Raw genomic sequence first — 57,671 nt, forward strand, 5'->3', positions numbered from 1 at the left:
TGAAGGCATGCTCCCCGAAGCCAACCTGGTGTTCCTGGACGAACTCCTGAATGCCAACAGCGCTATTCTCAACAGCCTGCTCATGGCCCTCAACGAAAAGATTTTCAGAAGAGGCAAGGAAACCAACGCCCTGCCTGCCCTGCTTTTTATCGGTGCCAGCAACCACCTGCCCGAAGACGAAGCGCTACAGGCACTTTTTGACCGCTTCCTGCTCAGGGTACATTGCGACAACGTAGATCCTGCCGACCTGGAAAAAGTATTGCAGGCCGGCTGGCAGCTGGAGCAGGCAGCTATAACTACGCCGGCCAAAGTCAGCGCAGAGGAAGTAAGAGAACTGCAACACATTACTACATCTATAGACCTGTCTGCCATCAGAGGGGCTTATATTACATTGATACAGCAACTGCGCAATGCAGGCATCCAGATATCCGACAGAAGAGCGGTAAAACTACAACGCCTCATTGCTGCCAGCGCTGTTCTTTGTAAAAGAGACGCTGCTATCCTTTCGGACATGTGGGTACTGCGCTATATATGGGATACGGAAGAACAACAGGAAATTATCTCCGCCATCGTGAATGCAGCACTGGTAGTCACAGATGAACAAACAGCTGCACATCCCAGGGCTACTATCAACAGTGCACCAGATGCAGACGCCATCTACAGGGAAGTACAGCAAATGACCGTACAATGGGAAGCTGCAGACACCTCCCCTGCCGAAAGAGCACTGATTAAAGACAGACTTCGCTACCTCAATGACCGTTGTGAATGGATCAATAACGATACACAAAAGAACTTTGTTTTAGCACCGATAGACCATTTGTGGGAAAAGATCATGCAGAATAACTGATGACTGAAAGTGTAATTACATTAGCACAAGCTGACATCAAGGCACTGGCCCAATTGCGTACCCGGGTAGACCTGGTAGCAGCATGGCACCAGCACCAGATATGGGTAAAAGGCGTGGCTGACAATGCTTTTCGCCAGTTACCCGCATTGCGCTCCTGGACCCTGGATGCCGCCAACCACCTCTTTGCCCCGGGAGCATTGACGCCGGATGCAACCCTGCCGGAATTGGAATGGCTCCCCCTTACGGATTTTATCCCCGTAAGTCTGCCAGCCTCCGGGTTGCCAGCTATTGCTACATACAGGCATCCTGTAAAGTTAGCACCGTGTGCTACCACCGAAGGGAGCTTTGCTATACTGACAGAGATGACCATACTGGAAACGTACGTGGCCACTGCCCCCCAGATCAGGCTACAACACCTGCGCTTTGCAGCTTCTGCACGCGGCCAGGTGCTGGTAGCCGGCGTGCCGCTGCCCCCGGTTCCAGGTACATCATATACACTGAAAGACCGGATCCTGATGCCTGCAGGTTACGATTTCGATCCGCCTGCCATCCGGCCATTGGTGGCTGAGAAACTGGAAGAATCAACAACGCATTTTTTGCTCTTTCATGTGAACGGACAATATGAAATGATCCCGGATACATCCTTTGTTCACGTCACCCGCAGCGCCGTAAGACTCACTGCCGAAACCCTGACCCATGTATTATAAACAAACCCTTGAAACCACCGCCTATTTCAAATCGGCAGACGATTACTTCTGGCATTGGGCAGATGAAGGAGAGGTGATTGAATGGCAGGATGGACGTACACTGATTTACAGATCATCGCTGACGGAGATACTGGCAGAACTGAAAGATGCTTTTCCGCCACTGGGGGCATTGTTGCTCATGCTAACGGCAGGGAAAGATAGTAAAACCCGCGTTGAGCAAATATTCCAGGTCATTTTTCAAAAAGTACACCTTGATGAACAGGCCTGGATAGATGATGCCTTTGCGCTCCTGGAAATACTGGGTAGCCTGCCTGACCGTAACTGGCTCGGTGGCAAAAGAATTCACCTTTTACAAACATTGTGTGCTGCTGTTGCTCCCGTTGTAACCAGCAAAATAGCAGAAAGTATCTTAGGTAATTTCAACAGTGGCCGCCTGGATAAAAATGTGCTGGTACCTGCGCCGCTCAGCAAATTTATTGTTGAAACAGACCTGCAATACCTGGCAGCTATCTATGGGGCGATTGGCAGCAGGGAAGAACTGGTGTTGAAGTTGCAAACCAGTGTGAGTGAACTGCCCAAACCACTGCCGGTATTGATTCCTGAACCTCCGCAAACAGATCTCCTGTCTGAATTGGCGAGTGATCCGGCTACCGCAGGTTTTACAAAACTCGCCATACAAATGATTGCAGCACTGCATATTCCCATGCATGTACAGGGTAGCAGTGACCAGCTGTTTGGCGGGGTGTCTGATATCAGTAACAGGGGGAATTTTGACCGGTTACTGCTGAGTGAATTAGCACATGATGAATTGTCGCTGATGGTGCGACTCGCGAATAATGAAGCCTTGTATTTACGCAGGGAACAACTGCCTGCCGACTATCAGCCGGAGCGTTTTTTACTGGTAGATACCAGTATCCGCATGTGGGGTACTCCCCGCTTATTAGCCATGGCAGCAGCATTGGCCTGTTCCCTTCAAAATAAAAAAGGAGAACTGCCTGCTTATGCACTGAGCGGGTATGATTATACCCCTTTGCAACTGGGTACCAAAGCAGGTGTAGGGCGTGCACTGGAATTGTTATCGCCTGAATTGCATAGTGCTGCAGGGTTAACGGCTTTTGCCAAAAATGTATTGCAAAAACAGCAGCAGGAGTTTTTCTTAATTACTGATGAACAGCTGTTTCACGCTGCACCTTTCCAGGAAGCCTTTGCTGCCATCCGTAAGTGTAATGGTTACCTGGTACTGGTAAACAGGCAGGGCAGGGTACAACTCTTTCATTATAACAAAGGGCACCGGCACCTGCTGAACAATGCCACGTATGACCTGGAATCTATTTTCACTGCAGCAGCCACGCTGACGGCTTCCCATAGTCTGCCGGCATTTTTACACCAGCAGGAAACTCCTTTGTATTTCCCATTCAGCTCCATGCAGCTGCATTATTATTACTACAATGCGATGCAGTTTGGTGGCGTTGTTGTGACAGAAGACCAGCGGTTACTCTACTGGCAATCTGTTGCATTGGGAGCGAAAGAAATATACAGGGATCTTCCCAGGGCCAACACTTATTCTTTTGGGCATAGTGAGCAGGGTACTATTTATGTATTGCTCTATCACAACGAAGCTATTTATCTATACTACCTGAATACGACGATCCAGGCCAGCTCTCATCATGTTATCAGGCATCGGCTTGCAGGCAGCATCGTGATTGCTTACGAAGATGAAGCCTTCTACATCACAGATGCAAATGATACGTATATACTGCCTGTAAACACGCTGACCATTACAACTGTAGAGAAGTGGAATGGCAATATGGTGCTCTCTGCCAGGGCTGACCATTTGCGGGCTTTGAAAAAGATGATCAACTGTGGGTACAATATGTACAGGCAGGTAAAAAACATCCGGGTGAGCCCTTCGGGCAGACTGGCCATCAACCATATGGAGCTGCGTCACAATGCCAATAAACTATCCCTGGAAAGCTGGACTACAGTGAATAATGTGACTCCCAATCTCACCGGCCAGGAGAGTACGATTCCAGGCACACAGATCAGGATTACCCGGTATGTGCTGAGCAATGGTGTGGAGGCATGGATGGATTCAAGGGGCCTATTACACTTCCGTAGCCAAGATCCGAATGTGCGTGAGATCACGCTGGTAGTAATACAAAACAAACCGACCGCCTGCTGGGCTGCCGATGGTGTGTACTGCGGATACCGGTATTTTACTGGCGATAAAAACGACAGACAGCTGCCCGCACATACTTTTTACGAATCATACATACAACCTTACATAGATCATCTGAAATGATTTTGCAGCTTACATATGATCCATCCGTTTGCCATCCTGTACTCGGGGCTTACATCAGGGGTAATACACCTGCAGCGTGGTTTGCCGAAATTCAACGATGGAATGTACCTCCGGGTTCACTGACCTGTATGCTACTGCCGGAAAGTAAATCCAGCATGGAACCTGCGGGCATGATGGTCGTATTCAACCCCAAACACGTTCCACACGTTAGCCATATTGCGCATCCTTATACGATTATTGGAAAGAAACTGCTGATACCTATTCATGCAAAGTTATTGCCGGCGCTCAGTATTAGTGAGATGGGAGCTTTGCTCATGTGGGAATGGCAGGTGATGCACCCCACCCTGGGGTTCTTTGGTTTTACCCCTGCAGACCTGGTATCGCTCAGTGACCTGCTGGAAATGCCCGATGCAATTGATCATTCATGGGATATGGCACACCCGGGCATGCCTGCGATGGCGCCTTTACGCATGATCAATGTAAGGAGAAAAGAAGCTGACGCCCCCCTGATAGATATGCTGAAAAGCAGTGTGGATAGTAAGCCGCTGAATAAGATACCGATGGCGGCGCCACCGCTGAAGGGGCTTAAAAAAATAAAAGCGTCGCTGCTTAAAGCATTCATGTGGCTCATAGGCCGGCGGGGAAATAAAGCGCAGAATGGTATGTACCAGTGGATGCAAAACCAGCTGGAACACCTGCAGGAAAAGAGAGACAAAGAACTGGAACGCCTGCTCAATATGTTCGACGAGAACCTGGGCGAGGCATTGCAATATGCAATACCGTTAGGTTCCCAACATGCCGGCAGAGGTGTAGCCCCACCATCGGCATCACTGTCTAAAAGAAATACGCATTTCAGCCTCGGCAACCTTGCCGGTGGCGGTGGCCCTGTAGATGCATGGAATGTAAACAGGTACTACGAACAGCTGCATAAAAAATACATGCGTGCTGCCATGCAGGCAATAGAAAATAAAGACTACAAGCAGGCAGCCTATATCTACGCACACCTCTTGCAGGATTACAATTTAGCGGCAAAGGCACTGGTACAGGGCGGATTTTTCAGGGAAGCGGCCGCCTTATACAAAGACTACCTGAACAGACCCTTGCCGGCAGCAGAGTGCCTGGTGCAGGGCGGGTTGCTGCTGGAAGCCATCGACATTTACAAAGAACTGGAGATGTTTGAAATGGTGGGAGACCTGTATACAAAACTGGAACAACCAGACCTGGCAAGAAATTATTACAGGAAGAGTGTGCAGGTGGCCCAACAGCAAAATGACCTGCTGAAAGCAGCCGTAATCCTGGAAGATAAACTGAAGGCCCCTGATGAGGCATTGCGCTTATTGTACAGGGGATGGAATGGATTGAACCGTGCCGCAGACTACCTGGATCAATACTTTGATGTGGTGAGCAGGCATACGCCGGAGCAATTGCCATTGCACATCAAAAAGGTATACCAGAAAAGTAACCCTGAGCAACTCACCCTGTTGCTGCAGGTTATGCTCATTGTGAACAATAAACATACCAGCGCTGCCGTAAAACAAACTGCGACCGATCTCAGTATACAAATTATCAGTAACCAGGTGAAACAGGGTAATACCCAGCACCTGTTTTTGCTGAAACAATTCTTATCGGAGGATAAGCAGTTGCCAGCCGACCTGTTCCGATATAAAAGTATGGTGGCTTCACTGCCTAAAAAGAAGGTGAATGGCAGGCGGGTCAGTTTGCCTCCCGGTATTACCTGGGCTGGCATGATACGGCATAACCAGCAATTTTTTATCATCGGTATCAATATACGTTCGTTTTACCTGCTCAGGATCAGTCCTGAGTTTGAAATAGAGCAATATGTATGGGCCTTGCCCCTGGTTCCCATGTATGAATACATTGTAAGTGGATTTCCGGAGACCAACAGGCTGATGATCTACCTGAACCCGGAAAACGATATGGAAGATCAGCCGAAAGTACTGCCGGCAAACCTCTTTTTCCAGTATGGTATGAGCGTGACCTTCCCCAACTTCCTGCAGCAACATGTAGTGGGGTTTGTGGTCAAAATAGCAGGGGGCGTGACCCAGTTTGCGCTGAATGAACGGGTATTGAGCATCTGGCACTTTGCAGGTGATGGGGAACTGGACAGGCAGTATACCTGTACAATGGATAATGCCAGTATTCTCTGCGACGACAGACCGCAGCCTACAACGGTGTTTTACCGGGATGATTGCTATTATTTTCTGCTGGATGGGGTATTGTATTGTTCTGATGACCTTGGCAACTGTACCCGGCTGCAATCGGCCCCACCGGTGTACCTGCTGGCTGCAATACCGCTCGACCCGGGAATATTGTTTGGACTGACTAAAATGGGGATTGTAACCATCCGGACCAATAAACAGCAGCTATCTATTGTAGGGGCACCAGTACCCGTATCCCACAGGGTAGTTTCTATGGCATTTATTCCGGGAAGAAGCCTGGTGGCAGTGGGCGATCAGCTGGCAAGTGTGTTCAAAGTGGATGATACCCTCTTGAAACTGGAGCACGAAGTACGGCTGGAAGAAGAGCCGGAAGCTGTGATTGAGGGCAGTATGAGAGAGGAATTTATCGTGTTGGGAAAAAATAAGGTGCTGACTGTCATGAATGTAAACAAACTCTGAGATATTAACAATTCATATTAGCTTTCTATCGTAAATTTGATATACCTGCTTTGGAGGCATTTTGGACAATTTAAACCCTGAATCATGGAAAACAAACTCATTCGCGAAGCCTATAAAAACTATTGGCTTGAAAACGGGAAAAAACCAGTTTCTGTATACATATTCTGCCAGCAATTAGGGCTTTCAGAAACCACCTTTTACGATAGCTATGCATCCTTCGATGCAGTTGAAAAAGACATCTGGTTATCCTTCTTTACTGACACACTCGAAAAACTGAAAGCTGACGAAACCTATCTGGGTTATTCTGCCCGCGAAAAGCTCCTCACCTTCTACTTTCTCTGGGTACAGAAGCTGAAAGAAGACAGAAGCTACATCTTACTGCAGAAAGAACAATTCCACATCCCCGGCTATCATGAGAACAGGCTGGAAAAGTTCAAAGATGCTTTTTACGAATATGCAAAGAACCTGATCCAGGAAGGTTACCAGTCAGGTGAAGTAAAAGAAAGAAAATTCATTTCAAGTCAATACGTTCATGGTTTCTGGGTGCAGGCACTCTTTGTGCTCAACTACTGGATCAAAGATGATTCTGAAAAGTTTGAGCTCACAGATGCTGCGATTGAAAAAGCCGTAAATCTCAGCTTCCAGCTCATTAGCTCGGGCACACTGGATAGTCTGCTGGACTTCGGCAAATTTATGTTCACCAAGAAGTAGAGGGGATAAAAGGTAATGAAAGAGCAAACTAATATTCCTACGGGAAAAGTGGAAAGAGCGAGTCGTTTTGTGACCACAGGATTGAAAGTTGGAACCAATTACCTGAAGCACTATACCAAAAAACTCATTGATCCCAATATCAGCAGGGAAGAGCTCCATGCTGACAATGCAGAAGACATTTATGATACCCTCAGCAACCTGAAAGGCAGTGCACTGAAAGTAGCGCAGATGTTGAGTATGGACAAGGGCATGCTGCCCAAAGCCTATACCGAAAAGTTTGCAATGTCGCAGTACAGTGCCCCACCCCTTTCCGGTCCGCTGGTGATCAATACTTTCGTCAAGACCCTGGGCAAAACACCGGCACAGCTGTACGACACCTTCGATATCAAGGCTGCCAATGCCGCCAGTATCGGGCAGGTACATAAAGCCACCAAATGGGGCAGGGAGCTGGCTATCAAAATCCAGTACCCTGGGGTGGCGAACAGTGTGAAGTCTGACCTCCGCATCGTGAAGCCCTTTGCCATGCGCATAGTAGGCATGAGCGAGGTGGATATGGACAAGTACTTTGAAGAGATTGAAACGAAACTGCTGGAAGAAACAGATTATGAACTGGAACTGCGCCGCTCAGTAGAAGTATCTACCTTGTGTGCACATATTCCGAACCTGGTATTTCCACAGTATTACCCTGAACTCTCCAGCGGAAAGATCATTACCATGGACTGGCTCAGGGGCTATCACCTGAAAGAGTTTTTGCTAAAAAACCCTTCGCAGGAAGCCAGGAATAAGATCGGACAGGCGCTGTGGGACTTTTATCAATTCCAGGTTCACCAGCTGAAAAAAGTGCATGCTGATCCGCATCCCGGCAACTTCCTCATGAGAGAAGACGGTACCGTCGGCATCTTTGACTTTGGTTGTATCAAGGAAATACCGGAAGATTTTTATATCAACTATTTCCTGCTCACTGATAAAGAGGTATTGAAAGACGATGAGCGACGTAAGCAGATCTATACCAGCCTGGAAATGATTCATCCATCGGATTCGGAAAAAGAGATTACATTTTTCTCCGCCCTGTTCCAAAAGATGATCGACATGCTCACACTGCCATTTACCGTACCGGAATTTGATTTTGGCGATGAGCGATATTTCCAGGAAATTTATGCTTACATGGATTATGTAGCTAATTTAAAAGAGGTGAAAGAGTCGAAAGTTGCGCGAGGGTCCAGGCATAGCCTGTATGTGAACAGAACTTACTTCGGCTTGTATTCTATTCTAAGCGATCTCAAAGCGAATATTAAAACGGGGCTTCCTGCACAATAAGCAGGGCCCCATTTTTTTTTGTATCTTTTAGGTATGAACATTCTTATCATCGAAGACGAGCAGGCGCTGCAGGAATCAATAACACAATACTTAGGAAAACAGGGCTACGTTTGTGAAGTAGCTGCGAACTTCAGAGAGGGCATTCAGAAGATCAACGATGCGGATTATGAATGTATTATTGCCGATATCGGCCTCCCCTATGGCAGCGGACTAGATATCGTAAAGGAACTGAAACAGATCCGCTCTGATGCGGGTATTATCATTATCTCTGCCAAAGACTCCCTGGAAGATAAACTCAATGGTCTGGGCCTTGGTGCCGACGACTACCTCACCAAACCTTTTCATTTGTCAGAACTAAGTGCACGGGTCAATGCCCTGCTACGCCGCAAGCATTTTGGCGGTAACACCAGTATTATTTTTCAGGATATACAGGTGATTCCTGCATCTAAAACGGTGCTGGTGCACCAGAAGCCGGTGGAATTAACAGCAAAGGAATACCAGTTGCTCGTTTACTTTATTGCTAACCAACACCGCGTCATTACCAAATCGGCCCTTGCTGCCCACCTGTGGGGCGATGAATATGACATGGCGGGTTCTTATGATTTCATATATTCACATATCAAAAACCTGCGCCGCAAACTAATGGATGCCGGTGCGCCGGATTATATCAAGACGGTGTATGGTACGGGTTACCGGTTCGAATAGTATGAAACTGCTCACAAAAAATACCATCTGGTTCTTACTGATCATGCTGCCACTACTGGCTGCCGGGGGCATTTATCTCTATCAGGAGTTTGATAAGGAACTGAAGAAAGAAATGGATGAAGAACTGGTGAATGATAAAATTCAATGGGAGATCTATTTTGAGTCGATTCCTGACAACAGCCCCATTTTTGGAATTACCACACCAGAGTTCAGTATTCGTGCCGCTAACGGGCCTGCAAATGCGCAACCTGTATTGCAAACGATTATGCAGTACCAGGAGGTCGAGCATAAGAAAGTGCCTTACAGGCAGCTGGAGCAGGTGATCAGCATCCGGGATAAATTTTACCTGCTCACCATTAGAAAATCACTGATTGAAAAAGACGACCTGATTAAAAATATTGCGCTGGTGATGGCACTGGCTTTTATTGGGTTGTTATTGTTTACCATATTGGTGAACAGGTTGATCAGCCGTAGCATCTGGCAGCCATTCTACCAGTCATTGGATAAGATGGAAAAGCTGCAGCTGGAACAGATGCATGATCTCTCCTTTCCGGATACTACTGTTACTGAATTCAACAGGTTGAACGAAGTGTTGCTGAATGCTACCTCACGCATCTACCATGATTTTGTGATCATGAAAGAACTGACAGAAGATGCGGCGCATGAAATGCAGACACCACTGGCCATTGCGCAAAACAGGCTGGAACTGTTACTACAGGATGAGGCTTTACAACCTGCACAACTGCAATCTATCGCGCAGACACACGAGGCATTGCAAAGATTGTCGCACCTGAACCACAGCCTGCTGTTCATGGCCAAGATCGGGAACAAACAGTTTGTACCCGCCGGGAAAATCAGTATCAGGGCAGTGTTGGAAAAACACCTGCGGCTATTTGAAGAGCTGATCAGGGATAAGGAATTGCTGGTGAGTACAGATATTTCCAATGACCTTTTACTATTATTACATCCTTTACTGGCAGATACGCTGATCAGTAATTTACTGGGCAATGCCATTAAATACAATTACCCTAAGGGCCAGATTACAATACAGCTGAATGAACAACTGTTCAGCATCTGCAATACCAGTGAGTACCCACCGATTCCCGCCACCCAGCTATTTCAAAGGTTTAAGAAGAATGCATCCAACCTGGCAAACAGTAACGGACTGGGATTGGCAATTGTGAAAAAAATCGCAGATACGAATAACCTGAAGATCTATTATCTGCATAAAGACCACGAACATCATTTTATTTTACGCCAGCACAGGCCCCATCATTAATCCAGATTTTCCCCAGCATTGGTCCTTTTCTTTGTTGCATGAAGTTCATAGGGTTACTTTTATTACTGGCCACCAGTCGGTTATTCGCACAGGACACCTCTAAAATTGTCCAGATTCACGAGGTAGTCGTCAACTCTACCCGCACCAATAGCCGCATCGAGGACCTGCCTATGAAAGTAGAGGTATTAGGTGCGGAAGACATGCAGGAAGAAAGTGGCATTAAGCCGGGAAACGTAACAGGTTTGCTGGGCGACCTGTCTGTGATTCATATACAAAACACATCAGCTATCAGCGGGAATAATGCCATCCGTATGCAAGGGCTGGATGGAAAATATACCCAGCTGTTGCGGGATGGCCTTCCCCTGTACGAAGGGTTAAGCGGCAATTTTGGCGTACTGGCCATCCCCCCGCTGGATCTAAAGCAGATTGAAATTATCAAGGGGTCTGTGTCTACTTTGTATGGCGGGGGCGCCATTGCGGGGATGATCAATTTTATTTCGAAGACCCCTTCACAAAAGCCTGAACTGGATATATTGCTGAATCGTAGCACGCTGAAAGAGAATAATGCCAATGTGTATTATTCACAGAAGTGGCGTAAAATGGGTTTGACATTCTTTGGTGGTGTTACACACCAGAATGCAACTGATGTGAACAAAGATGGATTCAGTGATGTGCCACAATTAAGGCAGTACCTGGTACATCCCAAATTCTTCTGGTATATTAATCCTGCTACGACATTCACAGCCGGGTACCAGGGTACATTTGAACAGCGTACCGGTGGGGGCGCATTCTATACAGAAAAGAATAATAGTAATCGCAATAGCTTAGACCTACAACTGACACACAAGGCATTTACGATAAAGAGTAATGCCAGCCTCTATCATCTGCTGCACACAGAGGGGAATTTCTTATTGCAGGGCAGACAAATAAATACCTATACGGAAGCGAGTTATAAATGGCATGGGATAGTACTGGGTATGAACAATACCAGTGAAGCTTATACCAGGAATAACCACGATAGTAGCCGTATTGGTAATTACACTTACAATACTGTCGGCTTCTTTGCACAGGATGGTATTCAACTCACAAAGCAGCTGATGATAGAAGGTGGATTGCGTGCAGATCATCACAATCTATATGGATGGTTTTTACTGCCAAGACTGGCAATGGTGTACAAACCTGTTCATGATCTCTCCGTTCGCCTGAGTGCAGGTACGGGGTATAAAACAGCCGCCATCTTTACTACACAAACACAATTGCTGGGTTACAAAACGCTGGCGGCTATTCCGGACGGATTAAAAGCAGAGCGAAGCAAAGGACTGAACTTTGATGCAAACTATCGTACTACGATTGGTAAACTGGACCTCACCCTGAACCAGGCATTTTACTATACGCATGTGAAACATCCGATACTGCCGGTATTAAGGAGTGACAATTTATATGAACTGCAAACCCAGGTTGAGCCTATGCGCAGCGCGGGGACGGATACTTATGTGAGGTTGGAAATGGATCATGTGGAATTGTACCTGGGATACAATCATACCATATCAAAGTACGGAGATCTGTATGTGCCTTTTGCCCCACAGGATAAATTTGCAACTACACTCGCCTATGATGTTGAAGACAAATGGCGCATGGGGATAGAGAATAGCTGGAATGGGCATCAGTATTTATATAACAATGAGAAAGCGCCGAACTACTGGTTCTGGGCAGCCATGGTATCCAGGCAGATAGGTGATCATGTTACGCTGGTGCTGAACGGAGAGAACCTGTTTGATGTAAGACAAGGTAAACATACACCATTATATACCGGGCCGGTCGATGATCCTTCATTTGTGCCGCTTTGGGGACCTGTGGATGGCAGGCAAATCAATTTGTCTGTTAAATGGAACCTATAAAATAAAAGGCCGTCTCTCATGAGAGACGGCCTTTTACAATAAAATACATTGCTCATTACTTCACTGGCACTTCCACATGGGTTTCATCCCATTCTACGATCAATTTACCAGCAGGCAAAGTGATGGTCAGTTTTTCAACCGGTGCAGCTGTTTTTGTAACCTTTGCTTTCGCTTCCAGTACGTTGTTTACTTTGATAGAATCATACTTGTAAGCGCCCCATTGTTTCAGCTCGCTGTTCAGTATGAATGTCCATTCTGATTGAGTGGGGATAGCGAACAGGGTGTAAGTACCAGCTTTTACGGGTTTACCACCGAAGCTACCATCTTTAGCAAAAGTGATTTCAGTTGCTTCGTTAGCACCCAGGCGCCATACTTTGTCGTAAGGAACCAGCTCTCCGAAGATCACTCTTCCTTTTTTGGAAGGCTGACCATAAGCAACTTTTACATTTTTTCCTTCAGCAGTTACACGAGGGCTTGCAACCGCCTTTTTTTCCTGTGCAGATACAAGGCTGCCAGTACCGGCAAGCAATGCAAAGAATAAGAGGAATTGTTTCATAAATAGTAGAAAATTTATGGAAATTTACTGCATAATGCGAGAGCGGTTGTTACCGCCTGTGTATTATTTCCCGCTTTCGCAAATTGTCTTCAACTTTGTCAGTCCTGCTTCCAGCTGCGGCCCTGTGAGCCTGTCTGCCAGGAAACCACGCAATTTCCACCATGGCCAGTAGCCCAGGTGTGTTTCCAGGCGCCACATGATAGCAGTACTTTTTCCATCAGCCGCAGGCTTGATTTCGAAAAACGCATTTACCGGGCGCATCTCATTGAATGTCATCAGGTATCTGATACCACTTCCGGGACGGCTTTCTTCGATACTTACTTTTCCGGTTATACGATTTTCACGTTGCATACCGCTAAAGGTAAAGTAAGCCCCCTTTCCTGTGGGTGGGTTTGAGAATTGCTTATCCTGTGCCGTTTCGTCGGCAGCCCATGGATTCCAGGCAGGCCACTTACTCAGGTCATTCAATTGCGCATACACAGTAGACATTGGTGCATCTATGACACCAGAACGTTCTACAATCGCTTTGGAAGGTAATAATAAGGATAGAAGGAAAAGCAGCACGCCGAACATGACTGCGCTAATCACGGCTAGTTTAATTAATCGCATATAAACAATTCCAGACGGTTAAGGTTGCAAATCTCGTTCTATTTTATCAGCTACGCAACACCGTTTCGAGATTGGCCAGTCCTCTTTCAAAATCTCTACCGATCCATTTGTCCATCAGTAGGCCCATGAACTTTTTGAAAGGATTGTGCCCCAGTTCCGCCGTCATGGTCCAGGTTACACTGGTACCACCTGGAACTGCTTCCAGTTTAAAAGTGCCTTTGGCCAGTCTTTGTTCCATAAAGTGCATATCTGTGGCAATGAACTCATCCAGCCGGGAATTGGTGATCATCATAGCTCCCTTACCGATTTGCCTGTTTTGACTTTCCCAGCTGTAAGCAGCCCCTATCCCACTCTCCGTATCGGTATACAGGAGTTTCATGTGGGGGTCCAGCTGGTGCCAGGGGGACCAGTTTTCCCAGTTACGGACAGTATTTATCTGTTGGAATACGGCAGCAGGAGTGGCGGGAATGACCCTGACACGCACAACCTTCACTGTAGCCGGTAAAAACAGGCTAACTATGAAACACCCGGGGATGATCACCGCCAGAGCGCCCAGGAGAATAAAAAAGGCTTGCATACCTAAAAGTTAGGAAAAAATCGCGACTATTCCCACCGGAAAACTCTCACCGCCACCGCATAGATAACTACCCCCCACAGTGCAATCACTCCCAGCTCAAGCCCCAGATTCCAGAGGTGCTGGCCTTCGAAGGCTACTTTGCGGAAAGCATCGTTCAGGTAAGTCAGCGGCATAATGCGGCAAATGACCTGTAACCAGGTAGGAAATACATCGACAGAAACGAAGGTACCCGCCAGCAGGAATTGTGGCAGGGTGATAATATTGGCAAAGAGCGGAATGGTGCTCTCGCTATTGGCAAGGCCGCTCACCACAAAGCCGAAGCCCATGAACACTACTACCCCCAATGCTGTCAGAATCAGCATTTCAAAAAAGGTGCTCCACCCGTGTACCAGTGTGAAGCCAAAGAAAAAATAGCCGATCGCAATGATCAGGATCGCACCGGAAATCTGGAATACCAGGCGGGCCAGCGATTCGCCCAATACAATATGTAAGCGCCTGATAGGCGTAGCGAAGAAGCGTTTTAACACCAGCGTCTGCCTTAAACCATAAAACAGGAAGGCGGTGCTGAATACGGCAGCACTGAGCAGGGAGAAACTCAGCAAACCAGGTAGAATAAAATCGATGGTGGTATAGCGACGGCCGGGCAGGGTAATGATCGGTTCTACTTTGGCCACAGAAGCGTGGCTGTAATATTTTGCATCTGCATTGCGGATCACACCATTCAGGATGGCATTGAATACGCCGATTTTTTCAACTGCAGCAGTGGAGGTGTATACCTGTACATCGTTGGACGGGGTATTGTTTACTGCCGGCAGTTCTTTTATTTTCAGAATAGCGGTAATATGCCCTTTTTTCAGTTCTTCCTGCAACTCAGCATTCGTCTTGTCCGTCACCAGCTTCAGGCTCTTCTCCTTTATCAGCTGCTGGTACAGGTAGCTATGGGTATCTGTCGCACTGTCAACCCCTACTTTTACAGATACATTACTATCCCCGATAAAGCCAAAACAAAGTAAAATCACTAAGGGAAAACCTAAGCTAAATACTACAGCCGAAGGGCTTCTCAATATTGCTTTCAAACTTGCTTTTGCCATGGCCAGCAGTGCTGTGCCCTGGCTGTAATTCACCGCCATACGCCTATTTAGTTGCTAAAAAATCGCATAAAACTACTATTGTTTTATCTAAGTTGCATAAAAAAACCTGCCACAGCGGGCAGGTTTTAAGTAAATTTTAAGTAACAATTCTATTTGATTTCAATATCAAAGGGAATTCTGGCCTGTATCTGGCCGCCCATTTCCTTGATTCTCTTCACCTGTTCGTAAAGGCTGTAGTTTTCACCCAGTTCCTTTTTCACCATCTGGGATTGCATATCGCCGCTCAGGCTCCGCACTACTTTTTCCAGGCCCCCCTGTGGCTCAGGATATTCTTTTACCTTGAAAGAACCTGCATGTACCATTTTGGCAGCACAGGCAATGGCATCCTGGATGCCACCGATGCGGTCTACCAGGCCTAATTCTTTTGCCTGCACACCGCTCCATACACGCCCCTGTGCAATGCTATCTACTACAGCTCCACTCAGTTTACGGCCATTGACCACCCTGGTCTTGAATACCATGTAAGTCGTATCCACACCATTCTGGATGAAGCGCTTTTCTGCATCTGTCATAGCACGGCTGGCAGTACCAAGGTCAGCATACTGTGCGGTTTTCACCCCGTCGAAGGTAACCCCCAGTTTATTTTTGAAGAAATTTCCCAGGTTTGGAATCACGGCAAACACACCTATAGAACCGGTAAGGGTATTGGGTTCTGCAAAGATTGAATCGGCCATGCAGGAGATGTAATAACCACCGGAAGCAGCATAGTCACCCATAGATACGATGACCGGTTTATCTTTCTTAGCCAGGGTCAGTTCGCGCCAGATGCTTTCTGAGGCGAGGGCACTACCACCGGGAGAGTTTACCCTGAACACGATGGCTTTGATATCATTGTCCTGGCGGGCTTCCCTGATCAGTTTGATATAACGGTCGCTGCTGATGAGCGTTTCTTTTTCACTGTCACCACCTACAATGCTACCTTGTGCATAGATCAGGGCGATCTTAGCATCGTTGTCTCTGAAACGGTGTTCATTGGCACTTTCGTAGTTGCTCAGGGTTACAAAGTTGACTTTGTCAGTTCCGCCCAGGTTCAGCCGGGCTTTAATTTCGTCCATTACCTGGTCGTCATAACGCAGCCCATCTACCAGTTTCAGGCGGGCAGCATCTTCAGCACTCTGGATAGCGCCGTCATTGGCATATTGATGCAAGGTAGCGGTATCGATTTTACGGCTCTGGCCTATATTATATAAGAAGTTGCTATACAGTTCGCCCAGGTAAGCATTGGTCTGGATGCGGTTTGCCGGGGTCATTTCCGTTTCGCGCAGTGGTTCTGTCGCACTTTTGAAACGACCATCGTAGAAGATCTGCGGCTGAATTTCCAGTTTTTCCAGCAACCCTTTCAGGAAGGTGACCTGGGAATAAAAACCGTTGAAGTCAAGACCGCCTTTGGGATGGAGGTAGACTTTGCTAGCCACGGAAGCAACAAAGTAGCTCTGCTGGCTCATAGTTTCACCATAGGCATAAACCCACTTACCACTGGCTTTGAAGCGCTCCAGCGCGTTTCTGAATTCCTGGTTGGTGGCAAAGCCGTTGGCATTGCCTTCCACTTTCAGGTAAATACCTTTGATATTATCGTCCTGGGCTGCATTGTCCACCAGCCTGATGACGTCGAACAATCCAGGGGTGCCACCATCTCCTTTTTTGGTGAGCATGCTGAGTGGGTTGGTGACCTTCTGCTCAGTGAATTCCCGGTTCGTTTCCAGTACCAGTACACCGTTAGGGGAAATAACAACTTTATCGGGCGATAAAGCACTTCCGATCAGTCCCAGCAGGAGGATGATTCCCAAAGCACCAACGACAACGAGTGCAAGTAAGGTGGCTAAAAAGATCTTAAAGAAACTACGCATATTTTGAGATTAAGGAAAACTGCTTTTCCCAAAAATAAAGATTATGTCTACTTTTGGGCCGTTGAAGATACATGAATAAAGCAATATTACTTATAGGTGGTAATCTGGGCAACCGTACAGAGAACCTGCAACAGGCTGTGATGCAAATAGATAAGCGGGCGGGAACCGTTGAAAAAAAGTCAGGATTGTATGAAACCGCTGCTTGGGGGCATGTACAACAGCCAGACTACCTGAATCAGGCATTGCAGATTTCTACTGCCCTGGGTGCTGAGGAGCTGTTGGAGACCGTACTGGATATAGAACGGCAACTGGGAAGGGTACGCCAACAGAAATGGGGAGCACGGGTTATAGACATAGATATCATCTTTTATAATGATGCGGTGATCGATTTACCGGCGCTGAAAGTGCCACATCCGCAAATGGCAAACAGGCAGTTTGTGCTGGTGCCACTGGCGGAGATTAGTCCCGATTGGATCCATCCGGTATTACATAAAACCGTCAGCGCCCTGCTGGCAGCATGCACGGATACATTACCTGCCCATAAATTTCAGTTACAGGAACAAGCCAGATGAATTATAAATACATTACAATTGAAGGAAATATAGGGGCTGGTAAAACGACGCTGGCGACCAGGCTGGCGAAGCACTTTGGTGCACAACTGATCCTGGAAGAATTTGCAGATAATCCGTTCCTGCCTAAGTTTTACGAAAAGCCGCAACAGTACGCTTTCCCGTTGGAATTGTTTTTTATGGCAGAACGGTACAAGCAACTGAAAGAGATGTTGCAAACGCAGGATATGTTCAACAACTTTTTCATATCGGATTACCTGTTTATAAAAAGTTTGCTGTTTGCAAAAGTGACATTGAAAGATGAGGAATATAACCTGTACCAGAAGCTGTTTGATATTATTAATCCACAGTTGTTACAACCAGAATTACTGATATTTCTGAATGCACCGATTACAAAACTGCAGCAGAATATTAAGAACAGGAACAGGGCTTATGAGCAGTCGATACCGGATAGTTACCTGGGAAATTTGCAGGATGTATATATGCAGTATATCAGGCAGCACCCGGTAAAGACGCTGATGGTAGATACAACGAAGGTAGATTTTTTGAGGAACCCGGATGATTTTGAAAGGTTGTTGGAGGCGTTGGAGAAAGATTATTCACCGGGTATAAATTATTTCTAAAACAAAAATGCTTTTGCCTTCGGCAAAAGCATTTTTGTTTAGGAGAGGGTTGCCTGAAAAACGTTTTTATTTAAGGTGATTGCTTATTTACAGTGATTGCCTGCAATAGTTTGCGCAGCAATATAGCCACTACTCCATGCATGCTGGAAGTTGAACCCACCTGTAATACCATCTACATCCATTACTTCGCCACCAAAGAACAATTGCGGGCGTAATTTACTTTCCATGGTATTCGGATCGATCTCTGACAACCTGATGCCGCCACAGGTCACAAATTCTTCTTTGAAAGTAGTTTTCCCTTTCACCGGGCATTCCATAGCCACCAGTTGTTTGATGAGTTTATGCTGTTCTTTTGAAGGCACATCTGCCCAGCGGGCATCTTCTGAAATACCTGACTGTTGCAGCATAAATTGCCATAAGCGTTGTGGCAGACCAAAAGGATTTTTGTTGTAGATTTTTTGTCCGCCCAGCTCAAAGCGCAGGCTTTGCAAATCTTCGCGCAGGCTATTTTCATTGTGATCCGGCAGCCAGTTAACGATAGCGGTAAAGTTGTATTGCAGGTCTGCCAGTTCTCTCGCACCCCAGGCAGAGGTTCTCAGAATAGCGGGACCGCTCAGCCCCCAGTGGGTAATGAGCACAGGGCCCTGTTCCTGTAGTTTGGTGCCGGCAATCTTCACAACGGCGACAGCGCTGACACCCATGAGTGCAATAATGGGATTGCCCGGCATATTGAAAGTAAAGAGTGATGGCAGAGGTGGTACGATTTCGTGACCGGTGGCCTGTAACCACCCAAACTTGTCTGCCTGTGGATAACCACCCGCACCTACAAATACAAACTTCGTTTCGATAGGCGCACCGTCCTGCAGGAGCACTTTCCAGCCATCGGCAGTTTGTTCGAGCCCACTCACGGTGGTATTGGTCTGAATCTTCACTTTGTATTTATCAGCTTCCTTCAGGAGGCAATCGATGATGGTCTGGGAGCTATCGGTGACTGGAAACATACGTCCATCGGGTTCTGCCTTGAGCGCTACGCCCCTTTCCTTAAACCACCGGATGGTGTCAGGCACGAAAAAATGCCCAAAAGCTTTCTTTACAAAATGCTGTCCTCTTGGATAACGCTTTGACATATATAATATATCGGGGGCATTATGGGTCACATTGCACCTGCCGCCGCCTGAGACTTTTACCTTGGAAAGTAGCTTGCTACTTTTCTCTAACAGGATGACTTCCAGTGAATTCGCCATCCTGGCGGCATTCACCGCACAGAAGAAACCAGCTGCTCCACCCCCGATTACTACTAATCTGTTGTCTTTCATTTATTTATACCTGATCGTTAAACTGATATTTTCTTACCCTTTTTCGGCCTGCAATATCCTAAGAAAGTTTATAACAATTTAGTTTATAAAACACTAGTCGTATTTTTTGTATATATTATTTTTTCATATTATTTTGCATATTATATTTTTGTATACTATATTGTCGCAAATAAGTTTCCACATGCAATCTGTGAAATCTAAAAAAAATCGCTTAAAGTGGTTGCTCCCATTGTGTCTGATGGGTATTACAGCAGCCCTTGCATTTTATCCCGCCGATGAATGGCAGGATAAAATTACGCAGGCCCTGGAACAGTACAGCAAACGCTTTCCCCAGGAAAAAGTTTATCTGCAGGTAGATAAAGATTATTACGGTGCGGGAGAAACCATCTGGTTCAAGGCCTACGTACTGCTGCAAGGCCAGCCTTCCCTGTCAGCAACGAATCTGTATGTAGAATTAATTGACAAGAGTGGGAAGATTGTTCAAAAGAAACTTATTTCTCTGGGTGGTGCTACTGGTTCCGGTGCATTTGTTGTTCCGGAAACAATGCCGGCTGGTCAATACCAGATCCGTGCTTATACTGCCTGGATGCTGAACTTTGATCCGGAGTTCCTGTACTACAAGGACATCGAGATCTTTGACTCTGCTCACCCTGGCCAGTTGCCATCTAAACCGGCTGGCAATGACTTCGCTGTTCAGTTTTTCCCTGAAGGGGGTAATGCGATCGTAGGTGTGGGCGGTCGTATTGCTTTCAAGGCGATTGACCAGCAGGGGTACCCAATCGAGGTGAATGGTATTGTGCAGAACCTGAAAGGGGAAACAGTTGCATTACTTAAAACAACACGCGATGGTATGGGCATGTTTGACCTGACCCCTGTGGCAGGTGAAACTTACAAAGCAATCGTTCAGACCAGTAAAGGACAACAAAAAACAGTGCTGCTGCCAGTAACAAAGACAGCGGGTGTGGGACTAAAAATATTCAATAAAGGTACGCGCATATTCTACCAGACTTTACCGGCTACGAAAGATAATCCTGTATATAACAATATGTTGATTGTGGCACAGATGCAGCAACATGTGATATACAAAGCCAAGCTGAATTCAGCCGAAGGCCAGTTGAGCGGTTTCATTCCTACTGCTGCCCTGCCTTCAGGTATCGTGCAGTTCACCATCTTCAATGCAGATGGTATGCCAATGGCAGAACGCCTGGCATTTGTACGCAAACCCGATCAGCTGCAACTGACTTTACAGAATTTAAAAATCAACAATCAGCCAAGACAGAAGAATGTACTGGAAGTAAAAGTGCCTGATACCATGCTGACCAGCCTGTCTGTATCTATCACCGATGCGGACAATGTGGTGATCAGCGATGATCAGAACAACATCCTGTCTAACCTGCTGATGACTTCTGACCTGAAAGGTTATATTGCCAATCCGGCACAGTACTTCAGGGATATGGATCCTGCTACCCTGCAGGGCCTGGACCTGATTATGATGACCAATGGCTGGAGAAGGTTTACCTGGGAGAAAATCCTGCACAACTACCTGCCTGAGATCAAGTATCCATACGAACAGGGGCTGCTGCTGAAAGGTATCGCTACTATCAACAAGGGTACTGCCCCACTGGCAAATGGTAAGGTAGACTTCATCCTGAAACAGCCGGTAGATACTTCTACCGCTTTCTCTTCTGTCACTACAAATGATAAAGGTGAGTTTGCAGTAGACCGTCTGCAGTTCGTAGATACGATCAACGTATTTTATCGTGCAAACGATCCGAATAAAGCCTGGAAAGACGTAAATGTGAAGTTTGAGCCTCACTTCTTCGAGACACAGACTTCTGCCAACATGCCTTATCCTTTCAGAGAGCCACAGCCAATTGAAAATACAGTGCTGACCAGCTTCCTGAATACAGTAAATGAAAACAACGCGGTGACCAGGTCTATCCAGCAGAAACCAATCTTCCTGACAGAGTATAACGTAAAGGATAAACGCCTGACCAGAACTGATGTAATTGAGAACCGTTATGCTACTGGTATGTTCAACGCAGGTGATGGTTATTCATTTGACCTGACCAGGTCTGAAAGCGGCGCTATCAGCATTTTCCAGTACCTGCAGTCCAAAGTGCCAGGTCTGACGATCAATACCACCGATCCTACCACACCTGCTATGCAATGGCGTGGTGGTGCCCCGGTACTGTTCCTGAACGAAATGCCAACAAGTGTAGCAATGCTGAATAATATCAATATCCAGGATGTGGCATTCATCAAGGTATTGCGTCCGACCTTCGTAGGTGGTTTTGGTGGCAGCAGTGGTGCGATTGCCGTATACCTGAGACGTGGTGGTGATAGCAAGTCAGATGTAGATACACATGGATTTGAGAAATACCGTAAGGCAGGTTATGATATCGTGAAAGAATTCTATGCACCTGATTATACAGTACGTAAAGAGATCCATATCCTGCAGGATAAGCGACTGACCCTGTACTGGAATCCAAACCTGGTGGCAGATACATTGACGCATACCGCCCGTATTTCCTTCTACAATAATGACTTTACAAGAAGGTTCAGGGTTGTAGTGGAAGGTATGGCTGAAGATGGAACACTGGGTCGTGTGGAACAACTTTATTAATCGTTATCTCAATAATAAAAAACGCTTCTGCCTGCGGCAGAAGCGTTTTTTATTTGCGGAAAAATCTGTAGAAGAATTTTGGTATATTTAAATTCAATCCATCAGAATGCAATATATGCCATCCATAGCCATAGATATGGACGAAACCATCGCTGATCCCATCACAAAAGCCCGTTCCTGGTACTACAGGGATTATGGCACCATCTTTACAGAAGACCAGCTCAGGGGCAAATCCCTCTCAGAAGCTGTACCTCCCGAACACAAGGGCATCATTCACCAATACCTCAATGCCCCCGGTTTTTTCCGCGACCTCCCCGTGTACCCCGATGCCCAACGGGTAATTGCTGAACTCAATAAAAAATACAAAGTATACATCGTCTCTGCTGCCATGGAATTTCCCAATTCCCTGATGGACAAAGTCAGCTGGCTGCAGGACAACTTTCCTTTTCTCACCTGGCGCCAGTACTGCCTGTGTGGCGACAAAAGCCTGGTGCAGACGGATTATATGATCGATGACCTTATCAGGAACTTTCAGTTCTTCAAAGGCAAACCCCTCCTCTTTACAGGACCGCACAATATCCATATTGAAGGATATGAACGTATATTAAACTGGGAAGACGCTGCCGCTAAATTACTCTGACCGGCCACATGCTTCCCGGATATCACATAAACTCCAAATTATTACTACCTGATGATCAGAAAGGGATTACTATTACTACTGCCCATCCTGGGCCTTTATTGGAACACCAGCTACGGACAGCACCTCAAACCGGGATTTGACCCCAAAGAATATGCAGACATGCTGGCGATCTGCTTTCTCACTGCAGACACCCCGTGGACCAAAAAGGTGACGCCTCCGGACGACGCCAGGCTCATTTACCGCTCCAAAGAAACCGGCTTATACAACCGATGGGACCTCTGGACATATCATGGCAACATAGCCGTGATCAGCATTCGGGGAACCGTGGGGAATAAAGACTCCTGGCTGGAAAACTTCCATGCCGGCATGATTCCTGCCATTGGTACCTTTCAGCTGAATGACAGCACAAACTTCAGATACCGGTTTGCCAAAGACAGTAATGCATATGTACATGCGGGTTGGACACTGGCCCTTGCCTCCATGGCAGACAGTGTTGTGGCAAAGATCAAGGACTGCTACCGGCAAGGGATACATGATTTTATCATCACCGGCCATAGCCAGGGTGGCGCAATCACCTTCCTGCTCCGTTCGTACCTGGAATATATAGATGATCCTGCTTTCCCAAAAGATATCACCATCAAAACCTATAGCAGTGCCGCCCCCAAACCCGGGAACCTGTACTACGCTTACGACTATGACTTTGTAACCCGTAATGGCTGGGGATTCCGAATTGTCAATACCCGTGACTGGGTACCGGAAACCCCTTTCTCCTTACAAACCACGAGGGATTTTAATACCCCCAATCCATTTATGTATGTAAAAAAGTCATTGCGAAAACAACCACTGCTGGCAAGAATTGTGCTGAGGTATATGTATGGCCGGCTGGACAACAGCAGTAAAAGAGCTGCCCGCCGTATGCAAAGAGTATTGGGCAAACGCCTGTATGCGATGGTTAAAAAAACACTGCCTGGATATAAGATGCCACCATTTGTGTACAGCCATCATTATTCCCCCGCCGGCGTACCCATTATACTCGCTCCCACAGCGGATTACGACACTAAATTCCCTTTTGATGGCAAGAACATTTTTGTGCATCATGCCTATGAGCCCTACCAGTATTTGCTGGAGAAAGATTTCATAAAATGAGTACTAACTGATTATATTAAACGATATAGGATCAAATCGATCCGTTTAACAAGGAGTTAACTAAGCACTTAACGTGGGATTAACCAGGTTCGATGTTTTTAAGCGCTATGTTTGTATAGATAAAAGCAAAAGCACGTTGTCCTTTACTTCCATGTTCCAGATACCATGCGCAGGGTATCTGGACTTGGGGGTTAGGGTCTAAGTTAAGATTGTCAAGTGAATTTTATTATTGCATTATATAGGGGGAACCATTCGGGATCTTGTTATCCAGACATCAAAAACCAACTAAAAAAATAAGGGGCTACCGAATGGTAGCCCCTTTTAGTATGTATGGTGTAAAGGTTAGTCCTTTAATTTATGGAGGAAGGTGCTGAGTTTAAACAGCAACTCATCCTGCAGCCCTGCTCTCAGTTTAGCCTCTTCGTCGGTGATACCGAGTTTGCGCATGCGCTGATAATAACCATATGAGCCTCCGATCAGATCCAGGCATTCCTGGATTTTTTGTTTTACATCTTCTTCCTTGCTCTTTTTTTCAAATTCCTTTTTAGAAAGAATTTTGTGCAGGTAGAATACGCTGTCTCTTGGCTCTACCCATTGCTGGCCACGCTTGTGCTGGGGTTTATATACTTCCAGGAAGCAATTGTCCAGGTTGAGTACATCGCCCAGTTCTGTGCGGAGATCAATCACAGGGGGATGTTGTTTTGATTTTTTCAGCAAATTACTGATCTGCGCACCTTTTTCACCGGCACTGACCAGCACCATGTGCAGGGCAGACATTTCCATGCTGATGGTAATCTTGGAGAGCCGGCTGCCTGCTTTGAGTTTGCCGATCAGGCTGGGATTGGCATGCTCATCGAACACGATGTCTTCTACCAGTATTTTACTGACCATGCGGTAATTAGGGGTATAGCCCTCTGTATCAGGCGTTTCCTTTTTAGAGGCCTTTACCTTTTCCTGGCGGCGTACGGATTGCAGGTAATCGTCCATCATGCGGAGGTCCTGCATGCGGAGGCGATTGTACAGCTCGTGATGGGTGTAGTTGACTACATTGTTCAGGGAGAGCAGGTCGTCCCATACATCGCCGTGTTGGGCTTTTTTCAGCTCTTCCAGCACTTCTTCGGCCGGCATATTACGACGGTATAATATTTCCGAGATCAGGAAGATCGAAAAGTCATTGACCGGGTATCCCAGTTCCGGCAGCAGATCATAAGGGCTACGTTTCTGGTCGGCAGCCTGTTGCAATTGCTCAATGTCCGACACGACCGGGGCCAGCAGGTACCTGCGGGCTGCCGCTCTCAGCTTCTTACTCACATAATCCAGCAGCTGATCGCTCAACTGACGATGACTTGCAAAGTCATGTAAGATCTGCACAAAACGCTTAGATGTAGGCAAGCCGAACTGTAGTAGAATATCATTTTCCATCTCCAGCACAACTGCACCACCGGCCTCTTCCCTGCCGGCCTTCGTCCGCAAATCCGGTTGCTGACAACGCTGATAGTACTCCTGTAATTTCAGTTTTAGCTTATCCATATGTTTTATCGATTAGGTAAAAATTTAATACACATACCTCTCCTTGACCAGTTCACATGACAAATGCCTATGACAATTGCACATGTGCCCGGCATTCGGATACAAATGGTTGTTTTACAATGAATTAAATAATGGGAGTAGTATTGTGAATTAAATGGGAGAATGCAAATCTAACCATTTTTGATATTGGAGCCAAATGAGTAGTCTACTCAAAATATTTTTCGTGCTAGTGTGCTTGTAAAACAAAAAGAATCAACTATTTTGAGCTTTTACGCGAACTAATATGAATAGCATATAAATTATTTTTTATATTTTGCCTCACAGATGTAATTCCAGGCCAACAAAATGAATCATGTGAGACCTATAGAGCGAATAATTTAAGGCAGGAATACCACAACTAACCAGCAACAATTTCAAACAATCCATAACAGCGCATGACTAACAAGCCTACTGATTTTACCTGGAGTACGGATCCAAATCCGCACCATGTGAGAGTTAGACAAATCCTTAAAGAACACCCGGAGATGAGGGAACTCGTAGGAAAAAACCCATACACCATTTTCCTGATTCTTGGCCTCGTTGGAGCACAGGTTGCCATTTCATACTGGGTAAATGACCATTCCTGGTGGATGGTATTTGGCGCAGCCTATGTGGTGGGTGCATTCATCAGCCATGCCCTGTGGGTAATGATTCATGAATCCAGCCATAACCTGATTTTTAAAGGGAAAGCACCAAATATGCTGGCTGGTATGATTGCCAACCTGCCACATATCTTTGCCAGCTCTGCTTCATTTCAGAAATATCACCTCAAGCACCACGCTTACCAGGGTGAACATGACCTGGATGCCGATCTGCCTGACTTCTGGGAGGCCAGACTGGTGAGCAACAACCCACTGAACAAAATGATGTGGTTCCTCTTCTTCCCGGTATTCCAGGTGACCCGTACTGCCCGCCTGAACATCGAACTGCTGGACCGTTGGGTGGTATTGAACTGGATCATTCAGCTCACTTTCGATGTAGCCATCATTGTCCTCATCGGGCCAAAAGCTTTTGTATTTATGCTGGCCAGCTTCTTCTTCTCTGTAGGTTTGCACCCACTGGGGGCACGCTGGATCCAGGAACACTACCTGACACTGGACCCTGTACAGGAAACTTATAGCTACTATGGTCCGCTGAATAAAGTAGCGTTTAATGTGGGTTATCATAATGAACACCACGATTTTCCTTCCATTCCATGGAACAAACTGCCGCAGATTAAAGCAAAGGCACCGTCTTATTATGACTCTTTGCTGTCACATCAGTCATGGTCTAAGTTGATATGGCTGTTTATTTTTAATCCGAAACTTTCATTGTATTCGAGAGTATTGAGAAAAGAGAAAGTGAAGATTGCAAAAGAGAAAGAAAAAGAAGAACAAGTTTCTATCTAATATAGAATGATAATAAAAGAGCCCATACTCTGACTTTTGAGTATGGGCTCTTTTTATTTCGGGTACCTGTTTATCGTTTTAAGCAATTCTATTTTTATCAGTCCTTTACTGCTATTGCATATAAATACCACGCCGCATGCGGCAACCATTGTTCCGCCCACCGCCAGTCATAATCCTTCCCTGTTGTCGCATAAGATAAATTGAAGTCTATATCCGCTTCATCTTCCAATCCTGATGTAATTCCATTCACAATACCACCGGGTGCATTGGTATATTCAAACGTACCAAAAAAACCATAGGCAGGGTTGTTATGCCCGGTACCCTGTAGCATACAGGCATCATAAGGATTTAATCCCAGTATCCAGTTTAGCTGATCGAGTGCAAAGGTCTCCAGGCTATCGTGTAGCGGTTTGTCTTCTTTGAATAACTGCGCTGCCATACGGGCAGCAGTTGCCACGGAACCAAGACGGGCATTTTCTCCCTGCCACCAGGGGGCCGCTTCGCTGCCGTGGGGAAAGAAGAAGGTGTATTTTTTTATACCCGCCGTATCCTGCGTGTATTGCCGGCTATAACCAAATGGGTTATTGACTGCGTGCGTGATGCTAAGCTCATAGGTCATATTCTTTTTGACTGTATGCCGTATTTTTTCCTGCATAGCAGGGTTCGCAATTTTATAATATTGCAATAAACCCACTACCGGTAAACCTGCATCTGAAGGATGAAAGAAAGGACGGTCTTTATCATCTGCTATGAAATACCCTTTATCAGAAAGCCTGTTTATCAAAGCATTTGCACGTTTATCTGCAGCTTTTAAAAATCGTTCTTCATGTGCCGCGTTATATAATTCTGTCGCAGCAATGAGCGCACAATAATCGTCTACTATGTTTTCTTTTCCATCATTCGTCATACGGGCATTTTCCTTTTCAAGAAAATTAAATGTATTGATAGCTGCTTCCAGATAATGAGCATTGGAATCGATACCTGATGCCATGGCTAATGCAGCGATTGACAACCCTGCACCGGAGCGATAGCTGCATTGATAACTACGCCAGTTGTGTGCATCCATCGCTGTACCACTATAAGACTGATCTTTGGATTGCTTGATGCGATAGCCTTTGTCTTCAGGGCGGATCAACCTGTCTTTCGCTAGTTTGCCCGGGCCGGGAGCAGCCACTGAGCGATAAAAGGAACCGTTTTTTACCTGCATCCTTTCCAGGTAATCAGCACCATAAGTAGCTTCGTCCAGGATCCTTCTCAGGTATTGCCGGTAGTCTGTACCGGGTTTTTGTTGTAATAATTTATAGGTCTTGCATAAACTATACACAGTGAGTGAGATCTGTTGCGGGTTGAAATAAGTAGAAAAAGATAAATGCGACAAATGCTTGCCATAATCACCGGTAGCATCATACCAGCCTCCATGTGCATCCACTATCTTTCCATCTACCGTGAGATGACTATCTGCCTGATCAAACACCCCTGTACACCGTTGGCCTTTGAAGTAGTAGACAACATCAGAAATAGTCGCCTGTTCCAACACGTTTTTATTGATACTAAAAGGATAGGATTGAATAACTTTGCCATCTGCCAACAGCCGGATATAATAGTCGCCATAAGTAGTATAGGTACTAAAATCTATATTCCAGAACACCCAATGCTTCCATTTATCAACCGGACCGCTGTATATTGCAGTTCCTTCATAGACTGTTTGACCGGAATTAGCGGCAATCAGTTCAAATTTATCGATGGACTGTTTGGAATCTGCTTTAATTATAGCATGTTTGGGAAGATTATATTCATACCCCACATGATTTGTAATGACCTGTACAGATTGTGCAGCTACACCTACCGGGAGGCATAACGTGAGTACCCGGACCAGGTTCCTGATTACTTGCATGATAAAGATTTTGGCTGGTATTGAATTTACTGTTTTTTTTGGGACAATCGATATATTATAACGACATCATTATTTATTCCTATCTATGCGGTATTATTTATTTGTGCTGGCGATCTGCCTGGCCAGCCTGACTGTAAACGCCAACGACACCACTTTACATGCAGGAGTATATCGGAATACTGACAACACCTTTACCTTACGTTGGAATACAGACAATAAAACGCTTACCACCAGCCCGCGTGTAATAGGGTTGGGATCTTCCACCCTTGCAGGGTACTTATTATCTTATCCCGATCGCCTGGGAGATAAAATCAGTACATGGCTGAGCAACAATACCTCCAATCCTACCTGGATCAATCTCTCTGTAGCAGGGTATGCCAGTGCAAACCTGATGCCGACGGCCAAAGGCGGTACTGCCGGTACGAATATCGATAGCGCACTGAATAGTCATCCTGATTTTATGTTCATCTCTCTGCCTACTAATGATGTGGCGAATGGGTTGACAAATGCAGAGATCATGGCGAACTTCAGGTACCTGGATGCGCTGGCGCTGAATAACGGTATTCCGGTTTTTTGGGAAACTACCCAGCCACGTACCTCCTTCAGTGCCACTTTGCAAACACAGTTGAAAGTGCTGGCAGATAGCATACGGGCTGCATGGCCTACAAGGTATGTGGAAGGATTCAGTACGACTGTCAACACCGCTGCCAGTACAGATGCGGAAATCAATCCCCTTTATAATGCGGGCGACGGGGTACACCTGAACGCCGCCGGGAACCAGTTGATAGCAGATAGTTTGTTTGCCCGCTGGCTACAATACTTTCAGCCGGTGACAGGCGTGTATATTATTGAGATCTCTGCGGACGGCACTACATGGAGCACTTTCGATACCGTTACCGATACAGTCAAAAAGACCTATTCCAATACTTTTACAACTACACAATACTTTAGGGTCAGAACAAATGCTGCTTATTCCAATGTAGTGGCATTGGCAGGTACCGGTACTTCTGCAAATGTGGGAGTGCGGAATACAAACAGGATCCTTGTCGATCTGGGCGGCGATGGTGTGCATACAGTACTACCAAATGGCACTGCCATCGGCCAGCCTACAGCTTCTCCGGATGTATATGGGAACTACTGGAATAACTGGTATGGCAGCGGTGGATCGGCAGGGTTTAAAGACGGTGCAGGCATCACGCAACTCATTACTACAGGAGATAGCACTACGACAGTTTCTCTTAAAATTATAGGTACGCCGGATGGAACTTACAATACAGCTGCTACTACGAGAGCGATTAATAACAACGGGTTTTCTGTAGATGCAGGAGACTATCCATCTACCGCCCTGTCAGATAATATGTTTTTGCATAATTCTATTAATCCCGGTGGAGTGATACTCCGCATTAAAGGATTGGCACAAAACAGGATTTACAATTTTAAGCTTTGGGGAGCGAGAGTAGATGCAGCTACTACACCAAGGATACTGGAAACGAGGCTAGCAGCTGAAGACTGGAGTGCTGCCAAAAATATCGAGACAAGGTACAGCACGGGTGCCAGCCCGGAATATGACAGGGCAATTAATTATACAGGTATTTCAGGAGTAGATTCATTGGATATATATTTAAGAGTTGGTACCGGGAGTACCTTTGCTTCACTGAGTTTAGTGGATATTACCTTTGGAAAAATTGATACAGTATCAGTGTGCGAAGGTGCAGCTGTAACCCTGACCACCAGTACTTCGGCTACCACTTACCAATGGCAGCTGAATACAGGCAGTGGGTATGTTAACATCAGCGGCGCTACTTCGGCCAGCCTGACATTGAGCGGGGCATTGCTGGCATGGTCTGGTTATCGCTATCGCTGCGTGGCAGGTAGTGATAGTGCTGATGTGCATTACTTAAAGGTAAACGCTTCCGCTACACCAGGTATCACCATCAATGGAACCACTGCTGTAAGGCAGTATGTATCCACTACGCTACGTACTGTTATCACCAACGGTGGCACTTACCCATTCTACCAATGGATGGACAGCACGAATACCCATACCTGGGCCAACATCACCGAAGCCACTGCCGATACTATCAAATACACGCCTAAGCAAACAGGTGATAAAATTCTTTGCCTGCTCACCAGCAGCTTAACAGGTTGTGTCACTGCCGCAGAAGTATCCAGCAATTCACTTACTTTCAAAGTAGATGTGATCACTGCCGTAGACCCCGATCCCAGTGTCACTAGCGGTCCCCGGCTGTATCCCAATCCTGCTAATACCACCCTCACCATCGACCAGCTCTCCAACTGGAAGGTGTTGGAAATTCACAGCATAGACAGTAAGACCTACCTGCGGCGGGAAGACATGCTCACCAAAACAAGTCTCACGCTGCCAGTATCTCATTTACCCAATGGCCTCTACCTGCTGGTGCTTACAAAAGCCGACGGTACTACCAATGTGATGAAGTTTGTAAAAGCTGATTAGTTCCTGAAGTACTCCTTCATGATCTGCTCTGTTGTGAGATGAGCCGTAGCGCCATTCAGTGAATCCAGTTTTGATTTAGCCAGTACCACCGGATCCATCGTCACGGTTTCCAGCATCTTTTGCACTACGGGCTTCTTCTTAACTGAGATCGTATCATTCAGGTACTTCTCCATCAGCAGGCCAGCAATCGGTGCTGCAAAGGTGCCACCATAACCGGAATTCTCCACGATTACTGCCACGGCGATTTTGGGATTATCTCTCGGTGCAAAAGCCACAAAGAAGGCATGGCTCTTCATTTTCTTTAACTGCCCGTTTACGATGGCATTGTTTTCTGCGGTACCTGTTTTACCGCATACGATGACGCCATCTATCTGTGCATTTCTACCGGTACCACTTTCCACCACATCTTCCATTCCTAATATCACGGACTGGTAAGCAGTGTCTTTTACATGTGCTACCGTATGTTTTTCTTTAAATTTCTTCAATACTTCAGAAGCATCATTGTCAATACTATTCACAAAATGAGGCAGGTAGTAATACCCTTTATTTGCAATGATACACATGGCATTCGCCATCTGCAATGGCGTCACAGCCACTGCCCCCTGTCCCATGCCTACATACAACTCAGAACAGGAATTCCATTGCCCGTGATAACGTTTGTTCATACCCACGGTATCAATGGCATAACCTGCATATTCACCAGGTATATCAATACCCAGCCGGTGACCTAAGCCAAATGACGTCATGTATTCATACCATTTCTGATGCCCTTTCTCTACCCCACCCCATTTCCGGGCATCTACTTCCATCCTGTACAGGTTTACAAAGTAAGAATTGCAGGAATGGGAAATGGCTAATCTTAAATTGGCTGCATGCCCCCCTTCACTATGCTCACAGGCTATTCTGCGACCGCAGGACAAATATGCACCATGACAGGGATAACCAAAATCAGGTGTGATAATACCTTCATCCAGCGCTACCAATGCTGTTAATGGTTTCATAGAACTACCCGGTGGATAGGTACCCTGAATAGCCCTGTTGAACAAGGGCTTGGTGGTATCGCTGGATAGTTTATTGAAGTTGCGCGCCCTGTAGGATCCTGTCAGCAGGTTAGGGTCAAAGGATGGGCCACTCACCATGGCAAGTATTCCTCCTGTCTGCGGATCGATCGCTACAATGCTCCCAATTTTATTGTGCATAAGCCGCTCGCCTAATACCTGCAGATCAATGTCTAATGATAAATGTAGGTTTTTACCAGCTATTGCTGCGGTGTCGAATTCACCTTTTTCATATGCCCCCTGTGTACGGTTCAGGTTATCTTTTAAAAGGTATTGAATCCCTCTTTGTCCCATCAGAATGGGTTCATAGGTTTTTTCCAGTCCTGTCATACCCAGGTAGTCGCCCATGTTATAATCTTTGTAAGCAGGGTTCAACTGCATCTGTGGCGAGATCTCACCGATGTACCCCAATATATTGGCAGCACCATTGTAAGGATAGGAACGGATCTGTCTTGGCACCAGTTCAAATCCCGGCTGGAACTGGTACATGCTTTCCTGCAACTGCCCGTATACATCCGGCAATAACAGTGGTGCAAATACGGATTGCCGCACCCTGCCATTCCTGATAATGGCCGCTACTATCCGTTTTTTAAACTCCGGTATATCAATGCCTAAGATCTTACACAGATAAGCCGTGTCGATCTTCTTTACAGTTGATGGAGTCACCATGAGGTCGTACATCACATCATTGCGGAGCACACTTCGCCCCTTTCTGTCAAAGATGATCCCACGGCTGGGATAGACGACTTTTCGCAATACGGAGTTGGCATCTGCCAGCTTGGAATATTTTTTTTCAATTATTTGCAAAACAAATAAACGGGAAACAATCAGTAGTACAAGACCAATAACAATAAACTGGATGACACGCCTTCTGGGCTGGTTATAAATGGACATTTTTCTAAAGGTGGTGCGGTTTTTCTTAGTCTTATAAAGTTAAGGGGCAAATGGGGTTTGGCTGGATCAGAATATTAAGGATGGTTATTATATAAGATGAAAGGCGAGACGCCTTTCATCTTATAAGTGCAACTTAAAGTAGTTTCGTAACCGTTGTTGAAAATATGCTTTATACGGTTCTTCGTAAGTATGACTTTGGCCCGGCAACACCAGCATATCAAAGTCTTTCCCGGCCCGTATCAGTGCATTCACCATTCTATAAGTAGCCGCCGGATGTACATTCGTATCTACTTCTCCCGTCACTAATAATAAATGGCCTTTTAACTTCGAAGCGAGTTCCTGGTTCAGCGCTACCTTGAATGCAAAACTGGAATCGATGCCCTGAAAGGTTTCACCCCAGGTACGATTATATATAGTATTATCATTGTTGCCGGAGGAGGCCACTGCTACCTTGTAAAAGTCAGGATAGGTACAAATAGCCGCTACCGCCATCATTCCGCCACCGGAATGACCAAAGATGCCTACGCGGGTAGTATCAATAAAATGATACCTGGCGGCTAATTCGAGGATGCCGTGCCTGTCATCTTCCAGCGCGTAGTCACGCAGGTTGCCATAGCCATAAGTATGATACGCTTTGTTACGGAATGGAGACCCACCCCTGTGGCCCATGCACACTACAATACAGCCTGTCTGTGCCAGGGCAGTATTGTTATACCTGTCCAGCACTGTGAATGATGTCCATACTGTTTCTGTTTGCGGACCGGGATATACCTGTGAAATAATGGGGTACTTTTTAGTACTGTCAAAGTCAAATGGTTTCCACATCAGTCCATAAATATCCGTTACCCCATCGGCTGCTTTGATGGTAAACATCTCCGGTCTTTTCCAGCCATATTTATACAGCCGGCTCAGGTCTGGTTTCCATATTTCCATTTGCCAGTTGCTGCTGGTACTACGGATGGCGGTGCGGGGCTCCATGTCTATCCGGGAATAATTGTCTACAAAGTACTTGCACCCGGGGGCCATGAAGATCTCGTGGTTGGCATTTTCTGGTGTGAGCAAACGCAGCCCTTTACCATCGAAATGCACAGCATATATAAAGGAATAGTTAGGGTTCAGGCCCTGCTCCCGACCATAGCCGTAGCAATAGAATTGCCTGGCAGCAGTGTCTATCCTGGCTACCTTACCTGCCGTCCAGTCGCCCTGGGTTACAGCCCCCTGCAAATGACCGGCACCATCATATAAATAATAATGGCCCCAGCCACTACGGTCTGACCACCAGAGAATATCTTTGCCATCATTGAGGACAGCAGCAGAGAATACATCATCGTTAATAAACGGACGGCTTACTTCGTGAATTAATACCTGCACTTTATTATTCCAATCCACCGCACATAAATCAATTTCATCCCTTGTACGCTTTTTACGCAGGAAATAAACTTTAGTACCGCCGTAAAGAACCTCCAGCTCCTGGTCCTTCCATTCCCCTGTATTTACCGGCGTAAAGGTGCCATTCAATGCATCCCCCAGGTATAATTCATACTGGGTTACATTTTTATCGCCAGGCAGTTCATATTTATAAGTCTCTACCCTGGGCCGGGGGGTAGACAAACTATGTACTACTGATAGGGTGCCTACCTTACGCCGGTCTTTCCTGACTACATAAAATTTAGAAGTCCCTTTTATCCATACTGCCTCGGTATTTGATTCACGCACAGTGTCTGCGTCATCATCATTCATATTAAAGGAATGATAGATCGCTCCATCGTGCGATAACTGTAATAAGGAACTATCTGAATTTCGTCGTAGAAACAGGTTATGGTTCTTTGCAACCAGCTGCCATTTTTTATCTGGCGATAAACCAATGCGCCAGTCGTGATGAGGGTAATCGTTAGGTTTAGAGGGTACCAGCTCCTCACTGATCAGGCTATAAGCATAATGGGCTTCTTTGTAATTGATACCCATATCATTGCTATTAGGCACTTCCACTTTGATCGCAGCTGTATCCACAGGTTGATGCAATAACTCCTGCAGCAGGCTACCCAGGTATTTTTTATCAGAAATACATTTACGGGTGCCCTTCCTGGCATCTACCAGGTAATAATCCTTATCTGCACTAAACCAACATTTGTCTGTCCCTTTTACAAAAAAGGGAATGACAGTCATGGAGCCGATCTGTTTGGCCAGGTTGGGTGCATCGTAATAAGCATCCTGTGCATGCAGACTACCAGCAATTAAAACCAGCAGACTTGTTTTAAAAATATGATTTAACATGATCAACAAGGAAAGGGTTTTGAGAATGGGCGGCTACTGTGTGCATGATTTCGATCCAACGGGGATACTCCTTCTTTTTAAAAGATGGTATGAAAGACACGTAGGCAAACACAATATCCATATTCGGACTACTGAAGTTAGCCACATTGTCTGCGATCAGGTTGGTAACGCGTTCCGCATCTTTCTGACAGGCTGCTTCGGCAATGTCCATCATGATCAGCAGGTCTTTTTTATCAGGGGCCGCTGTGTTTTTGATTTGTTCACGGTAAGCAACAAAGTCTTCTTTCTTATACCCAATATCTTTCTGGTAATACCCTTCCATGCAATAGCTGGTCATTTTGCGGAATACACCAGAGATCTTGTGGTTGATGGAATCAATCCCCTTTACCTTGGCAAAGTCCCGCCAGTGTGTGACCAGGTAGGTAAAGTTCGGACTGTGCATATCAGATAACTCGCGGGAAAACTGGTTTTCTCCATAAAGGAACCAGTTTTCAGGCAGGAGTTTCTGCTGCGCCGTAAGTGATTGGGTGTATTCTGCATTGAGTTCTTTTGCCCGCTTTACTTCCCTGTTCCGTAATGTCAGTACAATGTACTCCCGCATCAAAGCAGGGCTGCGATCCCCGGCATCGTACTTACGGAAGATTTGTGCTACCCTGTTGTCAGGGTCCATTCCTTCAGCTACCTTTTTGAGAAACTCTTTTGCAGGCATTCCCCCAATGAATTTGTACACCAGCTCTCCTTTCTCATTTAATAAGAGATAGGAAGGATACGCGGCTACCCTGTATTTTTTACCTACTTCCGGCCCCTCTCCTTTTTCCATATCCAGCTTTAAAGAGATCAACCGGGAATTGAAAAAGTCTGCCACGGTATCCTGTGTGAATACGTGGGCCGACATTTCTTTACAAGGGCCACACCATGAAGTATAACAATCTACAAATATGAGTTTATGTTCTTTGGCAGATCTTGCCAGCAAGTCAGACAGCGGTGCATGTTCAAAAGCAATCTCCCTGTGCTGCGCCATCAGCGGACTAAACACGCATGCCAGCAGTACGGAATATAAGGTATTCTTCATGATCAGGCTTTTATTTTATTAAAGAATTCGCGCTCCGCTTTTATTTTCATGAGGCGGAAGTTTTCTCTCGTGAGGGTGTCCGGATGCGTGTTTGCCATATCTTCCAGTTTCTTCATAGTGGCAATCATATAATAATGCAGCAGTACATTGGCATCGTTCAAACCACCACTGATATTAGCTTTGTAAGCAGCCTGTGCCAGCTCGTATACAAAGTTTGCCTGTAGCGTGCGTTCTTCAGGAGTCAGTACTTTTTCCTTATTAAAAGAATAAAATACTACCTGATCAATGAAATTGAAGATCTCATTTACATCTGCTACCTGGTCCAGTTTTCTTAAGTCAATCAATGATTTCAGTACAGCAATCTGCATATGGGTAAATGACTCCTGTACTTTGATCACCCTACCACCAGGTGTACCGTTTATCTTCATCCATGTAGCAGGGCCACTGAATACATATTGTTGTAAGAAAGCCAATGCCTGCTTTTGTGTAGCTACATCAGTTTTTATCAATTCTTCTCCTAAAGCGAGTGGTTTATGCCATACTCCGCCTATCAGCGCAGCTACATCCATACAGTATTTCTCATAGCTGATTAAGGCAGCTCCATATAATGAACCATTGCTGTTAAAGAGGTCTTCTGTGCCATCCAGTTGTTTGCTGATGGTATCCAGTTGCACAAATACGCGTTGCAGGTTTTTAATGGCCAGGGTAGATGCGGTGATTTTGTCGGATGCCAGGTCGTAATGTTGTGTGGCCGGGCTCAATGAATCTTCAGGTAAGTACAGGGGTGCGGGCCCTTGTCCATATGCCCAGCTGATAGCAGCCATATCTGCTTCGCCAATACCGGGCATTAATGCACTCACAGGCACCCCATCTTCCGGCTGTACCACGTAGTTAAATTCCAGGTCATCCATGATAGAAGCAGAGAAGGAATGCGTCTTCATCCATACAGGGTTGCGCAGCTGTGCCGTGGTATATGCATAACTGCCGCCCAGGTTTGCACGTAAGCCTAATGCTTCACCAATGGCTTTGATCATGAGCCAACGCATGATTTCCCCCTGTATTTCGGGGTTCCTGATATCATTGATGATTCGATTGTCATTGGCGCCACATTGGAGCAGGTAGCGTAGCATGAGCTGATCTGTGACTGCTTCGGTGATATTAATACGGGCGGTGAGAATTTCGCCTGTTTCCGGATGCTCTACAGTGGCTACTATTGGTAAGTTATAGGTATTGCCCCAATTGACCAGTATATGGCCCGGGCTTAACTGCTGGTCCTTTACAATTTTCAATACCTCTGCATGAAAGGCTTCGTTCCAGGCCAGTACGCCCTGTTCTACATACTTCCTGAAAAAGGCAGGAATGTTTGGATCCAATGCTACACCAATCTTGTTATCGATGTTCCATTTATGAATAAAAGAAGTTTTGCGGGCAGTGTAGGCGGCCTTACCATAGTCCATGAAACTAAAGGTCTCAAAAGGTGCGTCCTTCTCTGCCAGCTTGCGGGGCATTTTTGCGTCCGGTAATTGCTGGAATACCAGTTCTACTTCATAGGTATTGGCATTATCCATATCCCGGCCTGATGCAAAGTCTTTATTAAAATCAGTTTGTGAGCGCTCTACTGTAAAGCGTACCGCATTGTCTGTAGTTTGAATATCCTCTACTACAGACCGCTCCGGATCAGGATGACTTAGCAACGTCATATCCGGGAATGCGAACCAGTCTCCCCCTTCCAGGATCTGGCGGGAGATTTCGATGATATAACCGTCTTTCTTACCTGTTGCCACTATTGGGTAACCATAATTAACAGGCTGTAAACCGGAACGCTTCAGCACCGGTTCCATATCCCCATTTACATCTCCGCTGGCGCCTTCATTAAAACGGATACGGGTTACATTCATTGAGTTATTGATCCCTTTACTAAACCGGATGATCCCTGCCGATTTTGCAATGGCAGATGAATATCCTTTCCTTACATACCCCATCACCAATACATCTTTGCCCAATGCATTGTCAGGTACTTCCAGGTAGTAATGGTTGTCTTTTTTGTAGATAGCATAATCTCCTTCTATCTTCTTCATGCCATCCTTATAAAACTCTTTGTAGGACTGCGGTGATTTATTTTGTGCTACAGACAGTGCTACATTGAATAGCAAACCTGCCGTGATCAGTGATCTTCTCATTATTCCAATATTTTTTATTTACTTGCCGCCAGTGAGGAAGCATCTCCTTTTTCCCAAATGGTAATCATATCTGCCAGTGACTGCCAGTGTGCTTTGATAAGTAGATCAGTACTGGTTTGCAATTCATTCCTGCTCTTTGTACCAATCTTATTAATGATGCCCAATAGCTGTACACTTACATCATCTGTAAAACCGGTAGGTGATTCTACTATTGACAACGCTTTGGTAAGCAGTGTACGTTGCAGCTCCCTGTTGAATTCACTGGTAGCCGGCTTACTATAGATCACCGTGTACAGTCGCTCATAGAGTTCTTTTGTGGTATAACCTTTCGGATCTACTTCGAGATTATTATTGATCTGGCTGTACGACATAATCAGGCGGGACAATGAAATGTTGAAAGGCTCCATATCTTCTTTGCCAAATTCATTCGCTGCTTTCTTCATGATTGCCGGGTCAAATAACCATTTTGGATAGTTGAGCAGGTATTCTTCCAGGAAGGCGATCGCTGCTTCCTGTCTGGCCCTGGGTACAGGCTGGTAAGAAGGTAAATTTTCTTCCGGTTTTGCTTCCCTGTTATTATACCTGCCGCCTACTTCTCGCAGTGCATGCAACAGGTAATCGTGGTACCTACCCAGCAGACTCCTGTATTGCTGCCTGTAATGAGCAGGATCACACTCGGATGTCTTCATCCATTCATCGAAATGCAGCATGGTGAGTTGCAGGTTTTTAATACCCAACCGTCCTGCTTTTACAGGATCACTACCTACATCTTCTGATTGATAGCGGGGATCCACCAGGTCACTCTCTGTACCAAAACGCAGACGGACATCCTTGCGCTTTTCAGTCACCCAGCGTTCCAGTGAATCGGCGGTAGCTTTGGGTGTTGTAAATTGTGGCAGGTAACGATACCCCCATTCAATCGCAAATAAATCGTACACACCTATGCCCGGTACCAGCAGGGTATCTGGCATATGATCTTCCGGCTGTGCGGTATAATTAAAACGCATGTAGTCCATGATGGATGCACCAAAACCATTCTTTGCCACATAGGCCGGTTTGCGAATGCTATCTACTTCATAAAATGCGCTGCCGCCAAAGTTGTGCCTTAACCCCAGCGTATGTCCTACTTCGTGGGTAATGACGTTCTGAATCAGCCTGCCCATTACCTCATGACTCAGTGGGTAACGACGTGCTGCTGTATCTGTAGCTGCACACATAGAAAAATACCAGCGCTGTACCAGGTCCAGCACATTGTGAAACACCGCTACCCTGCTGCTGATAATCTGGCCGGAACGGGGATCGCATACATGCGGGCCATAAGCATTTGCAATAGGTGAACCCTTGTAAGAGATATAAGAGAACCTTACATCTTCCATTGCATAAGTGCTATCTTCATCAGGTGGTTCCGGCAATGCATAGATGGCATGCCTGAAACCAGCTTTTTCAAATGCCTGTTGCCATGCGTTCACCCCTTTAATAAAATAAGGTACCAGGTAAGCCGGGGTATGCTTGTCGATATAAAACACAATCGGGTGCTCAGGTTCTACCAGCTCTCCTGCCAGGTATCGTTGCACATCTGCTGCTTTGGGGCGCAGGTCCCAGCGGGAGGTCAGCTGCACCACTCTTGGATTGGTGGCATAGTTATCGTAATCCCTGATGGATTTCGTAAAGTATCCCACCCTGTTATCGGCAAAGCGCTGGGGCATGGGCAGCAGGGGCAGTAATACCCACGAAGCACCCACTTCCCATGCAGAAGAATTTTTGTTCTCTCCGGCAGGGCCATAGGTACGTAGTGAACGGAAGTTCATATTGGCAGGAAAACAGCGAATGCTAAGTATAGAAGACTTATCTGCTTCCAGGCTACCTAAGCTTAAATCATTCTTTGCGCCTTTTAGTGCAAAGAGGTCTCCATCGCCGGTAAGGGTCTCCGTAAAATCAATCAGTACAGAGTGATCACTTTTGGCCTTTACAGGAAAAGAAAATAATACAGGCAGCAGCGTGTTGTTTGCTATCTTGTAATAGATGGTGGTGGAATCCTGCGCATTCTGAAAAATGGGTTGTACGATATTCAGTTTGTTCCCCGCCTTTACAAAGCGGATCACTCTTTCGAACACCGCATCGCCGGCATAGCCAAATCGCTTGTCTGGCTTACGCTCTACCTGCGCAGCTCCCCTTACGATCGTAATGGCAGAGAGGATATCACGTCCGTTGATACTATCCGGTACTTCCATGAGGTAGCGCCCTTCCTGTACAAAAACATTACACATCCCCTGGTGGCGCACAGCCCCCGGTTTGATAAAGCTGTCCACGGATGGAATGCTATCAACCGACTGTGCAGACAAAGCAAGGGGAGCTGCATGACACATGCAGATGAGGATTAATCGCTTTAGAGTCGTCATCTTTCTTCAATCATTGCGGGATAGCGGCATTGCCGATTGCCTGCAGGTCTACATTATAGTTAGTGATGAAATAATTGCGTACCATGTCATACCGCTTTTTAATCTTACCACTGGTATCCTTCAATGGGTTGAGGATCCCTGTGTTGGTAGCAGAATAGGATGGTGCTTCGGCCTTGTTTAGCATGGCTTCTGAACAGCTCACCATGACCAGCATAAACCTGTTCCAGTCATTCTGTGCAGAAGTGTTATAATAATCAGAAATAGACCCGGCGGAATAAGCCTGTGCCTGCGTGGTGAACTTGGTGGTATAATTGGTCAGTTTGTTGAAATCGTCTGTAGGAGTGATAGGTTTCAATGCAAAGATCTCACTTAGGAATGCCTGTGATATCTTCCACGTCATATACCCTGAATCAGTTGCTGTCATGGTTTCAACTTTTGCACTGCCGAAATTCACAGAGATATTATCATAGTTATACCAGGCGCCTACTTCCTTGTATTTCAGGAAAAAGGTAATCGGGGTAGTAGAAAAGTCATACCCCAGCCAGCTGGAATCGACTTTGGAGCACAGCAGGACCTTGACAGGTAAAAACTCTTTCAGAAATTTATCAGAATAATACCGGAACCACAGGCGCTGTATCATCTGCAGTTGCTTACCGATATATGCTTCTTCTGCCTGCTGCGCGGTAAAACCGATATTCCAGTTCGACCTGGCGGAATCATAGTAAGCGTTCTTCCATCCAGTCGGTGTCCAGTATGCATCCTTGTCAGAGAACCTGTACAACAGGTAAGTGCCATACTTTTTATAATAATCCATGATCGTGGTATCATAATCATGATTGCCCTGTGGCAATGTATACGCCAGACTCTCAGAAGGTGTGAGCTGATCTTCCTTCTTAGTACAGGCAGCCAGTGACAGCAGCAGTAATATATAGATTGGGAACTTCATTGTTTAACGGGGATTTTGAGTCAGGTTATTGTTTCTTTCTATTGCCGTAGCAGGAATTGGCAATGCATACAGCGGGCTATTTGCCGGCAGTGTATAGGTACTGCTGTTCCCGTCTGCATCAATGAAATTGTGTGTTACAGCCAATCCCAGCCGCTTGATGTCTGCCCATCTGAAAGTTTCTTCCAGGCACAGTTCTCTTCTTCTCTCTGCCAGTGTGAACCTGATCAGGGAGTCAGCATCCTGTATATCCACAGTTGTATAAGGAGCAGCAAACCTGTTTTGCCGCAGCGTATTCAGGTATTGCAATGCAGCTGTACGATCACTGGCCTGTCCGCCAGACTGGTAGCGGCGTGCCAATCCTTCTGCGGCATTGAGGTACATTTCAGCCACACGAATGCCTTTGTCACCACTGGTATTGTTCAGGCTTGTCTTTGCAGAGCGGGTATTGTAACGCGTACCTGATACGGTCGTCTTGTAAAAGTAAAATTTGTAACGGAGGTCATTGCTTTCGTACAACTGGCTCAGTTCATCCGATACTTCATATGGCGCATGCATGGAAGTGTAACTACTGGGAGCAGGGAAGAAGGTAACTACTGAGCTGGTCTTAGGACCATACTGAAAAATCACTTCTGCACTCTGCGCCTGATCATAAACAAATACGCCATTGGAGGATGCAGAGAGACTCATATCCGTTAGTAAAGATCGCTCTGCCAATACTTTCTCCGCATAGTCAATTGCTTTGTCCCACTCCCCTTTATAGAGGTAAAACCTGGAAAGCCATGCATAGGCTGCAATGTAGCCGACCCGGTATGCATTAGGTGCTTCGTAATTTGCTTCCAGCAAAGCTGCCGCTTCTGTCAGGTCTTTTTCTACCTGGTCAAAAGTTGCCTGTAGGGAGCTACGACCTATGTGTTCGTCAGATACCTGCATCGTCAATATCAATGGAACCCCCATTGCAGATGCGGCACTGGCACTATACGGTGCACAATACAACTGCAACAGTTTAAAGTAGTAAAAGCCCCTCAGCAATTTAGATTGGCCTACCAGTGCATTCTTATCTTTTTGTGTACCTGATACATTGTCTACATAATCAATGACGATATTACATCCTTTTATTTTGCTGTAACACCTGGCCCAGGCATTGAAGGCTGTAGCAGCTGTACCCTGTGAACCATCCAGCTCTGTGGCATCAAATCTGAATACACCCTGTCCATTCTGGTAGTAACTGGAATAGGTAGTATTCAACTCCCCCGTATATGTACGGGGCATACCATAACTGCGGACATCGTCCGTAAGCATGTCAGAAAAATCTTCCATAGATGCGCTATAGGGATAAGCATCACTGATCATCAGTGCATACAGATCGTCTGTAGTAGTCGGTCTGATCTCGTCCGGGCTCGACTCCTTCAGAAACTTTTTGCAGGAGCTGGCCAGCAGGCAAATGGAAAAAAGATATATAATAAGTTGCTTCATGTTCGTACTGTTTGACATTTAAAAACTAACGGATGCGGATAGGGTATACGTGCGGGTACGGGGCTGTGAGCCTGTTGCCACTTCAGCATCCCTTCCTTTGTAGTCTTTGCTCACGATGGAGAATACCTGCGATACACCACCGGCCATGTTCAGCGATTTGCACTTTAGTTTTTTCGTAACCTGTTCCGGGAAACTATATGCCAGTGACACGTTATTACATCTCAGTGTGCTGGCATTCACGACACGGGCACTGCTATAGTTGTACATATCGTATACCAGTGCATACTTACCGTTGGGCAATAGTGTATAAGGAATCCTGTTATCAGGCAGTCCGGGAAATTGTCCGCTGGTATTCGAAGGCGTCCATCTTTGCAACAGTTCTGCAGAGAGGTTCTCATCTTCTCTTGGCAATAACGGATTCAGTGGATACGCTGCTTTCAGGAACTTCTTGCCACCTACCTGCAGGTACAGGTCTGTAACGAGTGTGAGTCTTTTATAGCGGAAACTCATGCCCAGGCCGCCGGTGATCAACGGATCCATCTTACCCATATAGCGCATAAAGGTGGTCGGATCATTTAGTGAATCCGCCCCTTTGGGCACAGCAAGGTTGATGATTGGCAACCCATTTGCCGGATTCACGCCTTTGTAATCAAACGCCCAGAAACCGGATACAGGATAGCCTTCCTTGTAATAAGTACCACTGGCAGCGGTGGTATACGATGATAGCTGGGTACCTGTTTTATTAACCTGGTTAAAGTTTTTCGCTGTATTCGCACTCATGGTCCAGGTAAAGTTGCGGGTACGAACAGGTACAAAGCTGGCGCTGATTTCGAGGCCACGGTTGATCATAGAGCCACCATTGATGGGCATGGTTTCTACGCCATATTCAACAGGAACAGGGAGTTGTGTAATAAGGTCCTTGCCTTTCTTCCAGTAATATTCCACGGTGGTTTGCACCCGGCCGCGGAAGATGCTGAGATCAAAGCCCAGGTTGATAGAAGTATTCTTTTCCCAACGCAGATCAGCGTAAGGTAGTTTGCTTAAGGTCAGCATCGACTCGCCCGTCATCTGGTCTACACTGGCACTTGCAGCACCTGTAGGTGTTTTGATGATCAGGTCAGGGCTTACACCGGCTACGATGTTGCGCTGAAAACCGAAGCTGGAACGTATACTCATGTCAGACATCCAGCCACTGTGGTCAAACCATTTTTCTCTGCCCACATTCCAGCGTACACCACCGGCCCATACCGGGTTGAATTTTTCTCCTGTATACTGGCCAAATCGGTTAGAGGCATCAGAGCGTACACTGGCATTGACAGCATAGCGGTTGTCGTATACATAATTGACAGTACCATAAAGCCCCATGTTATTCACAAGGTTATCTGTATATGCATGGGTATTTTCCTGCAAGAGTGGATTGGCGTAACCGTAAGAAGTATAGGTTAAAGGTAAGGTGGCAAATGATTTACCCCTGCCATAGAGGAAGCCCAGCGTACGGGCAGATAAACCCGTGGTCTTACTGCTGCTCGCTTCCTGACCGACCATGGCAGTCAAAGCATGTTTCTGTTTAAAGACATGACTGTAGGAAAGGCTGTTGCGCCAGTTCCAGGTGACGTTTCGGTTATCATCATCATTCAGTTCACCCCCTACCGGCATTTTACTATTGATGTAAGCCTGGTCTGTAGGCTTTGCCGTGCCATAGTCATAGTTCCTGATGCCAGCAATGTATTCCGTACGCTCAGTGGCATAAGATTCGCCATTGGTACTGCTGGTGCTGTATCCAAATAACGTCTGGAACACAAGTCCCGGCAGAATTTCATAGTTGATATCCATGCTTGTATTGGCAGAGAGGTTGGTAGTACGAAGCCCGGTATTGTTTCTTTCGTTGATAACATTATACTGGAAACCACTGGGCGCTGTGTAAAAAGACAGATCACCATCCGTGGTATATGCTTCGATGGCCCTGCTGGTGCCTGATGCATACTCATAAGGGTTTACCTTATAGAAGCCGTGGGTCACTCTGTTGCTGGCAGAGAGACGCAGGCCGATATACAGCTTGCTGGATAGGCGGGAGGTAATATTGAGGTTACCGGTATACGCTTTGCTATCGTTGCCGATAGCGGTACCATTGGTAGAATTGTATCCAAAGCTGGCATAGTAGCGGGTATTGAGGTTGCCGCCGGAGATGCTTAGGTTATGATTCATACTTACAGCATTGCGGAAGAGGAGTTTGAACCAATCGGTATTCACAGTTTCCATCCTTGCTACTTTGGCGTCAAATTCTTCGGCAGTAATCTGTTTATTCAGGTATTGGGAGAGGGCGCCGGCATAACCGACATTGTTACTGATATTGTTGGATACGAGGCCACGTTCATAAATCTCTTTGGATACGGCTACTCTTTCTTTGGAGTTCATCATATCCAGTCTGTCGTAATTTACTTTGTCAGTTACGCTGGTGTTTACAGAGTAACTGATGGTGGCAGGTCCGGCCTGTCCTTTCTTTGTATTGATCACGATTACACCATTCGCTGCTCTTACACCATAGATAGCGGTGGCAGAGGCATCTTTCAGAACAGTGATTTCAGCGATATCATTGGGATTGAGCCAGCCAATAGAATTACCAACGAAATCGCGGATATAATCAAAGTTATCGCGGGTAATATCGCCCAGTGAATTTAGGGTCGCGGCTTTGAAAGGCAACGGATCCTGCTGGATGATACCATCTACCACCCATACCGGTTCCTGCGAACCTAAGAGCGTAGAGGTACCACGTACACGGGTTTGTTGTCTTACACCTGTGAGGCCGGAGGTATTGGTCACGACTACACCGGGAAGTTTACCCTGTAGTGCCTGTTCAATGCTGTTCACACCATTCAGGTAGAGATCAGTAGATTTTACAGCACTAACGGAACCGGCTACGCTCGACTTGCGTAGTACCTGGTAACCTGTGATGACTGTTTCATCCAATGAGGTCACTACAGGTTCTAAGCCGATCAGCATTTCGCCGGATACCATGCGGGTATAGTTACCACCGGGTGTTTTTTCAGGCTTGCCTGTGGTGAGGCCATCCAGCCGGGACACAGGGATTTCAATACGGCTATAGCCGACGTAAGAGATAATGAGCACTTCATTGTCCAGTACATTGATCGAGAAATGTCCCTGCGCATCGGTGAGCACGCTCACGGATTTTCCTTTTACGGTGACGGTGGCACCGGCCAGTGGCTGGCCATTTGGGGCCATGACGGTACCGGTGACGGGGCCATCTTTTTTCATTTCCATAGGGAAGAAATCAACCTTGCGGGAGATGACTACTGTTTTGCCCTGAATGTTGTAGTCAAACGGTTGGTTGCGCAATAACTGCGGCAGGGCATTGTTCACTGTAGCACCATTCAACTGTATACTTACAGGAGTGGCATTTTTAATGTCAGCATCATCATAAAAGAACACATAGCCAGTTTGTTCTTTGATGGCTTCAAATACTTTTTCCAGCTTTACGGACTTTCCCGTGTAATTGATCAGCTGAGCGCTGGTATTGGCACTCAGTTGCAGGAAGGCGCCCAGTAAGATGACAGTTGTTAGTTTCATGACTAACATAATTTTGGTTGAAAACGGCGGTCTCTCCTTAAAAATGGAGCCGCAATACGCCTTAATTTGCATACTTTTGCAATGTTTAGGTGGTAGTTTTAAGCTGTAGAAATTCCTTAAGAGATCGCCTGAATATGAACCGGGGGCAGGGTCCAATCTGAATCCCCGGTTTTTTATTCATTCAATTCTTTGTTCCTGTTTTCTGCAGGACTGATTTTAGTTGACGGTCGGTATTATCCCCTCTTAATGTTGCATGGAAAAAAATTAATGGTTGGTTTTTTATTCTGTGATAATAATTTCCCTGTTATTGATCTTATAATGAATTTTCATTGTTTCAAGAATGGCTAAGACCTGCTGCAGACTGAGATCGCGGCCAATCTCGCCTGAGAAGGAACGGGTGGATGGTGCACCTTCGAAGCGTACAGTGACATCATACCAGCGGGCCAGTTGGCGCATGACGGCGGGAATGGAAGCATTTTCGAAATGAAATAAACCATTGCGCCAGGCGGTAACTTCATCTGGTTTCACTTCTTTGAGTACCATCTCTCCTTTTGCATTCACGGTAGCCTGCTGGCCGGGATGCAGGATGGTCTGATCCATTTTTATAGCACCCTGCAGCAAAGTGGTGGCGATGAAAGGTTCATCTTTGTAGGCGTTGATATTGAAGGTGGTTCCTAATACGAGCACCGATGCCCTGTTGTCGATGTTTACTTTGAATGGTTGGTTGACTGCATTTGCTACATCAAAATACACTTCTCCTGTAATGCTGACTTCTCTTGACTGGCCGTTGAAAGCAACGGGGTATGTGATGGAGCTGCCGGCATTCAGCCATACGCCGGTGCCATCCTGCAGGATGACATGAAAGGTTCTGCCATTGGGGGTATGAATGGTGTTGTAGACCATATTCCCACTGTTGCTGACACCTTCATAGGCCAGTAGTCCTTTATTTAATTTAACAGCTGTACCAGCTTCTTTACCCAGGTTGGTGGTTTGCAGGGTATCGAGGTTGATTTGCTGACCATCGCCGCGGGTGAGGATGGCGCCGTTTGTGGCAGGTGTGATTGTATTAGCAATCGTAGCTGGCTGTTTGTTTTCTTTTAACAGATTATATAATAATACGCCCATTAATAATGCAATGGCTGCAGCATATGGCAGTATACGTTTAATGGGGAGAACCTTGCGGATGGCAGGCCGGTCGGTGGCCAGAATTTTACTGGCAATGTGCTGGTATGGTTCCAGGTTGGTAGTCACATGCTGATTGGCGAGCAGGAATTCCGCTCCTACTTCATCCGCCATGGGATGGTTGGGATTGGCTGCCAGCCAGGTAAGTAATTCGTCGGTTTCTTCCAGGGAGATGGAATTGTCGGCGTATGCTTTTAGTAAATCAGCTAATCTTTGGTGGTCCATACTTAATTGACCCACGAAAGTTAAAAAGGGGGGTATAGGGGGGAAAATATTTTTTATAATAATATAGAAGGGAGGAGTTTGCCGGCGGCGGTGAGTTTCTTTCTTACTTTTTCGAGTGCGGTAGCGAGGGTTTTCTTGACGTAATCGTTGCTCAGGTGGAGGGTTTCAGCAATTTCCCGGGTGGTTTTGCCTTGCATGCGGCTGAGGTGATAGATGGTGGCTTGCCGGGGCGACATTTCGGCAACGGCGTCCTGGATGATGCGTTTGGTTTCGTTGAGGGTCACTTGCTGGATGGTATTATCATAGCTGTCATCGTCTGCAAGGGAGAATAAATCTTCCTGCAGGCGGTCACGCAGTTTCCTTTTTCTGAGCAGACGGTAACATTCATTGATCACGATTTTCCTTATCCAACCTCCGGGGTTGGTGATATCGGGTATGCTGTCCCTGTTGAGCCAGATGCGCAGGAATGCTTCCTGGAGGGCTTCTTCCACGTCTTTTTCAGATTGGAGGAGGCGCATCATAGCGCCGGCCAGTAAGGTCATGAAATGCTGATAGATGATCGTAAATGCTGTTTCGTCGCCTTCTGCTACTTTTAGAAAAAGGTCGTTCTCGTCCATTCCATTGTATTGTACCGGGTTGCTCATCCTTTGTGGTACAAGTATACCTAATTTTTGTTTGAAATAAAAGGCGACTCATTGCTGAGTCGCCGGGCGGTGATACCCTTTGAAAGATCACCTGGTTAGAATTTTTTATTGGTGGAAGGTAATGGAGGTGGGGGGAATTGGGGTAGCAGGGGAAGGGTTGTATAAAAAAGGAAAAGAATATGCAGTTTTATGCAGACAAACTGGGGTTGAGTGCAAAGCGATTGAACCAGGTGCTGAATGCGACGAGTATTCAATTGCTGCATGATAGATTAATTTTAGAAGCGAAGAGACAGATTATTCATAGTGAGAATAGTATTAAAGAGATTGCGTGGGTGTTAGGGTTTAAGGACAGACCTTATTTTAGCAGGTTCTTTAAGGTGCATACCGGGCAGACGCCGGAGGCGTTTCAGAAGCATGTGAAATATCATGTGGAGACGTTGCAGAATACCTTGGTAAGTTGATCATTTTCATTGTAAAAATAAAATCATTATTCACTGAAGAAAACTGAGTCGTTCATTCACCTGGGATCAATAAAAAACCATAAATACCTCTTTCCTCTTTGCAACCCAATAGCATGCACCATTAGTAATAAACTGGATTTGGTCATCTACTTCTATTGTATTTCACCTTACAATGTTATAAAAGAACTAGTTAGGCAATTTAGTAAGTTAACCTGGCTCAGGCATTAAATTTCACATGCCAACATACGTAGTATTTAAACACCTGAGAATCAAAAGGGAGACAATAAATTAAAAAATTTCATTAAAATACAATGAAGTTTAGTTGTGACTAAACAAAATATTACTAATTTTGGTTTTAAGGAAATATCAGCAGTCAAGGGGAAACAACATTCATTTTATGATTTATCCATCAATGGTGTTTTTCAGCTGGAAGCTTTTGAGGCTGAATTAGAGGCTAACTACAAATCAGAATTAAGAACAATCATAACGTATATGGATTACTGCTCTAACGGCGGTACACTTCCTCATACCAAAATGAAGGATATAACACCTCATGGCGAGACAATCAAAGAATATGAATTCAAATCAAAACACATCCGGGTATATGGTATACAGCAGCCTGGGGGTAAACTAATTATATTTTGCGGGTACAAAAATTCCCAGCCCTCTGATATTGTCAGATTCAGAAGCTTGAAAAGGAAATTTATGGAAACACCCAAAGAGCACATACATGGAAAGAAGTGAGTTAATAACGTCAAAAGAATATTGGATTGAGAAAATTAAACTCGATCTCTATCAGGTAGTTCAGGTCTACAAAGAGAAAAATGGTCTTACCCTCGAAGCATTGGCTCAAAAACTTGGAGTCACCAAAGGCTATTTATCTCAGGTTTTAAATGGCAATTTTGACCATAAAATAAGTAAGCTGGTTGAACTTGCATTGGCATGCGACATGGTACCACTTATAAAATATGAACCGACTGACCAATATGTTCAGGATGATGAATTGGATCTTTGTGATGGAGATTATAAAGACAGGCCAATTATACAAATAAGCCTCAGTAGTTTTCAAACCAAGTCAATTGATCCATCACAAAAGACCTTAACAAATGCCGTCTACTAATACAAAAAATTACGACATCAATTATACGATCAAATCTGTTGAAAGACTCAAATTTGATTTCACTGCGTTAGAATTGTTGAATATTGAAAACCTTGATTTAGAGAAGATCGATGTGAAATTTCAGCAATCATTTAGTCTGAAAGAAGACATCAAAATCATCTCAATAGATCTTGGGACTTTATTTACCTATGAAGAAGAAGTCAAACTGGTTGAGTTTAGAATAAGGATCAATTATTTTATCAATGAGTTCAATTTGGTAACCAATAAGAGGGATACAAACAAATTGCAAATACTTAATCAAATAATGATCCACCTGGTTGGCCTTACTTTATCAACATCAAGAGGTATGTTGGCCTCCTATTTGATCGATACAGATTATAAAAATATTTTTATACCGATACTGCAGGAACAGGATATTAGGGCATTCTTTCTTCCTGATTTTCCAAAATTAAAATAATAGGATTCATTATTGAATAAGCGCTACTTTCTCTACCGATTCTGCAATAATCTTTATTATTCCTCCCGTTGAATTCGTCTCAATCATATAGCAGTTCAGCCGCTGCCCTTTTTTAAGATCCGGGTCATCAGTAGCAATCCACGCCTGCAGGATAGTTTCCTTTACATATATCCCAAAATTGAGTGTTGCTTTAAATAAAACAACGTTCTTAAAAACTATTTTAGATGCAGGTTCATCATACCAGTCAATCGTCATCTCAACAGTATCTGATTCTCCAGGGTTACTTCTATCAATGAAGATATTTTGTAGTATTGAATCATGCCAATAGCAGTCGTCAAAATTCAGGTACATATTTATTTTATTTCAACTATTCTTTAAAGGCCCTTCACGTTTTCAAACACCCTTTTGACACTTTCATACGAAAAATGTCTTTGTGTTTCATGTTCCTTCGCAGAGATGGGCTACCAGGATGCAAATGGTCATAATGTTAGTAGTCAAGTTCATGGAGGTTCAACTATTTATTATAACAGCGTTAAAGGTAAACCGGATAACATTGTATATATTCATAAACACCAATAAAAATATTATGAGAGTGTACTTGGGAGTTTTATTTATATTACTTTCTTCAATCAAAGTGTGTTCCCAATCTCTATTTGATACCATCCACAGACCTGTGGATAGGTATAAAATACAACGCATCGATTCTATAGAATCAGTGTATGTAATATATGCTGAAAAAGGCGGTAAAGTTTTTAAAATTGCCTCTACCAAAGGTATTCTAAATGTAGGAATACCTATTCGAAAGAAGAAATATTACGATTTGGAACTGATTTCACATTTAGATGAATCAAAAATAAATGGGAAAATGCATATAGGTGGAATATTAATAGAACTTGAAGGTGGAAAGGTAATATGGGATCTATTTTATTGTGAGAATCTAAACGGTTTATATATTACTCCACCTAATCAGGTTACGAACAAGTAGATGCCTTTAAATTCTTTGCTTTGCAATTCCTTACCGTTGCTATTTGTATAGGGTATGCGATGTGATAATTAAGTAAAGGTTTTGCATCCGCTGGTTCTGCAAACCAAATGATACTTAAACAAAAAGGACTCCTTATTCAGAAGTCCTTTTCTAAAAGATGGGTGGATGATGGGGTTCGAACCCACGACCCCCAGAACCACAATCTGGTGCTCTAACCAACTGAGCTACAACCACCATTTCTAACCGTGCGGGGCGCGAAAGTAAGAATAATTTAAATACAAAAGAATTTTTATCAATAAAATTTAATAGTAATGTGCTAAACGCTACTAAAAAGAAAAAGGACTCCTTATTCAGAAGTCCTTCTCTAAAAGGTGGGTGGATGATGGGGTTCGAACCCACGACCCCCAGAACCACAATCTGGTGCTCTAACCAACTGAGCTACAACCACCGTTTGAATTGGGATTGCAAAGATAAGCAAAACAACTCTCAATTTCCAAATATTTTTTAGAACTTTTTTCTCCCTCACACCCCTGATCCTCACCTTTCATCATTTTCCCCTCCCTATTCCCCGCCACTCCCAATATATTTGTCCCGGTCTCAACTTTCTATTAAATGCGGTATTCCCTGTTACTTATTATAACAGCGGTCCTGGCCACCTGTTATGTATCTGTAGTAGCTCAATCAACCAACAATCTGACCGGCAAAGCCATAGACGCCAGCACCGGCAAGCCCGTTGAATATGCCTCCGTAGTCATCCTACAGGAAAAAGACTCCTCCGTGCTCACTGGTATGTACACCAAACCAGATGGAACTTTCGCATTTACAACTATAAAACCAGGCAATTATATCCTCCGTATCACCTTCATGGGGTACGACAACCTCTATAAAAATATTACTACCAATAAACCGCTGGGCACCCTAAAACTCACACCCACCGGCAAAGTTCTCGCTACCGTTGAGGTTAAATCTGAAAAGCCCGCTTTCTCCATGCAGATCGACAGACAAGTCTTCGACGCCGGCGCTTTCGTAACTGCCGAAGGAGGCACGGGCACAGATATATTAAAAAACATTCCCAGCGTAGATGTGGATATAGACGACAACGTTACCCTCCGTGGTAAAAGCGTGACCATCTATGTAGACGGCAAGCCCTCCCCCTTTGGCGATGCTAAAACAGCCCTGCAAATGATTCCGGCAGAAACCATCGACAGGGTGGAGGTGATCAACAACCCCTCCGCTAAATTCGAAGCCAATGGCGGCGGCGGCATCATCAATATCGTACTGAAAAGAGACAAAGCCATCGGCTACAATGTCATGTTCAATGCCGGCGTGGCTACAAGAGGGCAAATTAATGGAACCGCCAATGCCAGCTTAAGACTTAGAAAATTCAATTTCTTTGGCAACTACAACGGTCGCTACGAATCTGCCACCGGCTCCGGTTACAGCTATCGCCAGAACCTGGTTGCCGATACCGCCGGCGCCTGGTTCTTTACACAGGATAGTCATAATAAAAACTCCAGCCACCAAAACGGTGGTCGCATCGGACTCGATTATTACCTCGACGACTACAATACCTTCACCATTTCCGAAGGCTTTAGCAGCAGCAAGGGTAACAGCGAAGACAACATCCTGCTCGATTACCTGAATCAGGTCAAAGACCCCCTCAAATCAGGTGAAAGACATAATACCAGCGACAATAGCAATCCCAATAGTAATACTGCCTTCAATTTTCGCCATACTACCAGCAGGCAGAACGAGGAGTGGACGGCATACGTGAGCTATAGCAATAACAAAGGCAATAATCATAGTAACTACTTTACAAAGTACAATACCTCCCCCAACCCTGACCTGCAGGATAATACCGGCCGCTCTCAGAATAAGTTCTGGAATATTCAGACAGACTACACCACCCCTTTTGGGAAAAAAGGTAAATTCGAGACAGGAGGTAAAATCACCTTACGGAATAACAACAACGACTACAAAGCCCAGGTGTACGACTGGGACTCTATGGAATACCAGACCAGCAGCCTGCTCTCCAATACCTATTATTACAAAGAAGACATTTACGGCGCCTACCTCAATGTATCCAACGCCATTGGCAATCTCGGTTACATGGTGGGCACGAGAGTAGAACAAGCTTATTTAAACGGTTATTCCTACACCAAGGATACGGCTGTCAACAATAAATTCTTCAACGTCTTTCCGAGCGTATTCCTGAAATACAACCTGCCGCATAACCAGGACCAAAGCCTGATCTTCAACTATTCTACCCGGATAGACCGGCCTAATTTTGACCAGCTCCTGCCCTATGTCAATAACTCCGATCCGCAAAATATCCGTGTGGGCAACCCGGCCTTACGCCCTTCACTGACCCATAAGTTCGAAGTAAACTACTCGCGGTATTACCCGGGTTCAAAAGATTTCCTGAACACCGGGGTATACTATTCCCAGGCTAATGACGACATAGACCGCATCAGCGTATTGGATACCACCACCGGCATCACTACTACCAAACCCATGAACCTGGCTACTGACAAAGACTGGGGAGCTAATTTTACCTACAATCTCCACATTTTGAAGGGTTGGAACGTATCCAGTAACCTGAACCTGGAATACAGCAAACTGACCGGTGCCACCATCAGCAATGAATATTTCTCCTGGGGTATCAATGTCAATTCCAATTGCCGCCTGCCCGGCGGTTTTAATATACAAATGAACGCCCACTACCGGGCTCCCCGCGTGCAACCACAGGGGACCTTTAAGGCGATGAATGGTATTGACATGGGGGTGCGTAAAGAAATGCTGAAAAACAACGCATTGGCCATTTCGCTGAATATCTCTGATATATTGAATACACAACAATACAGCTCTCATTACGAAACTGATGCCTTTATACAGGACTACAGCCGTAAGAGGATGACCCGTTTTATCAGGTTGAATATCCGCTACCGGTTTGGAAAGATGGATCCTAACCTGTTCAAAAGAAAGAAGAAACAGGAAGATCAGGAAGAAACGCCGGAAATTGAGGATAAAAAGCCACAGGACAATAGGTTATAACATGCAGGAGGCAATAAGACCAATGCAAATGGGCGGATAAAAAGCCACAAGATAGCAGATTATAACATGCAGGAGGCAATAAAGCCAATGCAAATGGGCGGATAAAAAGCCCCTGGATACCAGGGCAGTAACGCCAAAACTGGCAGATAAAAAGCCACAAGTTCCCTCATTATCAGGCCTTTTTCCCCGCCAGCATCGGTACAAAAGAAAAATTGTCAAACATCTCCTGCTCAAAATCTGACTCGCTTACCTTAGTAATGCGCAACATACGCTGTACCTCCTGTCCACCAACAGGAATCACCATTTTACCCCCCACCTTCAGCTGCTGCAGGAGCCGTTCGGGCACCTGGGGAGCCGCTGCGGTCACCAGGATCTTGTCAAATGGGGCATAAGTAGGAAGCCCCTCGTACCCATCTCCATAAAAAAACCGGAGATTAGGGTATTTGGACTTAAAAGGAAACTGCTTTACCTGGTCAAAAAGGCGTTTCTGCCGCTCAATAGTGAATACCATCGCCTTTAGCTCCGCCAGTACACAAGCCTGGTAAGCGCTGCCGGTTCCGATTTCCAGCACCTTCTCAAATGGTTTTACCTCCAGCAACTGTGTCTGGTAAGCCACCGTGTAAGGCTGGGATATGGTCTGCCCCTCCCCGATGGGGAACGCCCTGTCCTCGTAAGCAATGCTTTCGAATGCCGTATCCAGGAAATAATGCCGGGGAATATTGTTGATAGCTGCTAAAACACTTTGATCTGTTATGCCTTTTTGCAGGATACTATCCACCAGTTGCTTGCGTAATCCTTTTTGTTTATAGGAATCTTCGTACCGCCTCATGCACACAAAAATAAATAATACCCCCCATTTTCAATAATCTGTGTGAATTTCTATTTATCCCCATACCTGCCCGAATATGGTGCAATAATTGCATATCCCTCCATCTGGCGCTAAATTGTAGCGTCATATTTCAGGATTTTAGCTTTATTTTACAATCTTGTTTCTGACACAATTTTCAGACAAACCCAATTTTTTTATGGATAATGTAATCGAAAGTAAGGTATCACAATGGCTGGATGGCCAGTTTGATGCGGAAACGGTATCCGCTATCAAAAAATTGCAACAGGAAAACCCCGATGAACTGGCTGATGCCTTCTACCGTAACCTTGAATTTGGTACGGGCGGTCTCCGCGGTATCATGGGCGTAGGTACTAACCGTATGAACAAATACACGGTGGGTATGGCTACCCAGGGTTTTGCCAACTACCTGAAACAGGCTTTCACGGATGAAATCAAAATCGCGATTGCACACGACAGTCGCAATAACAGCCGTTTCTTTGCCGAAGTGGCTGCCAACGTTATGGCTGCAAACGGTATCAAAGTATACCTCTTCGAAAGCCTCCGCCCTACCCCGGAGCTCTCGTTTACCATCCGTCACCTCAAGTGCAAAGGTGGTATCGTACTCACAGCATCGCATAATCCTAAAGAATATAACGGCTATAAAGCTTACTGGAACGATGGCGCCCAGCTCATTCCGCCTCACGACAAAAATGTGATCCGCGAAGTGGAGAAAATCGCCTCTGTTGACGAAGTAAAATGGTCTGGTGGGGAAGCTAACATTCACCCGATCGGCGCTGAAATTGACGAAGCTTACCTGCAGATGCTAAAAAGTCTGAGCATTCAGCCTGAAGCAATCGCCGCCCAGAAAGATCTCAAAATCGTATATACGCCTATCCATGGTACCGGTATCACCCTGGTGCCTGAGACACTGAAACGCTTTGGCTTTACCAACGTTCACGTAGTAGAAGAACAGGCTACCCCGAACGGGAACTTCCCAACCGTGGTTTATCCTAACCCGGAAGAATCTGAGGCGATGAGCATTGGTTTGAAGAAAGCGAAGGAACTGGATGCCGCTATCCTGCTGGGTACCGACCCGGATTCTGACCGCGTGGGTATTGCCGTGAAAGACCTGAAAGGAGAATGGATTCTCCTGAATGGTAACCAGACTGCCGTACTGCTCTTCAATTATATTATAGAAGGCCGTCGTGCAAAAGGCCTGGCTGGCGATCACGATTACGTATGTAAAACCGTGGTAACCTCCGACCTGATCGACGTATTTGCTGCCAAAAACAATGTGAACTGCTACAATGTACTCACTGGTTTCAAATGGATCGCTGAACTGATCCGTACCAAAGAAGGTAAAGAACAGTTCATTTGCGGTGGTGAAGAATCTTATGGTTACATGATTGGCGACAATGTGCGTGACAAAGACGCTATCGCTTCT

General features: G+C 45.6%; 43 protein-coding genes and 2 tRNA genes (1 of these 45 running past the window's edge). 23 read left to right on the forward strand and 22 right to left on the reverse strand.

Annotated elements, in window-relative coordinates:
* From ABDW16_RS18040 to ABDW16_RS18080, 9 genes are all read left to right on the forward strand, one after another.
* Positions 1 to 847 (forward strand): AAA family ATPase (locus ABDW16_RS18040; protein WP_343671646.1); only part of this gene is annotated, 847 nt, incomplete at its 5' end.
* Positions 847 to 1,554 (forward strand): hypothetical protein, encoded by a 708-nt coding sequence (locus ABDW16_RS18045; protein WP_343671647.1) that lies wholly within the window; start codon positions 847 to 849, stop codon positions 1,552 to 1,554. The genes ABDW16_RS18040 and ABDW16_RS18045, both read left to right, overlap by 1 nt.
* Positions 1,544 to 3,856: a hypothetical protein gene (locus tag ABDW16_RS18050; RefSeq protein ID WP_343671649.1), complete on the forward strand. Its 2,313-nt coding sequence runs from the start codon at positions 1,544 to 1,546 to the stop codon at positions 3,854 to 3,856. Before ABDW16_RS18045 ends, ABDW16_RS18050 begins: the two co-directional genes overlap by 11 nt.
* The gene (locus ABDW16_RS18055) at positions 3,853 to 6,495 is read left to right on the forward strand and encodes a hypothetical protein (protein ID WP_343671650.1); all 2,643 of its coding nucleotides are present in this window, start codon (positions 3,853 to 3,855) and stop codon (positions 6,493 to 6,495) included. The genes ABDW16_RS18050 and ABDW16_RS18055 overlap by 4 nt, the downstream gene beginning before the upstream one ends.
* Positions 6,496 to 6,579: 84 nt before the next feature.
* Positions 6,580 to 7,206 (forward strand): TetR family transcriptional regulator C-terminal domain-containing protein, encoded by a 627-nt coding sequence (locus ABDW16_RS18060; protein ID WP_343671651.1) that lies wholly within the window; start codon positions 6,580 to 6,582, stop codon positions 7,204 to 7,206.
* 15 nt (positions 7,207 to 7,221) lie between these two features.
* A complete protein-coding gene (locus tag ABDW16_RS18065; protein WP_343671653.1) occupies positions 7,222 to 8,523 on the forward strand; it encodes an AarF/ABC1/UbiB kinase family protein in 1,302 nt (433 codons plus the stop codon).
* 33 nt (positions 8,524 to 8,556) lie between these two features.
* Entirely contained in the window at positions 8,557 to 9,228 is a 672-nt protein-coding gene (locus ABDW16_RS18070) for a response regulator transcription factor (protein WP_343671655.1), read from the forward strand.
* Between the two features lies 1 nt (position 9,229).
* A complete protein-coding gene (locus tag ABDW16_RS18075) occupies positions 9,230 to 10,507 on the forward strand; it encodes a HAMP domain-containing sensor histidine kinase (RefSeq protein WP_343671656.1) in 1,278 nt (425 codons plus the stop codon).
* 38 nt (positions 10,508 to 10,545) lie between these two features.
* Entirely contained in the window at positions 10,546 to 12,405 is a 1,860-nt protein-coding gene (locus tag ABDW16_RS18080) for a TonB-dependent receptor (protein ID WP_343671658.1), read from the forward strand.
* A gap of 55 nt (positions 12,406 to 12,460) precedes the next feature.
* Here ABDW16_RS18080 and ABDW16_RS18085 read toward each other — a convergent pair whose 3' ends face one another.
* The 5 genes from ABDW16_RS18085 to sppA all read right to left on the reverse strand — a co-directional run bounded on the left by ABDW16_RS18085 (position 12,461) and on the right by sppA (position 17,145).
* Entirely contained in the window at positions 12,461 to 12,961 is a 501-nt protein-coding gene (locus tag ABDW16_RS18085; protein WP_343671660.1) for a DUF2911 domain-containing protein, read from the reverse strand.
* A gap of 63 nt (positions 12,962 to 13,024) precedes the next feature.
* Complete coding sequence (locus ABDW16_RS18090; RefSeq protein WP_343671661.1) at positions 13,025 to 13,570, reverse strand: SRPBCC family protein; 546 nt, start codon at positions 13,568 to 13,570, stop codon at positions 13,025 to 13,027.
* A 46-nt stretch (positions 13,571 to 13,616) separates the two neighbouring features.
* Positions 13,617 to 14,147, reverse strand: coding sequence for an SRPBCC family protein (locus ABDW16_RS18095; RefSeq protein ID WP_343671662.1), 531 nt, complete (start codon positions 14,145 to 14,147; stop codon positions 13,617 to 13,619).
* A gap of 26 nt (positions 14,148 to 14,173) precedes the next feature.
* Positions 14,174 to 15,277 carry an ABC transporter permease gene (locus tag ABDW16_RS18100; protein WP_343671663.1) on the reverse strand — a complete coding sequence of 368 codons (1,104 nt, stop codon included), beginning with the start codon at positions 15,275 to 15,277 and terminating at the stop codon, positions 14,174 to 14,176.
* 110 nt (positions 15,278 to 15,387) lie between these two features.
* Positions 15,388 to 17,145, reverse strand: coding sequence for a signal peptide peptidase SppA (gene sppA / locus ABDW16_RS18105; protein ID WP_343671664.1), 1,758 nt, complete (start codon positions 17,143 to 17,145; stop codon positions 15,388 to 15,390).
* A gap of 71 nt (positions 17,146 to 17,216) precedes the next feature.
* On the opposite strand from sppA, the gene folK reads away from it, so the two are divergent.
* Positions 17,217 to 17,717, forward strand: coding sequence for a 2-amino-4-hydroxy-6-hydroxymethyldihydropteridine diphosphokinase (folK, locus tag ABDW16_RS18110; protein ID WP_343671665.1), 501 nt, complete (start codon positions 17,217 to 17,219; stop codon positions 17,715 to 17,717).
* Entirely contained in the window at positions 17,714 to 18,337 is a 624-nt protein-coding gene (locus tag ABDW16_RS18115; RefSeq protein WP_343671667.1) for a deoxynucleoside kinase, read from the forward strand. The genes folK and ABDW16_RS18115 overlap by 4 nt, the downstream gene beginning before the upstream one ends.
* Positions 18,338 to 18,420: 83 nt before the next feature.
* Here ABDW16_RS18115 and ABDW16_RS18120 read toward each other — a convergent pair whose 3' ends face one another.
* Positions 18,421 to 19,653, reverse strand: coding sequence for an NAD(P)/FAD-dependent oxidoreductase (locus ABDW16_RS18120; protein WP_343671668.1), 1,233 nt, complete (start codon positions 19,651 to 19,653; stop codon positions 18,421 to 18,423).
* A 181-nt stretch (positions 19,654 to 19,834) separates the two neighbouring features.
* Here ABDW16_RS18120 and ABDW16_RS18125 point away from each other — a divergent pair, with 181 nt between their 5' ends.
* From ABDW16_RS18125 to ABDW16_RS18135, 3 genes are all read left to right on the forward strand, one after another.
* Positions 19,835 to 22,279: an MG2 domain-containing protein gene (locus ABDW16_RS18125; protein WP_343671670.1), complete on the forward strand. Its 2,445-nt coding sequence runs from the start codon at positions 19,835 to 19,837 to the stop codon at positions 22,277 to 22,279.
* Between the two features lie 106 nt (positions 22,280 to 22,385).
* Complete coding sequence (locus ABDW16_RS18130; protein WP_343671671.1) at positions 22,386 to 22,919, forward strand: 5'(3')-deoxyribonucleotidase; 534 nt, start codon at positions 22,386 to 22,388, stop codon at positions 22,917 to 22,919.
* A gap of 51 nt (positions 22,920 to 22,970) precedes the next feature.
* Positions 22,971 to 24,065, forward strand: a complete 1,095-nt coding sequence (locus ABDW16_RS18135) for a lipase family protein (RefSeq protein ID WP_343671673.1) — start codon at positions 22,971 to 22,973, stop codon at positions 24,063 to 24,065.
* 342 nt (positions 24,066 to 24,407) lie between these two features.
* On the opposite strand, the gene ABDW16_RS18140 is transcribed toward ABDW16_RS18135, so the two are convergent.
* On the reverse strand, positions 24,408 to 25,595 hold the full coding sequence (locus ABDW16_RS18140) for a hypothetical protein (protein WP_343671675.1): 1,188 nt from the start codon (positions 25,593 to 25,595) through the stop codon (positions 24,408 to 24,410).
* A gap of 434 nt (positions 25,596 to 26,029) precedes the next feature.
* Between ABDW16_RS18140 and ABDW16_RS18145 the strand changes: the two genes are divergently transcribed.
* A complete protein-coding gene (locus ABDW16_RS18145; RefSeq protein WP_343671676.1) occupies positions 26,030 to 27,022 on the forward strand; it encodes a fatty acid desaturase in 993 nt (330 codons plus the stop codon).
* A 97-nt stretch (positions 27,023 to 27,119) separates the two neighbouring features.
* Here ABDW16_RS18145 and ABDW16_RS18150 read toward each other — a convergent pair whose 3' ends face one another.
* Positions 27,120 to 28,916 (reverse strand): glycoside hydrolase family 9 protein, encoded by a 1,797-nt coding sequence (locus ABDW16_RS18150; protein ID WP_343671678.1) that lies wholly within the window; start codon positions 28,914 to 28,916, stop codon positions 27,120 to 27,122.
* Positions 28,917 to 29,001: 85 nt separating this feature from the next.
* On the opposite strand from ABDW16_RS18150, the gene ABDW16_RS18155 reads away from it, so the two are divergent.
* Complete coding sequence (locus ABDW16_RS18155; RefSeq protein WP_343671680.1) at positions 29,002 to 31,389, forward strand: GDSL-type esterase/lipase family protein; 2,388 nt, start codon at positions 29,002 to 29,004, stop codon at positions 31,387 to 31,389.
* On the opposite strand, the gene mrdA is transcribed toward ABDW16_RS18155, so the two are convergent.
* The 10 genes from mrdA to ABDW16_RS18205 all read right to left on the reverse strand — a co-directional run bounded on the left by mrdA (position 31,386) and on the right by ABDW16_RS18205 (position 49,321).
* Entirely contained in the window at positions 31,386 to 33,341 is a 1,956-nt protein-coding gene (mrdA, locus tag ABDW16_RS18160; RefSeq protein ID WP_343671682.1) for a penicillin-binding protein 2, read from the reverse strand. The genes ABDW16_RS18155 and mrdA overlap by 4 nt on opposite strands.
* Positions 33,342 to 33,461: 120 nt before the next feature.
* Positions 33,462 to 35,615, reverse strand: a complete 2,154-nt coding sequence (locus tag ABDW16_RS18165; protein ID WP_343671684.1) for a prolyl oligopeptidase family serine peptidase — start codon at positions 35,613 to 35,615, stop codon at positions 33,462 to 33,464.
* On the reverse strand, positions 35,596 to 36,687 hold the full coding sequence (locus ABDW16_RS18170; RefSeq protein WP_343671686.1) for a thioredoxin family protein: 1,092 nt from the start codon (positions 36,685 to 36,687) through the stop codon (positions 35,596 to 35,598). The genes ABDW16_RS18165 and ABDW16_RS18170 overlap by 20 nt, the downstream gene beginning before the upstream one ends.
* Before the next feature lie 2 nt (positions 36,688 to 36,689).
* A complete protein-coding gene (locus ABDW16_RS18175; RefSeq protein WP_343671688.1) occupies positions 36,690 to 38,867 on the reverse strand; it encodes a zinc-dependent metalloprotease in 2,178 nt (725 codons plus the stop codon).
* Positions 38,868 to 38,881: 14 nt separating this feature from the next.
* Positions 38,882 to 41,233, reverse strand: coding sequence for a zinc-dependent metalloprotease (locus ABDW16_RS18180; protein WP_343671689.1), 2,352 nt, complete (start codon positions 41,231 to 41,233; stop codon positions 38,882 to 38,884).
* Between the two features lie 43 nt (positions 41,234 to 41,276).
* Complete coding sequence (locus tag ABDW16_RS18185; RefSeq protein WP_343671691.1) at positions 41,277 to 42,212, reverse strand: hypothetical protein; 936 nt, start codon at positions 42,210 to 42,212, stop codon at positions 41,277 to 41,279.
* A 3-nt stretch (positions 42,213 to 42,215) separates the two neighbouring features.
* Entirely contained in the window at positions 42,216 to 43,685 is a 1,470-nt protein-coding gene (locus ABDW16_RS18190) for a RagB/SusD family nutrient uptake outer membrane protein (protein WP_343671692.1), read from the reverse strand.
* 18 nt (positions 43,686 to 43,703) lie between these two features.
* Positions 43,704 to 47,270 carry a SusC/RagA family TonB-linked outer membrane protein gene (locus ABDW16_RS18195; protein WP_343671694.1) on the reverse strand — a complete coding sequence of 1,189 codons (3,567 nt, stop codon included), beginning with the start codon at positions 47,268 to 47,270 and terminating at the stop codon, positions 43,704 to 43,706.
* A 279-nt stretch (positions 47,271 to 47,549) separates the two neighbouring features.
* Complete coding sequence (locus ABDW16_RS18200; RefSeq protein ID WP_343671695.1) at positions 47,550 to 48,677, reverse strand: FecR domain-containing protein; 1,128 nt, start codon at positions 48,675 to 48,677, stop codon at positions 47,550 to 47,552.
* A gap of 53 nt (positions 48,678 to 48,730) precedes the next feature.
* Complete coding sequence (locus tag ABDW16_RS18205) at positions 48,731 to 49,321, reverse strand: sigma-70 family RNA polymerase sigma factor (protein ID WP_343671696.1); 591 nt, start codon at positions 49,319 to 49,321, stop codon at positions 48,731 to 48,733.
* 179 nt (positions 49,322 to 49,500) lie between these two features.
* Between ABDW16_RS18205 and ABDW16_RS18210 the strand changes: the two genes are divergently transcribed.
* The 4 genes from ABDW16_RS18210 (at position 49,501) to ABDW16_RS18225 (ending at position 51,359) form a co-directional block, all read left to right on the forward strand.
* A complete protein-coding gene (locus ABDW16_RS18210) occupies positions 49,501 to 49,782 on the forward strand; it encodes a helix-turn-helix domain-containing protein (RefSeq protein ID WP_343671697.1) in 282 nt (93 codons plus the stop codon).
* Between the two features lie 324 nt (positions 49,783 to 50,106).
* Positions 50,107 to 50,526, forward strand: a complete 420-nt coding sequence (locus ABDW16_RS18215; RefSeq protein ID WP_343671699.1) for a hypothetical protein — start codon at positions 50,107 to 50,109, stop codon at positions 50,524 to 50,526.
* Entirely contained in the window at positions 50,513 to 50,902 is a 390-nt protein-coding gene (locus tag ABDW16_RS18220) for a helix-turn-helix domain-containing protein (protein ID WP_343671701.1), read from the forward strand. Before ABDW16_RS18215 ends, ABDW16_RS18220 begins: the two co-directional genes overlap by 14 nt.
* Positions 50,889 to 51,359 (forward strand): hypothetical protein, encoded by a 471-nt coding sequence (locus ABDW16_RS18225; RefSeq protein ID WP_343671703.1) that lies wholly within the window; start codon positions 50,889 to 50,891, stop codon positions 51,357 to 51,359. Before ABDW16_RS18220 ends, ABDW16_RS18225 begins: the two co-directional genes overlap by 14 nt.
* A gap of 9 nt (positions 51,360 to 51,368) precedes the next feature.
* Here the strand turns inward: ABDW16_RS18225 and ABDW16_RS18230 are convergent, their stop codons facing one another.
* The gene (locus ABDW16_RS18230; protein ID WP_343671704.1) at positions 51,369 to 51,710 is read right to left on the reverse strand and encodes a hypothetical protein; all 342 of its coding nucleotides are present in this window, start codon (positions 51,708 to 51,710) and stop codon (positions 51,369 to 51,371) included.
* Between the two features lie 133 nt (positions 51,711 to 51,843).
* Here ABDW16_RS18230 and ABDW16_RS18235 point away from each other — a divergent pair, with 133 nt between their 5' ends.
* Positions 51,844 to 52,344 (forward strand): hypothetical protein, encoded by a 501-nt coding sequence (locus tag ABDW16_RS18235; RefSeq protein WP_343671705.1) that lies wholly within the window; start codon positions 51,844 to 51,846, stop codon positions 52,342 to 52,344.
* A gap of 160 nt (positions 52,345 to 52,504) precedes the next feature.
* Here ABDW16_RS18235 and ABDW16_RS18240 read toward each other — a convergent pair.
* Positions 52,505 to 52,578, reverse strand: a tRNA-His gene (locus ABDW16_RS18240).
* A gap of 140 nt (positions 52,579 to 52,718) precedes the next feature.
* Positions 52,719 to 52,792: transfer RNA gene (locus tag ABDW16_RS18245), tRNA-His, on the reverse strand.
* Between the two features lie 164 nt (positions 52,793 to 52,956).
* Here ABDW16_RS18245 and ABDW16_RS18250 point away from each other — a divergent pair.
* Positions 52,957 to 55,398 (forward strand): outer membrane beta-barrel protein, encoded by a 2,442-nt coding sequence (locus ABDW16_RS18250; protein ID WP_343671707.1) that lies wholly within the window; start codon positions 52,957 to 52,959, stop codon positions 55,396 to 55,398.
* A 172-nt stretch (positions 55,399 to 55,570) separates the two neighbouring features.
* Here the strand turns inward: ABDW16_RS18250 and ABDW16_RS18255 are convergent, their stop codons facing one another.
* Entirely contained in the window at positions 55,571 to 56,227 is a 657-nt protein-coding gene (locus ABDW16_RS18255) for a protein-L-isoaspartate(D-aspartate) O-methyltransferase (protein WP_343671709.1), read from the reverse strand.
* A gap of 196 nt (positions 56,228 to 56,423) precedes the next feature.
* On the opposite strand from ABDW16_RS18255, the gene ABDW16_RS18260 reads away from it, so the two are divergent.
* Positions 56,424 to 57,671 carry the 5' portion of a phospho-sugar mutase gene (locus tag ABDW16_RS18260; protein ID WP_343671711.1) on the forward strand. The gene runs 477 nt beyond the window's last position, so only the first 1,248 of its 1,725 coding nucleotides appear in the window; it begins with the start codon at positions 56,424 to 56,426; the stop codon falls past the right edge of the window.

Origin of the sequence: Chitinophaga sp. (assembly GCF_039596135.1) — a bacterium.
In the GTDB taxonomy this organism is placed as follows: Bacteria; Bacteroidota; Bacteroidia; order Chitinophagales; family Chitinophagaceae; genus Chitinophaga.

Coding starts and splice junctions, on each gene's coding strand:
- ABDW16_RS18220 (WP_343671701.1), top strand. CDS start 50,513: ATGGAAAGAAGTGAGTTAATAACGTCAAAAGAATATTGGATTGAGAAA.
- ABDW16_RS18180 (WP_343671689.1), bottom strand. CDS start 41,233: ATGTGTCATGCAGCTCCCCTTGCTTTGTCTGCACAGTCGGTTGATAGC.
- ABDW16_RS18060 (WP_343671651.1), top strand. CDS start 6,580: ATGGAAAACAAACTCATTCGCGAAGCCTATAAAAACTATTGGCTTGAA.
- ABDW16_RS18255 (WP_343671709.1), bottom strand. CDS start 56,227: ATGAGGCGGTACGAAGATTCCTATAAACAAAAAGGATTACGCAAGCAA.
- ABDW16_RS18075 (WP_343671656.1), top strand. CDS start 9,230: ATGAAACTGCTCACAAAAAATACCATCTGGTTCTTACTGATCATGCTG.
- ABDW16_RS18045 (WP_343671647.1), top strand. CDS start 847: ATGACTGAAAGTGTAATTACATTAGCACAAGCTGACATCAAGGCACTG.
- ABDW16_RS18065 (WP_343671653.1), top strand. CDS start 7,222: ATGAAAGAGCAAACTAATATTCCTACGGGAAAAGTGGAAAGAGCGAGT.
- ABDW16_RS18190 (WP_343671692.1), bottom strand. CDS start 43,685: ATGAAGCAACTTATTATATATCTTTTTTCCATTTGCCTGCTGGCCAGC.
- ABDW16_RS18145 (WP_343671676.1), top strand. CDS start 26,030: ATGACTAACAAGCCTACTGATTTTACCTGGAGTACGGATCCAAATCCG.
- ABDW16_RS18225 (WP_343671703.1), top strand. CDS start 50,889: ATGCCGTCTACTAATACAAAAAATTACGACATCAATTATACGATCAAA.
- ABDW16_RS18055 (WP_343671650.1), top strand. CDS start 3,853: ATGATTTTGCAGCTTACATATGATCCATCCGTTTGCCATCCTGTACTC.
- ABDW16_RS18120 (WP_343671668.1), bottom strand. CDS start 19,653: ATGAAAGACAACAGATTAGTAGTAATCGGGGGTGGAGCAGCTGGTTTC.
- ABDW16_RS18230 (WP_343671704.1), bottom strand. CDS start 51,710: ATGTACCTGAATTTTGACGACTGCTATTGGCATGATTCAATACTACAA.
- sppA (WP_343671664.1), bottom strand. CDS start 17,145: ATGCGTAGTTTCTTTAAGATCTTTTTAGCCACCTTACTTGCACTCGTT.
- ABDW16_RS18150 (WP_343671678.1), bottom strand. CDS start 28,916: ATGCAAGTAATCAGGAACCTGGTCCGGGTACTCACGTTATGCCTCCCG.
- ABDW16_RS18250 (WP_343671707.1), top strand. CDS start 52,957: ATGCGGTATTCCCTGTTACTTATTATAACAGCGGTCCTGGCCACCTGT.
- ABDW16_RS18185 (WP_343671691.1), bottom strand. CDS start 42,212: ATGAAGTTCCCAATCTATATATTACTGCTGCTGTCACTGGCTGCCTGT.
- ABDW16_RS18050 (WP_343671649.1), top strand. CDS start 1,544: ATGTATTATAAACAAACCCTTGAAACCACCGCCTATTTCAAATCGGCA.
- ABDW16_RS18210 (WP_343671697.1), top strand. CDS start 49,501: ATGCAGTTTTATGCAGACAAACTGGGGTTGAGTGCAAAGCGATTGAAC.
- ABDW16_RS18095 (WP_343671662.1), bottom strand. CDS start 14,147: ATGCAAGCCTTTTTTATTCTCCTGGGCGCTCTGGCGGTGATCATCCCC.
- ABDW16_RS18235 (WP_343671705.1), top strand. CDS start 51,844: ATGTTAGTAGTCAAGTTCATGGAGGTTCAACTATTTATTATAACAGCG.
- ABDW16_RS18130 (WP_343671671.1), top strand. CDS start 22,386: ATGCAATATATGCCATCCATAGCCATAGATATGGACGAAACCATCGCT.
- ABDW16_RS18070 (WP_343671655.1), top strand. CDS start 8,557: ATGAACATTCTTATCATCGAAGACGAGCAGGCGCTGCAGGAATCAATA.
- ABDW16_RS18140 (WP_343671675.1), bottom strand. CDS start 25,595: ATGGATAAGCTAAAACTGAAATTACAGGAGTACTATCAGCGTTGTCAG.
- ABDW16_RS18170 (WP_343671686.1), bottom strand. CDS start 36,687: ATGAAGAATACCTTATATTCCGTACTGCTGGCATGCGTGTTTAGTCCG.
- ABDW16_RS18090 (WP_343671661.1), bottom strand. CDS start 13,570: ATGCGATTAATTAAACTAGCCGTGATTAGCGCAGTCATGTTCGGCGTG.
- ABDW16_RS18200 (WP_343671695.1), bottom strand. CDS start 48,677: ATGGACCACCAAAGATTAGCTGATTTACTAAAAGCATACGCCGACAAT.
- ABDW16_RS18125 (WP_343671670.1), top strand. CDS start 19,835: ATGCAATCTGTGAAATCTAAAAAAAATCGCTTAAAGTGGTTGCTCCCA.
- ABDW16_RS18080 (WP_343671658.1), top strand. CDS start 10,546: ATGAAGTTCATAGGGTTACTTTTATTACTGGCCACCAGTCGGTTATTC.
- ABDW16_RS18100 (WP_343671663.1), bottom strand. CDS start 15,277: ATGGCGGTGAATTACAGCCAGGGCACAGCACTGCTGGCCATGGCAAAA.
- ABDW16_RS18155 (WP_343671680.1), top strand. CDS start 29,002: ATGCGGTATTATTTATTTGTGCTGGCGATCTGCCTGGCCAGCCTGACT.
- ABDW16_RS18165 (WP_343671684.1), bottom strand. CDS start 35,615: ATGTTAAATCATATTTTTAAAACAAGTCTGCTGGTTTTAATTGCTGGT.
- folK (WP_343671665.1), top strand. CDS start 17,217: ATGAATAAAGCAATATTACTTATAGGTGGTAATCTGGGCAACCGTACA.
- ABDW16_RS18135 (WP_343671673.1), top strand. CDS start 22,971: ATGATCAGAAAGGGATTACTATTACTACTGCCCATCCTGGGCCTTTAT.
- ABDW16_RS18195 (WP_343671694.1), bottom strand. CDS start 47,270: ATGAAACTAACAACTGTCATCTTACTGGGCGCCTTCCTGCAACTGAGT.
- ABDW16_RS18175 (WP_343671688.1), bottom strand. CDS start 38,867: ATGAGAAGATCACTGATCACGGCAGGTTTGCTATTCAATGTAGCACTG.
- mrdA (WP_343671682.1), bottom strand. CDS start 33,341: ATGTCCATTTATAACCAGCCCAGAAGGCGTGTCATCCAGTTTATTGTT.
- ABDW16_RS18085 (WP_343671660.1), bottom strand. CDS start 12,961: ATGAAACAATTCCTCTTATTCTTTGCATTGCTTGCCGGTACTGGCAGC.
- ABDW16_RS18205 (WP_343671696.1), bottom strand. CDS start 49,321: ATGAGCAACCCGGTACAATACAATGGAATGGACGAGAACGACCTTTTT.
- ABDW16_RS18115 (WP_343671667.1), top strand. CDS start 17,714: ATGAATTATAAATACATTACAATTGAAGGAAATATAGGGGCTGGTAAA.